The 57,671-nt window shown below is 37.5% G+C and carries 57 protein-coding genes (2 of these 57 running past the window's edge); 42 read left to right on the plus strand and 15 right to left on the minus strand.

Annotation, left to right across the window (positions count from 1 at the left end):
- The 5 genes in view from xseA to BN2458_RS04010 are tightly spaced (at most 45 nt apart) and all read left to right on the plus strand, a layout consistent with a single transcriptional unit that may run on beyond the window.
- Positions 1-1,087, plus strand: partial view of an exodeoxyribonuclease VII large subunit gene (gene xseA / locus BN2458_RS03990; protein ID WP_034342999.1) — the 3' portion only. 218 nt of this gene lie to the left of the window's left edge; 1,087 of the gene's 1,305 nt are visible here — the last part of the coding sequence; its start codon lies off the left edge, out of view; it ends in the stop codon at positions 1,085-1,087.
- A gap of 2 nt (positions 1,088-1,089) precedes the next feature.
- A complete protein-coding gene (locus BN2458_RS03995; RefSeq protein ID WP_052082133.1) occupies positions 1,090-2,265 on the plus strand; it encodes an FAD-binding protein in 1,176 nt (391 codons plus the stop codon).
- A gap of 45 nt (positions 2,266-2,310) precedes the next feature.
- Positions 2,311-2,994, plus strand: coding sequence for an outer membrane beta-barrel protein (locus tag BN2458_RS04000; RefSeq protein ID WP_034342996.1), 684 nt, complete (start codon positions 2,311-2,313; stop codon positions 2,992-2,994).
- Positions 2,995-3,003: 9 nt separating this feature from the next.
- Positions 3,004-3,822 (plus strand): outer membrane beta-barrel protein, encoded by an 819-nt coding sequence (locus BN2458_RS04005; RefSeq protein WP_034342994.1) that lies wholly within the window; start codon positions 3,004-3,006, stop codon positions 3,820-3,822.
- Positions 3,822-5,090, plus strand: coding sequence for a CCA tRNA nucleotidyltransferase (locus tag BN2458_RS04010; RefSeq protein WP_052082132.1), 1,269 nt, complete (start codon positions 3,822-3,824; stop codon positions 5,088-5,090). The genes BN2458_RS04005 and BN2458_RS04010 overlap by 1 nt, the downstream gene beginning before the upstream one ends.
- 305 nt (positions 5,091-5,395) lie before the next feature.
- Here BN2458_RS04010 and trpB read toward each other — a convergent pair whose 3' ends face one another.
- Positions 5,396-6,655: a tryptophan synthase subunit beta gene (gene trpB / locus BN2458_RS04015; RefSeq protein WP_034342991.1), complete on the minus strand. Its 1,260-nt coding sequence runs from the start codon at positions 6,653-6,655 to the stop codon at positions 5,396-5,398.
- 125 nt (positions 6,656-6,780) lie between these two features.
- Between trpB and trpA the strand changes: the two genes are divergently transcribed.
- Positions 6,781-7,596 carry a tryptophan synthase subunit alpha gene (trpA, locus tag BN2458_RS04020; protein ID WP_034342989.1) on the plus strand — a complete coding sequence of 272 codons (816 nt, stop codon included), beginning with the start codon at positions 6,781-6,783 and terminating at the stop codon, positions 7,594-7,596.
- A 3-nt stretch (positions 7,597-7,599) separates the two neighbouring features.
- Positions 7,600-10,518, plus strand: a complete 2,919-nt coding sequence (locus tag BN2458_RS04025; protein WP_034342987.1) for a DUF2339 domain-containing protein — start codon at positions 7,600-7,602, stop codon at positions 10,516-10,518.
- Positions 10,519-10,539: 21 nt separating this feature from the next.
- Here BN2458_RS04025 and BN2458_RS04030 read toward each other — a convergent pair whose 3' ends face one another.
- Together BN2458_RS04030 and BN2458_RS04035 are read right to left on the minus strand one after the other, a co-directional pair.
- Complete coding sequence (locus tag BN2458_RS04030; RefSeq protein ID WP_034325826.1) at positions 10,540-10,896, minus strand: methionine-R-sulfoxide reductase; 357 nt, start codon at positions 10,894-10,896, stop codon at positions 10,540-10,542.
- A gap of 7 nt (positions 10,897-10,903) precedes the next feature.
- Positions 10,904-11,953, minus strand: coding sequence for a lysozyme inhibitor LprI family protein (locus tag BN2458_RS04035; protein ID WP_058122048.1), 1,050 nt, complete (start codon positions 11,951-11,953; stop codon positions 10,904-10,906).
- A gap of 79 nt (positions 11,954-12,032) precedes the next feature.
- Here BN2458_RS04035 and BN2458_RS04040 point away from each other — a divergent pair, with 79 nt between their 5' ends.
- From BN2458_RS04040 to BN2458_RS04075, 8 genes are all read left to right on the plus strand, one after another.
- Positions 12,033-14,762 carry a type I restriction endonuclease subunit R gene (locus BN2458_RS04040; RefSeq protein WP_064504558.1) on the plus strand — a complete coding sequence of 910 codons (2,730 nt, stop codon included), beginning with the start codon at positions 12,033-12,035 and terminating at the stop codon, positions 14,760-14,762.
- A 51-nt stretch (positions 14,763-14,813) separates the two neighbouring features.
- A complete protein-coding gene (locus tag BN2458_RS04045) occupies positions 14,814-15,617 on the plus strand; it encodes a HipA family kinase (RefSeq protein WP_138117645.1) in 804 nt (267 codons plus the stop codon).
- Entirely contained in the window at positions 15,610-16,332 is a 723-nt protein-coding gene (locus BN2458_RS04050; protein ID WP_034342871.1) for a DUF3037 domain-containing protein, read from the plus strand. The genes BN2458_RS04045 and BN2458_RS04050 overlap by 8 nt, the downstream gene beginning before the upstream one ends.
- 158 nt (positions 16,333-16,490) lie before the next feature.
- Positions 16,491-17,675, plus strand: coding sequence for an AAA family ATPase (locus BN2458_RS04055; protein WP_034342873.1), 1,185 nt, complete (start codon positions 16,491-16,493; stop codon positions 17,673-17,675).
- Positions 17,672-18,133 carry a hypothetical protein gene (locus BN2458_RS04060; RefSeq protein ID WP_034342875.1) on the plus strand — a complete coding sequence of 154 codons (462 nt, stop codon included), beginning with the start codon at positions 17,672-17,674 and terminating at the stop codon, positions 18,131-18,133. Before BN2458_RS04055 ends, BN2458_RS04060 begins: the two co-directional genes overlap by 4 nt.
- Positions 18,133-18,735 carry a restriction endonuclease subunit S gene (locus tag BN2458_RS04065; RefSeq protein ID WP_052082120.1) on the plus strand — a complete coding sequence of 201 codons (603 nt, stop codon included), beginning with the start codon at positions 18,133-18,135 and terminating at the stop codon, positions 18,733-18,735. The genes BN2458_RS04060 and BN2458_RS04065 overlap by 1 nt, the downstream gene beginning before the upstream one ends.
- Positions 18,736-18,812: 77 nt before the next feature.
- Positions 18,813-19,883 carry a Fic family protein gene (locus tag BN2458_RS04070; RefSeq protein ID WP_034342877.1) on the plus strand — a complete coding sequence of 357 codons (1,071 nt, stop codon included), beginning with the start codon at positions 18,813-18,815 and terminating at the stop codon, positions 19,881-19,883.
- Between the two features lie 109 nt (positions 19,884-19,992).
- The gene (locus BN2458_RS04075; RefSeq protein ID WP_034342878.1) at positions 19,993-21,432 is read left to right on the plus strand and encodes a type I restriction-modification system subunit M; all 1,440 of its coding nucleotides are present in this window, start codon (positions 19,993-19,995) and stop codon (positions 21,430-21,432) included.
- A gap of 169 nt (positions 21,433-21,601) precedes the next feature.
- On the opposite strand, the gene BN2458_RS04080 is transcribed toward BN2458_RS04075, so the two are convergent.
- The gene (locus tag BN2458_RS04080; RefSeq protein ID WP_407081052.1) at positions 21,602-21,892 is read right to left on the minus strand and encodes a peptide-methionine (R)-S-oxide reductase; all 291 of its coding nucleotides are present in this window, start codon (positions 21,890-21,892) and stop codon (positions 21,602-21,604) included.
- Positions 21,893-22,060: 168 nt separating this feature from the next.
- On the opposite strand from BN2458_RS04080, the gene BN2458_RS04085 reads away from it, so the two are divergent.
- The 8 genes from BN2458_RS04085 to BN2458_RS04115 all read left to right on the plus strand — a co-directional run bounded on the left by BN2458_RS04085 (position 22,061) and on the right by BN2458_RS04115 (position 30,973).
- Entirely contained in the window at positions 22,061-22,852 is a 792-nt protein-coding gene (locus BN2458_RS04085; RefSeq protein ID WP_034342985.1) for a hypothetical protein, read from the plus strand.
- Positions 22,853-22,918: 66 nt separating this feature from the next.
- Positions 22,919-23,071, plus strand: a complete 153-nt coding sequence (locus tag BN2458_RS09905) for a hypothetical protein (RefSeq protein ID WP_156407280.1) — start codon at positions 22,919-22,921, stop codon at positions 23,069-23,071.
- Positions 23,072-23,081: 10 nt separating this feature from the next.
- On the plus strand, positions 23,082-23,669 hold the full coding sequence (locus BN2458_RS04090; RefSeq protein WP_226989498.1) for a hypothetical protein: 588 nt from the start codon (positions 23,082-23,084) through the stop codon (positions 23,667-23,669).
- A 145-nt stretch (positions 23,670-23,814) separates the two neighbouring features.
- On the plus strand, positions 23,815-24,234 hold the full coding sequence (locus BN2458_RS04095; RefSeq protein WP_034342843.1) for a hypothetical protein: 420 nt from the start codon (positions 23,815-23,817) through the stop codon (positions 24,232-24,234).
- A 139-nt stretch (positions 24,235-24,373) separates the two neighbouring features.
- Positions 24,374-28,303, plus strand: coding sequence for a glutamine-hydrolyzing GMP synthase (gene guaA / locus BN2458_RS10375; RefSeq protein ID WP_231944852.1), 3,930 nt, complete (start codon positions 24,374-24,376; stop codon positions 28,301-28,303).
- Between the two features lie 28 nt (positions 28,304-28,331).
- Positions 28,332-29,270: an HTH domain-containing protein gene (locus BN2458_RS04105; protein WP_034342841.1), complete on the plus strand. Its 939-nt coding sequence runs from the start codon at positions 28,332-28,334 to the stop codon at positions 29,268-29,270.
- A gap of 3 nt (positions 29,271-29,273) precedes the next feature.
- Entirely contained in the window at positions 29,274-30,104 is an 831-nt protein-coding gene (locus BN2458_RS04110) for a type II restriction endonuclease (RefSeq protein WP_034342839.1), read from the plus strand.
- Positions 30,101-30,973, plus strand: coding sequence for a DNA-methyltransferase (locus BN2458_RS04115; protein WP_034342837.1), 873 nt, complete (start codon positions 30,101-30,103; stop codon positions 30,971-30,973). The genes BN2458_RS04110 and BN2458_RS04115 overlap by 4 nt, the downstream gene beginning before the upstream one ends.
- A 43-nt stretch (positions 30,974-31,016) precedes the next feature.
- Here the strand turns inward: BN2458_RS04115 and BN2458_RS04120 are convergent, their stop codons facing one another.
- Entirely contained in the window at positions 31,017-32,504 is a 1,488-nt protein-coding gene (locus BN2458_RS04120) for an ATP-binding protein (RefSeq protein ID WP_034342834.1), read from the minus strand.
- Between the two features lie 151 nt (positions 32,505-32,655).
- On the opposite strand from BN2458_RS04120, the gene BN2458_RS04125 reads away from it, so the two are divergent.
- A complete protein-coding gene (locus BN2458_RS04125; protein ID WP_231944853.1) occupies positions 32,656-33,702 on the plus strand; it encodes a site-specific DNA-methyltransferase in 1,047 nt (348 codons plus the stop codon).
- Between the two features lie 162 nt (positions 33,703-33,864).
- Here BN2458_RS04125 and BN2458_RS04130 read toward each other — a convergent pair whose 3' ends face one another.
- Positions 33,865-35,895, minus strand: coding sequence for an ankyrin repeat domain-containing protein (locus BN2458_RS04130; protein WP_034342930.1), 2,031 nt, complete (start codon positions 35,893-35,895; stop codon positions 33,865-33,867).
- A gap of 146 nt (positions 35,896-36,041) precedes the next feature.
- The gene (locus tag BN2458_RS04135) at positions 36,042-36,752 is read right to left on the minus strand and encodes a DUF3943 domain-containing protein (protein WP_231944854.1); all 711 of its coding nucleotides are present in this window, start codon (positions 36,750-36,752) and stop codon (positions 36,042-36,044) included.
- Positions 36,753-37,086: 334 nt separating this feature from the next.
- Between BN2458_RS04135 and BN2458_RS04140 the strand changes: the two genes are divergently transcribed.
- Entirely contained in the window at positions 37,087-37,659 is a 573-nt protein-coding gene (locus BN2458_RS04140; protein ID WP_034325777.1) for an adenylate kinase, read from the plus strand.
- A gap of 487 nt (positions 37,660-38,146) precedes the next feature.
- Here the strand turns inward: BN2458_RS04140 and BN2458_RS04145 are convergent, their stop codons facing one another.
- Positions 38,147-38,935, minus strand: coding sequence for a histidinol-phosphatase (locus tag BN2458_RS04145; protein WP_034325776.1), 789 nt, complete (start codon positions 38,933-38,935; stop codon positions 38,147-38,149).
- Between the two features lie 173 nt (positions 38,936-39,108).
- Here BN2458_RS04145 and BN2458_RS04150 point away from each other — a divergent pair, with 173 nt between their 5' ends.
- From BN2458_RS04150 to BN2458_RS04215, 14 genes are all read left to right on the plus strand, one after another.
- Complete coding sequence (locus BN2458_RS04150) at positions 39,109-39,570, plus strand: META domain-containing protein (protein ID WP_034325775.1); 462 nt, start codon at positions 39,109-39,111, stop codon at positions 39,568-39,570.
- Between the two features lies 1 nt (position 39,571).
- Positions 39,572-40,153, plus strand: a complete 582-nt coding sequence (locus BN2458_RS04155) for a YigZ family protein (protein WP_034325774.1) — start codon at positions 39,572-39,574, stop codon at positions 40,151-40,153.
- 65 nt (positions 40,154-40,218) lie between these two features.
- On the plus strand, positions 40,219-41,253 hold the full coding sequence (locus BN2458_RS04160; RefSeq protein WP_034342929.1) for an aspartate-semialdehyde dehydrogenase: 1,035 nt from the start codon (positions 40,219-40,221) through the stop codon (positions 41,251-41,253).
- Between the two features lie 24 nt (positions 41,254-41,277).
- Positions 41,278-42,297, plus strand: coding sequence for a uroporphyrinogen decarboxylase (gene hemE, locus BN2458_RS04165; protein WP_034342927.1), 1,020 nt, complete (start codon positions 41,278-41,280; stop codon positions 42,295-42,297).
- Positions 42,298-42,428: 131 nt separating this feature from the next.
- Entirely contained in the window at positions 42,429-42,785 is a 357-nt protein-coding gene (locus BN2458_RS04170) for a hypothetical protein (RefSeq protein ID WP_231944855.1), read from the plus strand.
- A gap of 271 nt (positions 42,786-43,056) precedes the next feature.
- Positions 43,057-43,260 carry a 50S ribosomal protein L31 gene (gene rpmE / locus BN2458_RS04175; protein WP_034327201.1) on the plus strand — a complete coding sequence of 68 codons (204 nt, stop codon included), beginning with the start codon at positions 43,057-43,059 and terminating at the stop codon, positions 43,258-43,260.
- Between the two features lie 4 nt (positions 43,261-43,264).
- Positions 43,265-44,134 (plus strand): 16S rRNA (cytidine(1402)-2'-O)-methyltransferase, encoded by an 870-nt coding sequence (gene rsmI / locus BN2458_RS04180; RefSeq protein WP_034327202.1) that lies wholly within the window; start codon positions 43,265-43,267, stop codon positions 44,132-44,134.
- On the plus strand, positions 44,131-44,823 hold the full coding sequence (gene rlmB, locus BN2458_RS04185) for a 23S rRNA (guanosine(2251)-2'-O)-methyltransferase RlmB (RefSeq protein WP_034342925.1): 693 nt from the start codon (positions 44,131-44,133) through the stop codon (positions 44,821-44,823). The genes rsmI and rlmB overlap by 4 nt, the downstream gene beginning before the upstream one ends.
- Positions 44,807-45,925, plus strand: coding sequence for a hypothetical protein (locus BN2458_RS04190; protein ID WP_034342923.1), 1,119 nt, complete (start codon positions 44,807-44,809; stop codon positions 45,923-45,925). Before rlmB ends, BN2458_RS04190 begins: the two co-directional genes overlap by 17 nt.
- The gene (locus BN2458_RS04195) at positions 45,919-46,731 is read left to right on the plus strand and encodes a hypothetical protein (protein WP_034342921.1); all 813 of its coding nucleotides are present in this window, start codon (positions 45,919-45,921) and stop codon (positions 46,729-46,731) included. The genes BN2458_RS04190 and BN2458_RS04195 overlap by 7 nt, the downstream gene beginning before the upstream one ends.
- Positions 46,732-46,750: 19 nt before the next feature.
- Positions 46,751-47,959 (plus strand): LL-diaminopimelate aminotransferase, encoded by a 1,209-nt coding sequence (locus BN2458_RS04200; RefSeq protein ID WP_034327206.1) that lies wholly within the window; start codon positions 46,751-46,753, stop codon positions 47,957-47,959.
- Between the two features lie 7 nt (positions 47,960-47,966).
- Positions 47,967-49,259: a homoserine dehydrogenase gene (locus tag BN2458_RS04205; protein ID WP_173644093.1), complete on the plus strand. Its 1,293-nt coding sequence runs from the start codon at positions 47,967-47,969 to the stop codon at positions 49,257-49,259.
- Between the two features lie 248 nt (positions 49,260-49,507).
- Positions 49,508-50,098, plus strand: coding sequence for an outer membrane beta-barrel protein (locus BN2458_RS04210; RefSeq protein WP_034343483.1), 591 nt, complete (start codon positions 49,508-49,510; stop codon positions 50,096-50,098).
- Between the two features lie 111 nt (positions 50,099-50,209).
- A complete protein-coding gene (locus BN2458_RS04215) occupies positions 50,210-50,539 on the plus strand; it encodes a YraN family protein (RefSeq protein WP_034327209.1) in 330 nt (109 codons plus the stop codon).
- 500 nt (positions 50,540-51,039) lie between these two features.
- Here BN2458_RS04215 and BN2458_RS04220 read toward each other — a convergent pair whose 3' ends face one another.
- The 7 genes from BN2458_RS04220 to BN2458_RS04250 all read right to left on the minus strand — a co-directional run bounded on the left by BN2458_RS04220 (position 51,040) and on the right by BN2458_RS04250 (position 55,961).
- The gene (locus tag BN2458_RS04220; RefSeq protein WP_034327210.1) at positions 51,040-51,300 is read right to left on the minus strand and encodes a S4 domain-containing protein; all 261 of its coding nucleotides are present in this window, start codon (positions 51,298-51,300) and stop codon (positions 51,040-51,042) included.
- The gene (locus tag BN2458_RS04225) at positions 51,300-51,803 is read right to left on the minus strand and encodes a Sua5 YciO YrdC YwlC family protein (protein WP_231944856.1); all 504 of its coding nucleotides are present in this window, start codon (positions 51,801-51,803) and stop codon (positions 51,300-51,302) included. Before BN2458_RS04225 ends, BN2458_RS04220 begins: the two co-directional genes overlap by 1 nt.
- Complete coding sequence (locus tag BN2458_RS04230; protein WP_034327211.1) at positions 51,803-53,620, minus strand: peptidoglycan D,D-transpeptidase FtsI family protein; 1,818 nt, start codon at positions 53,618-53,620, stop codon at positions 51,803-51,805. The genes BN2458_RS04225 and BN2458_RS04230 overlap by 1 nt, the downstream gene beginning before the upstream one ends.
- Positions 53,621-53,628: 8 nt before the next feature.
- A complete protein-coding gene (fliE, locus tag BN2458_RS04235) occupies positions 53,629-53,919 on the minus strand; it encodes a flagellar hook-basal body complex protein FliE (RefSeq protein ID WP_231944875.1) in 291 nt (96 codons plus the stop codon).
- A gap of 27 nt (positions 53,920-53,946) precedes the next feature.
- A complete protein-coding gene (flgC, locus tag BN2458_RS04240; RefSeq protein ID WP_034343481.1) occupies positions 53,947-54,438 on the minus strand; it encodes a flagellar basal body rod protein FlgC in 492 nt (163 codons plus the stop codon).
- Between the two features lie 20 nt (positions 54,439-54,458).
- Positions 54,459-54,893, minus strand: a complete 435-nt coding sequence (gene flgB / locus BN2458_RS04245) for a flagellar basal body rod protein FlgB (protein WP_034327214.1) — start codon at positions 54,891-54,893, stop codon at positions 54,459-54,461.
- Positions 54,894-55,130: 237 nt separating this feature from the next.
- Positions 55,131-55,961 carry a M23 family metallopeptidase gene (locus tag BN2458_RS04250; RefSeq protein ID WP_034327215.1) on the minus strand — a complete coding sequence of 277 codons (831 nt, stop codon included), beginning with the start codon at positions 55,959-55,961 and terminating at the stop codon, positions 55,131-55,133.
- Between the two features lie 113 nt (positions 55,962-56,074).
- On the opposite strand from BN2458_RS04250, the gene rplU reads away from it, so the two are divergent.
- From rplU to obgE, 3 genes are all read left to right on the plus strand, one after another.
- A complete protein-coding gene (gene rplU, locus BN2458_RS04255) occupies positions 56,075-56,389 on the plus strand; it encodes a 50S ribosomal protein L21 (protein WP_034327216.1) in 315 nt (104 codons plus the stop codon).
- Between the two features lie 10 nt (positions 56,390-56,399).
- Entirely contained in the window at positions 56,400-56,657 is a 258-nt protein-coding gene (gene rpmA, locus BN2458_RS04260; protein WP_014666837.1) for a 50S ribosomal protein L27, read from the plus strand.
- 132 nt (positions 56,658-56,789) lie between these two features.
- On the plus strand, positions 56,790-57,671 hold the 5' portion of the coding sequence (obgE, locus tag BN2458_RS04265) for a GTPase ObgE (RefSeq protein WP_058122050.1). The gene runs 141 nt beyond the window's last position; the window shows 882 of its 1,023 coding nt (coding positions 1-882); it begins with the start codon at positions 56,790-56,792; the stop codon falls past the right edge of the window.

Below are 57,671 nucleotides of genomic sequence, written 5' to 3' on the forward strand. Positions count from 1 at the left end.
TGTGATTATAATAGGCTCACTTAGCGTTTATGCGCCCAAAGGAGAATATCAAATTTTATGTAAGAGCATTACATTTGCAGGATTGGGTGAGCTATCTAGGGCATATGAAGCATTGAAAAATAAGCTTAGCGCAAAGGGTTATTTTGAATCTACTCATAAAAAACCTCTGCCGCGTTTCCCTAAACGCATTGCCTTGCTTACTTCTGCCACAGGTGCAGCAAAAGAAGATATGTTAAAGGTTGCAAGAAAACGATGGGAGAATATCCATATCACGCTTTTTAATACGCTTGTGCAAGGTGAGGGAGCAAAAGATTCTATTGTGGCAAATTTGCAAAAGGCTGATGGTTTTTTTGGGAGTAAAGAGGGTTTTGATGCTATCATTCTTGCAAGAGGTGGAGGGAGTATGGAGGATATGTGGGCGTTTAATGAAGAATGTGTAGCTGATGCGATTTATTCCGCACGCACGCCTATTATTTCTGCTGTGGGACACGAGGTTGATGTATTTATAAGCGATTTTGTCGCTGATGTGCGCGCTCCTACACCTTCGGCAGCTATGGAGATACTTTTGCCAGATAAAAATGAGTATTTGCGCACGATAGATGAGATGATGAACGCACTTATTTTTGCGCTTAAAACTCATATCACACATAAAGAAAAGATGTTGCAACAAATGCTTGAGTATTTTTATCATTATAATTTTCAAGTCCAATATAATGCAAAAAAAGAGCAGATTTATAATCTTAGAATGATGATAAAGCAGCATACCTTGCGAATCTTGGAGGATAAGGCTTTGCAATGTGAGAATCTACGCGCTCTTCTTACGCATTCTTTGCATTCTCAAATCCGCACCGCACAGAGTAAATATGAGCGTCTTTATGAAGCATTAAATGCGCTTAATCCTCGCAAATTATGCGAGCATAGTTACGCACAAGTGAGCAAGGATAATATGCTTATTACTCTTGCAGATTTAAATAAGGGCGATGAGTTTTATCTTACAGATTTGCAGTGTAGCATTAAGGCTTTGTGTGTGGAGAATGAAATCAAAAATGAAGTAGATTCTGTATTTGTAAGAGGATTTAAGGAGTAAGAGTGGAAAAAAGTAAAGATTTGGGCGTGTATGATGTGGCGATTATTGGTTTAGGCGTAGCAGGAAGCAATTTAGCAGCAAATCTTAAACCTCATCTTAAAGTTATTGCTATTGACAAGAAAGATAAAGAGGGCGATTGCTTTGATGATAATTTTCATAAACCTTGTGGTGGGTTGCTCTCCGAGGGGGGGCAAAAGGCTTTGGCAAAGCAGGGATTAAATCTCCCTAATGAAGTTTTGGTTAATCCGCAAATTTTTGCTATTAATACTATTGATTTTGGCTTTAAATATGCCTCATACATACAAAAAGGTTATGTGAATATGGAGCGGCATAAGTTTGATTTATGGCTCAAGGGACTTATTCCCTCGCATATCCATAGCTTTCACCGAGCATATTTCAAGTCTATACAAAAAGAGGGAGCATTCTATCAAGTGCATTTTAAGCAAGAGCAAGATAGCTTAGAATCTAGCACACAATCTTATACTTGTAAAGTGCGTATCGTGGTAGGTGCAGATGGGGCAAAAAGTCATATCCGCCGATTTCTCTATCCACATCTAAAGACGCAAAGCCTCGTATGTATTCAGCAGTGGTATAAAGAGCATAATAAACCTATGCTTTCGTGTATTTTTGACAAAACACTCACGCCAAGTTACAGCTGGAGTATGTCAAAAGATGGTTATTTTATTTTTGGAGGGGCATATCCTCACGCACATTGTAAGGCTGCGTTTAATACACAAAAAGTGCGTTTAGAGGGATTAGGATTTATATTTACAGAGGTGCTAAAGCAAGAGGCGTGTTTGGTATTACAACCCCAAAGGTGGCGCGATTTTGTGCGTGGGAGAAATGGCGTATTTTTGATAGGGGAGGCAGCGGGATTTATTAATGCAAGCACATTAGAGGGTATTAGTGGGGCATTGCATAGCTCAAGGATTCTAAGTGAGGTGCTTAATAGCATAGTATCTTACAATCAAGGAGAAAGTGGCGTGAAGTTAGATTCTAAAACTTTAGAGAATCTGCATAGTGTCTATACAAAACGCACACGATTACTCGTGCTAAAAACGCTTTTTAGGCATTATGTGCGCTATCCTTTTATGTTTATCACAATTTTAAGGCGCATAATACTCTTTTGCGGTATTTTGCGCGTCCGTTCGGGAATGATACGAAATAAAATTATTTAAAAAAAGATTCGATACAATGCTTAGCTAGATTTTGGGAGTATTGCAATGAAAAAACATATTTTTGCATTTGTAGTTGTAGCTGTGGCAAATCTGCTTAATGCCGGAGAAAGCGGGGTATTTATAGGTGGCAGCTTAAGTCTTAACAACACTTCTTATAGTGGCGTGTATAGCACATTAGAAAACAATATTACTACTGATTATCCGCATAGCAACTACTCTCACAACGCTTTTGGTGCGTCTGCACGAATAGGCTATCAAAAATTTAGCTCTGATGCGCGATTTGGTGGGAGATTCTATGTGGAATACGATAATAATGGCTATGCGACATACAGAGATGAAAATGGTGCAAAGCGCAAAATGGATGCTTATAGCCTTGCTCTTAATGCTGATGTGTTATTTGATATTAAGCAATTTCAAAGTGCTGTGTTTGGGATATTTGCCGGTGGTGGCTTGGTACTTAGCACACACAAATTTCCAAAATCAGGATATAGCATTTATAAAGACTCAGATAATAGCCCTGCTACATTAGAAGGCTATGGTCTTAGCGCACAAGCAGGGCTTTCGCTTACATTTTTGCAAAAGCATAGGGTGGAACTTGAGGTTAAATATGCTAATTTTGTAAGTAGCTATGATTCAGATTTTATTCACTTAGGCACAAAAGCAGAATCTTTAAAGCTAGAAGCGCAAGGATTCTTAAACTATCGCCTTAATTACATTTATGTCTTTTAAGGGGCTATGATGTTTAAAAAATCTTTGCTACTTATGTTTGTGGTAAGTGCACTTTTGGGCAATGAAAAAAACGGCGCATTTTTTGCCATAGGAGGAGGATATACGCCTCAAATCCCATATCAAGTAACAACACCAAATAATAACACAGCTACATCAAGTGTGCCACTTTATACAGGCGGTATCAAGTATGGTGCTAAGCATTATTTTAATAATAATTTGGGCTTGCGTTTATATTTGCCTATACAGGGTGGATTTAGTCAATTTGATGAGGGATATAGCCCGGCAAAAGCGCGATTTGTATCCGCTGGTATGGGAGGTGATATACTCTTTGACATCGGCTCATCACAAAGTAGCGTGGGGATTTTTGCAGGAGGCGAGGTGAATTACGCATATTATTGGCTAGATAGCGCAGATTCTAAAGGCATACAAACTCAAGTGCATTTTGGTTTAGCTCTCAATTTTACCCCGCGCTTTGGAATCAATATAGGAGTGAGGCAATACATCAATCGCCCCGCACAAGAAAAGATACCGTTTAGCTCGTCTATGCGCGATTATGGCGGATTTGTCAATTTTGTCTTCGCACTTAATAATAGCAATATCTCCTCAAGCGCACACGCTCAAGCTAAGGCAAGGCAAGAGAGGGAAACAAATGCTAATGCTAATATAAATAACAGCTATGATAGGACATATAGTGGAAGCTCAAGTAGTGGCAATGGCTTTATGAGTGGTTTCTTTGGCGGATTAGTAGGAAGTGTATTATTTGGCAACTCCGGTGACAGCTCTATGCGCACTCCACAAAACACGCAGCCTAGCCTAAAATTCCGCTAATGCAGCATTTTGATACAAGCCGTTTTGCTCTTCCGCAAGATGTGCTTTTTATCTTGGATACTTTGCATAGTGCGGGATATGAGGCGTATATTGTGGGTGGCTGTGTGCGAGATATGATTTTATGTGAGCTGCATAATACCTCTAAGCCCCCAAATGATTATGATATAGCTACTTCAGCCTTGCCCGATGATGTGATGAGACTTTTTCCATACTCTATCCCCACAGGCGCAAAATATGGCACAATAAGTGTGATTATGCAATCCCATAGCTATGAAATTACGACTTTTAGGCTTGATGGGACTTATAGTGACGCACGCAAGCCCGATAGTGTGAGATTCACAACCTCTATAAGTGAGGATATAAAAAGAAGAGATTTTAGTATGAATGCCCTTGCTTATGCGCCACATATTGGACTTGTTGATGAGGTTGGGGGAGTGGAGGACATCATCAATAAGCGCATAGTATGTGTGGGTGAGGCAAAAGTGCGATTTAGCGAGGATTCTTTACGCATTTTACGCGCCTTGCGTTTTAGTGCTACTCTTGGATTTAGTATAGAATCTCACACGCAAGAGGCTATACATATGAATGCGCCCTTGCTTTGCTCTGTGGCGAGAGAGCGTGTGCGCTTAGAGCTTGATAAATTACTTAGCGGAATGTATGCAGAGAGTGTGCTTAGTGCGTTTTTATCTATTATCCGCATAGTTGTGCCGCAGCTACCGACACAATGTGATTTTAGGGTATTTAAAGCTTTAAGAGATACTACGCAATATGTTCGCTGGGTGTGTTTTTTGTATCCTTGTAAAACTTATGCGAGGGAGATTCTAGAATCTTTAAAATTTGACAATAAAAGCAAGGAGCATATCCTCACTTTACTTTGGCATTATGATATGCCTTTGTGTGTGGGAGAAGTGGAGCTAAGACATATTGTTGTGAATCTTGGTGGGCGCGAGAGGGCGCAAAGCATACTTGAAGATATAGCGCGTATCAAAGAGGCGCATATCAAGGTAGGGATACAAAAAGCAGACACACAGAATCTCAAAACCTTTCATCACATTGTGCAAAATGTATTGGGGCAGAGCATACCTCTAAGTCTTAAAGAGCTGTGTATAAATGGCGAAGATTTAAAGCACATAGGCATAAAAGAGGGGAAGCAAATAGGAGCAATATTGGCATATCTTTTAAATCAAGTGTTAGAGGATAAACTCCCTCATACGCGTAGAGATTTGCTCCAAGCAGCGCGTAATAAGCTGCAAGAATTTAAGGTGTAGGGCAATGCGTTTTAAGCATTTGGCTTTAACATTAGGCTTTTCTTTGTTTTTATAAGCTCATAAGCAGGGAGATTCTCTTTAGGGATACAAAGTATCAAGCTTGTAATACTGTTTGCTTTTTATTTTAAGGAGCAATGTAAAACTCATACGAAAAATGTGTAGAGTGCTTCATCAAAAGCTTTTGGAAATCTTAGGGCTTATAAGCTTGTTTTTAAGCATAGGGGTATGGAGAGTGCTTAAAAACCGCCCTTAGATTCCTAAATAGCGACTTTTTATTGTGTGAAATTGCATACATTATCGTGCAACTAGCCAATGCGTGCAATCTCATCTTGAAGGAATTTTTTCCATTTCTCTGTGGCAAGGGCTTTTGTAGTGATAAAAATATCTTTATCGCCGCGTCCGGAAATATTAGCAATAATTTTTTTGCCTTTTATATCTTTGCATAGGCGTATAACAGCAGCGAGAGCGTGGCTAGATTCTAAAGCGGGAATAATGCCCTCATATTGAGCAAAAAAGCTAAGTGCTTCTAAAGCCTCTTTATCTGTGGCAGATTGAAATTCCACACGTCCAACCTCATACAAATGTGCTAATTGAGGTCCAATCCCCGCATAATCAAGTCCAGCCGAAATAGAATGTGTGAGGTTAAGCTGCCCATCATCATCTTGCAAAAAGAGACTTTTATAGCCTTGCGCAATACCCACACTTGCATTTGGGTTATGAATCCTCTTGGCATTTTCTCCGGGATTATCCCCTGTGCCGCCTGCTTCTATGGCGATTAGGCGCACCTTTTTTTCATTGAGATAATGCGTGAAAAAGCCTATTGCATTGCTTCCGCCACCTACACAAGCTACCATAATATCGGGCAATCCGCTGAAATAAGCTTTTGTTTGTTTTTTAATCTCTTTGCTTATTATGCTTTGTAGCTCACGCACAATGTCAGGATATGGGTAAGGTCCAAGTGCGCTTCCTAGCACATAGAAAGTATCATCACTGCGTCTGCTCCATTCTCGCAATGTTTCATTTACCGCGTCTTTAAGTGTTTTGCTTCCACTACCTACGCTATGAACCTTTGCGCCCAAAAGCTCCATATTGAATACATTAGGATATTGTCTTGCGATGTCAATCTCACCCATAAAAATCTCACACTCTAGCCCTAGTCGCGCACACGCTGCCGCTGTGGCTAAGCCGTGTTGTCCTGCGCCTGTTTCTGCTATTACGCGTTTTTTACCCATATATTTTGCTAAAAGCACTTGTCCTAGTGCGTTATTAATCTTGTGCGCGCCTGTATTTGCCAAACCTTCAAATTTTAAATAAATATCATTTTTGAGAATCTTAGAGCTATTTTCTGCATAAATAAGAGGAGTAGGACGCCCGACAAAGTTTTTAAGTGAAAATTTTAATTCTTTTCTGTATGTCTTGCTTTTAAAAATATCACGATAGGCAATTTCTAGCTCCTCTAATGCAGGGAGGAGAATTTCTGGAATGTATTGTCCTCCAAAGGCGTGTTTGTTGCCTTTTTCTTCACCAAAGTAACCATTCTTCGATTCTGTAAAGATTGTAGCCATTTATGCTCCTTTTAAAAAATAGCTGAAATTGTAAGCAAAAAACTATTAGCTTCACTTTAAAGTCAAGCACTTTATAAACAAAATATGATAGAATAAACATTTATTTTTTGGAGAAGTCATTAAGGATGAGTAAAAGTAAAAAGCAAATACCACAAACGCAACTTATGGGACATATCATTGCAGGTTATCCAAGCTTTGAATCAAGCTTATATGCGGCACTTGGTATTTGCCAAGCCGGAGCGAGTTATCTTGAAGTGCAGTTTCCATTTTCTGACCCAAACGCCGATGGAAGCGTTATTGAAGAGGCGTGCAATAAAAGCATAGCGCAAGGATTCAAAGTTGCTCAAGGTTTTAAGCTACTCCACACGCTCTCCCAACATATAAACCAAGACAACAAGCAGCCCACACGACTTATTATTATGACTTATGCTAATCTTATTTTTCATTATGGCATTGAAGCATTCATCAAAGAAGCTAAAAAATGCGGTGTATGGGGTATAATTGCACCTGATTTACCTATAGAATCTGATGAATCTCTCCGCATTTTAGCCAAAAAACATCATATCCGCATTATCTCTCTTATTGCTCCAAAAGTAAGCATATCACGAATTAAAAAAATTGCAAAAATCAGCGATGAAATCGTATATGTCGTGGCACGTGCTGGGATTACTGGGGAAAAAACACATATTGATAAAGCACTTTTTGAGTGGATAAGGCTTATTCAAAAGCACTGCAAAAAACCTATTGCACTTGGCTTTGGGATAAATTCCTACGAACAAGTAGCAGTACTAAAAGATAAAGTAGATATTATTGTGGCAGGAAGTTATTTTGTGCGATTTATTAGCGAGCTTAGCACACAATCTCAACTTAGCCCACAAGATTATATGCACAAACTTCAAGCACACGCACAAATGCTAATGGGTTGGGATATAAATGAGTAAAAAATGACACTTCTTATTCTTTTGACAATCTTATTTCTTATTCTCTTAGTATGTGGGAGTATTGCCGGACTTATAGCATATTTTTCTACAAAAAAACTACAAGAGCATTTAATCACACTCAATGCACAAATTACCACCCTTAAAGCTGCTTTAAAACAAGCAAAAAGAGATAATTTTAAAAGCCAAATCAAGCAAAAAATAGAATCTGCCCCAACTTCGCAGATATTTTCACAAAGTCATTTGAATGCTCCTGTGGCGGATAAAGTAGTGGAAAAATCTTTGCAAACACATACGCAAAGCCCACAATCTACTTTTTGCGCAGATTCTCAAATATCTCAAATTCCCCCAACTTCTCTAGAATCAGCGCAATCAACACAATCACAACCTTTAAAGCAAAAAGATTTTTTTGACTTTGAATGGCTTTTTACGCAAAGAGTGATGGTGTTTTTAGCGGGAATTTTCTTTATTTTTGCAGCCTTTTTTCTTATCCGCTATTCTTTAGAGCATAATTTACTTACCCCTGTGGTGCGTATAAGTCTATGTATATGTTTTGGAGCGATACTTTTTGCAAGTGGCATATCTTTACACTATCTCCAACATCATAGCATTTTTTATAGAATCTATAACCTTGCACTCCACCATTTAAGGCGCATTGCTAAAATACAACCTCAACCTCTCAATACCTCTACTTCATATTTTTCTTTGCCTCATTTAACATTGCAAATAATTGCTCAAACACTTGTTGGTTCTTCACTCGTAGTGCTATTTTTTAGTTTTTATGGAGGCTTTAAGATTTATGGCTTTTTTGGTGATTTTTTTACGCTCATAACTTTAAGTCTCATTGCACTTATAGGATTGGGCTTAAGTGTGCGTTTTGGTGTGATTATTGGTATTTTTGGATTACTTGGAGGCTTTGCAACGCCTATTTTGCTCTCAAGTGGATATTATAACGCACCTTTTCTCTTTGGCTATTTAGGAATATTTTATATCATAAGTATGTATTGTGTGCTACGATATGCTCAATCTAAGCCTCAACTTATATACTTAATAGTGCTTGCAAATATCCTTATGGCTCTCTTTAGCTTACACTTTATAATATTTTACACTATGAGCAAGAGTGATTTGTTCATAGCATTTTTGCTCTGTGTTGGTATGTTTTTAGGCAATATACTCTTACTTGCAAAATTTCACACCCTTAGAGAATCTCCTGCGTATAATAACTTTATTGCCTTTAGTATTCTCTCTCCTGTATGCTTTGTGGTCTGTCTTTTTGGGCGAGATGATATGGCTATAACTTTTTCTTTTGTAGAATACGCTTTTTTAGCTATGCTTTGTGTATTGACATTACTTATCCCTTGTATGCTAAAAAATCTGAGTTCATTTGTGCTCCATACTCCTTTGATAGCGACTTTTCTTTCAGTCGTAGCTCTTTTTATTAAAATAGACAATGCGCCATTTTTGCCCTTTTGTATCATATTTATGAGCTTTATCTCTGTGTATCTCTTCATATTTAAGCATAAGATTCTTTATCTGTGGCTGCAATTTATGGTTGTATGTGGATTTAGCATAATGATGGATATACATAACAAAGATGTATTGTATGTATATAGCGTATGGTTTGCAATGATTATTTTTGCATATAGCTATATTTACAAACATATCAACACAGAATGGGCAAAGGCAAAAAGCCTTGATTATCTTTTGTTGTTTTATAGCATTTTATGTGTTATAGGGGCACTTAATTTAAGTAATATGCCTTTTGTGATATGGGTAAGTAGTGGGCTGATACTTGCATATCTAGGTGGGCAGATTCTCAAACGCAATATTGCATATTTTGAATATATTTTTATCACTCTTGGGATATTAGCAAATGTATTCTCAAAAGAGGGATTGTTTTATATTGATTCGGTAAGTATTTACTCTCCAAATCCAAATATATTTATTACATTATCCGCCTTATTTGGAAAAACTATGCACTATCATTTTAGCACTCTTTTACTCTCTCTTGGCTCTTGTGCGATTTTGCTTTTTATTTTAAAAAATAAATCTTACGCATTTCACACTTATGTTAATATTATCTTGCTCGGTATTTGTTGCATAAGCGCAATTTTAATGGTGCAAAACCTATGTTCTATGTCTCTTTTTGGGAATCATCTTACCTCATATCCTCTTAGCACATTGTGTATTGGGCTTTTGGCACTTATTATGGGAAAATATTTATACGCAATCAACACATTAAGCACAAAGGCGCAACAGGCTTATATTTTTATAGTAGGCTTTTTGTGCGTGAAATTTTATTATGATGTGGTTATTCTTGGTATATTTGCGTATAATCCACTTATAATGCTTATCCCTCATTGGAATCTTTATGATATGGCTCTTTTACTTGTTGGATTAATAGGTTGCCTTCTTATCGCGTGGCACTTCCAAAGCATATTTACATATTTTCAAACACAAGATTATATGTTTAAAAAAGATTATAGGCACATCATTTCTGCTATCCTTTATGTAAATTATAGCCTTATTTTCGCACTCGGGCTTATAGTGCTATTTTTTGGAGTAGCTTACGGATTCTATGTATATCATTTTTTAGGAGATTTGATACACATACCCGATAGCACAATAAATTGGGATTTTTGGCTTATGTTTCCTTTGCAAAACTACGCTTATTCGGTAACTTTAGTGCTAAGTGGAGTAATACTTTTATACTTCTACATCAAAAAGCATATAAAGATTTTTAGAATCTACTCCCTTCTCTTATTTATCCTTGCTACCTCAAAAGTCTTTTTACTTGATACAAGCTCTTTTGGTGGAATTGCTAAGATTGTGCTTTTTATCTTTATGGGCATTGTTTTTTTACTCCTCTCTTATGTCTATTCACGCTATATTAACAAAGAACAAGTCAAAAACAAAACAATATAAGCACATAGATTCTCTATTGCCTTATGAGTTTTTACGAAAGCTAAGCGAGAGCGAATTAACACAATGGCGCGTATTTTTTGGCGTGAAACCTTCACCCTTAAAAATATGCCCTAAATGTCCGCCGCAGTTGGCGCATATAATTTCTGTTCTCACGCCATCGCTATCGGGTATGTGCTTTATTGCACCTTGAATCTCATCATCAAAACTCGCCCAACCACAATGACTAGGGAATTTTGCACTTGATTCATAAAGAGGTGTGCCGCATTGCCTACAAAGATAGCTTCCATTTTCAAAATAATCAGTATAGATTCCGCTAAAAGGTGCTTCTGTGGCTTTATGCAAAAGAACCGCGCATTCTTGTTCGTTTAATGGTGGCATTTTCATATTAATCCTTTCTTTGAGATATAAAGACTTTTTGCACTGCTTTGTTTATGTTTTCTTCTTCATATCTTGGAAAAGGATAGTCTAATTCACCAAATCTCTCCTCCATAACATTTTTTATACATTTCTTATCATCGCTGCAAGATTCTCTGTTTTTTAAATACGTTCTTTGAGTATTTAAAAGCTTTTTAAGCAGAAGGGATTTTTGTGTCTCTAACTCTTGTTGTAGAGTGTTTATAAGCTTTGAATCTAGCTCATTGATAGATACTTCATTATTTTTATCTGTGTATAGCGTTAATTCTTCTAAGGCGAGATTCTTTATATATTCTCTTGCACCAAGATACAAGACATTATTTATCCTATCGTCATTTGCTAGAGAGGGGTCAGAACAAATGCTCTTTTCACTCGCACTTCTTGCCTTTGTGCAGTCAAATCCAGCTTTAAGCTTATAATATTTATCAGTGATATAATATTCTTCACCCACATCAAACTCACATTCTTGCTCTAAAAACGCACAGGCTTTATTTACCTTTTGCTTCTCTATATTAATATATAAGTATTGAGCATCTCTTTGTGCCATAAGGGCGCATTGTGGAAAAGCAGGGAATAGAATCTGTGCTTGCGTAGGGCTTAAAGGCTTTAAAAGTGCAATGGGCTCATCTTTGCTCTCATTATCTCTATAACAAGAGCCTTCATTCCCCCATTCCCTAAGCCTTGCCCCGCCATTTATTGCTTTTTCAAGTAGAAAGCCTAGTTGTAAAGTGTTTTTATTGTGCTTTAGAATCTTTATACTAAAAAAGTTGCTGCTTAGCCTTGATGTGCCAGAAAGTGGCGCATAGAAATAATCACTTGCAAAAAATTCCCCTATGTCGCTCCAAGATTTTAAATAAGGATTTGTGTGTGTTTGTTTTGGTGTGTCCTTTTGACTTGCGAGGCTAGAAGTTGCTAAAAATACCACTGCAAACAAAGAGATTGTTAAAAAATAATGCTTATTCTTTATAGGAACTCCTTTTAGCTCTATTATGCTTGCGCTTTTTGAATAGTATTTTACCAAAAAATAGTTACGATTCCTTTGCGCATAACTTTCAAGTTTATTGTAAAATACGATGAGGCAAAAAGAAAAAGGACAAGGTTTGGAACAAGATTTAAAGCCAGAGCAACAAGCAAGAGAAGAGATTGATAAGCTTTTATCACTAGCGGGATTTGAGCTAAGAGATTTTAAGGATTGCACTTTGGGAGATTCTACACCCAATGTGGCACGCAATTTTGCCATAAAAGAATTTATCCTAGAAAATGGCACAAAGGCAGATTATATGCTTTTTGTCGCGGGCAAGGCGTGTGGAGTGATAGAGGCGAAAAAATTTTCTTTGTCTCTAAGTGGGGCGGAAAATCAAGCCAAAAATTATGCTTATACTCTCCCCGCGCATATTCCCTCTTATCAAGATATTTTGCCCTTTGTTTATGTCAGCAATGCGAGTGAAATTTATTTTACAGATTTGCGCGAACCAAGCCCACGCGCAAGGAGGATTTTTGCCTTTCACACACCAAAAGAGCTTTTAGATAAACTTAGCTCCACTTCTTTGCGTGATAGAATCCAACACCTCCCAGCACTAAGCAGCCAAGATTCTAAAAAGCTAAGAGATTGTCAAAAAGACGCGATAGAGGGCTTAGAAAAATCTTTGAAACAAAACAAACAAAGAGCCTTAATCCAAATGGCAACAGGTGCGGGCAAAACCTTTACCGCTTGTAATTTTGCGTATCGTCTGCTAAGCATAGCAAAAGCAAAGCGCATTTTGTTTCTTGTGGATAGAAACAATCTTGGCAAACAAGCAAAAAAAGAATTTGATAATTTCAGCCCAAGCGCAGACAAGCGGCATTTTAGCGAGATTTATAATGTGGTGCATTTAGAGACAAATCACATTCCCACAGAATCCAAAGTCGTGATTACGACAATTCAGCGGCTGTATTCTATCTTGCGTGGAGAGAGTGAGTTTGATAGCGCAGAGGAGGAACACTCCGCCTTTGAAAATGAGGATAAAGAAACAAAAGAAGTTGCCTATAATCCCCAAATTGGCATTGATACCTTTGATTTTATCATCATTGATGAATGCCACCGCAGCATTTATGGGCTATGGCGACAGGTGCTAGAGTATTTTGACGCGTTTCTTATCGGGCTTAGTGCGACACCCTCTAAACACACTCTAGGCTTTTTCGCTCAAAATATTGTGGCGCAATATGATTTAGAAAAATCCATTCTTGATAAAGTCAATGTGGGCTATGAAATCTTTAGGATTAAAACGCGCATTAGCGAGCAAGGAAGTATTATTGAAGCAAATGCGGAATTTCAAGTGCCATTCCGCGATAAAGACACGCGAAAAATCGGCTATGAGAGCTTAGAGGAGGATTTAGAATATTCCAAAGCAGATTTAGACCGCTCTGTGCTTGCTCCTAGCCAAATCCGCACGATTTTAGAGACTTATAGAGACAAAGTCTTTGACCTACTTTTTCCCGAACGTGAGCGAAGCTTCTTGGCCAAAACTTTGATTTTTGCCAAAGATGATAATCACGCAGAGGAAATCGTGCGCCTTGCGCGAGAAGTGTTTAACGCAGACAATGAGTTTGCGCAAAAAATCACCTATAATATCGGCAATCAAAACCCACACGAGCTTATCAATGCCTTTAGGCATTCCAAAAAGTTTAGAATTGCGGTTACGGTGGATATGATAGCCACAGGCACAGACATTAAGCCCTTAGAAGTGCTGATTTTTATGCGTGATGTCAAATCGGCGAGTTATTATGCGCAAATGGTTGGGCGCGGGGTGCGGAGTATCCATAATGACGATTTAAGGGCGGTTACGCCAAATGCGGACTGCAAGACGCGTTTTTATGTGATTGACGCGGTGGGTGTGAGTGAAAGCCAAAAGATTGATTCGCGCCCCTTAGAGCGCAAGAAACGCTTAAGTCTAAAGGAGATTTTGCAACTTGTGCGCGAGAGTGTGGCAAAAGGTGAGTATGACAAAGACACGCTTTTAAGCCTTGCTTCAAGGCTTACGCGTTTAGAGCTAAAGTTAAGTGATGAGGACAATACGAGTTTGCAAGAACTTAATTTTGACAAAAGCCTTTGCACACTTGCAAAAGAGATTTTAGAATTTGCGGATTCCTTACAAGCGTTAGAGAGGGCAGAGATAGCGCACAACCCGCTAGAGATTTTCACAAATGACACATTTTGCAAATTGCTTTTAGAGTTGGCAAAAAAGAGCAAAATCTATATTGATGAAATCTCGCAAGATTCTGTGCTTAGTGCAGAATTTGACACGCAAAAGGCGCAGAATCTCATCGCGCAATTTAATGAATTTATTTTACAGCATAAAGATGAAATCACCGCCCTAAGCATTATCTATGCGCAAAATTACAAAAACCGCCACCTAACTTATGAGGTAATTAAGGAGTTAGCGCATAAGCTTAAGCAGGATTCTATGGATATTCCAAGCTTATGGAATGCGTATAAACTGCGCGATAAGGGCAAAGTGAGTAAGAATCCTAGCAAAAACCTAACCAACCTCATCTCCCTTGTGCGTTATGCGCTCAAAATGGATAATGAACTGCAAGATTTTGCGATTGGGGCGAATGCGCGTTATAATCTGTGGCGTGGGCGATGTAAGAAAAAGGGCATTGCATTTAGCCCCGAGCAAGAGGCATTCTTGGAGCTTATCAAAGAATACATTATCGCAAATGGCTGTGCAGAAGTCAAAGATATTCAAGAGATTTGCGCGGACTTAGGCGGGATTTATAGAGCAAAAGCGATTTTTAACGATTCTTTGCCTAGTCTTGTGGAGGAGCTAAGTTTGGCATTGGTGGGGTAGGGTTAAGTAAAAAGAGATATAATTCATTCATTTTATTGAGGTGGTGGAGTGGTGGAAAGAAGGCTAATTAACAAAATACAAAGAGTAATGGGCTATGGAATGACTTGCCCGTTGCATATTGTTGCAGATGATGGAAAAGATTATATTTTAAAGACAAGAATAAAAACTTTTGATTCAAATGATGAGCCTTTCACTTCCTCTAAAGAGCTTTTTGCTGAAATTTTTTCTTATCTTTACCTAAATGCTTTAAATGCCTCTTATATTCCAAAGTTTTGCCTCCTTGAAGTCAATGACGAGACACTTAGCCTAGCACAGAAATTCGCAAATAGTCAAGACGAGAGAGAAAAACAAGCTTATGAAAACCTTAAAGTTTCAAAGGGCTTGAATCTAGGTGTGGAATTTATACCTAATGCAAGTAAGTCTCTCCCCCCAAGGAACTTTACACAAGAATTTAAACGCTTAACTATTCACTATGACGCAAGATTGATGAATACAGACAGAAGCACAGAAAATCCTAATATCTTAAAAGATTCTAACGAAAAATATTGGTTGATTGATTTTGGTTTAGCATTAGATTCACTTTATCTTTTTGATGATTTAAAATCAAAAACCAAAATGTTTAATCCAAATGAAATCTATTTTGATAAATGTTGCTTTAGAGATTATCTTTTTAACGAAATAGAGAGAAAAAATATCAAGCACTTGCGTTCAAAAGTTGATAAGGTTGCGTTAAATAATATTATCCAAAATATTTGTAAGATCACGCATTTATTTGAGGCAAAATCACAGGAGAAAGAATATTTAGCACAAATCATTGCCAAAAGAGAGCAATCAAAAAGGATTTTTAATGCGTAAAATCTATACTTACAGGGTGATAAAATACTTTCCACATATAAGAAGTGATGAGTTTTTTAATGTTGGCATTTGGCTATGGGACGAGCAAGGCAATAAAAAACAAATCTATATTGATAAAAGCCAAGAGCATATCAAGCACCTTTTTAAATTCCCCTCCATTGATAAAAAAGCCTTACCTTTTTTCTTAGAAAGCATAAGGCAAGAGATGAACGCACAATCTTGGTATGATAATCATTTACGCTTTAGCGAGATAGATTCCATAGTAAGCGAACAAGATATAAATGAGGTAGCAAATATTTTATATGAGGATTATATCGGTTATAAGTTTCACATTAGAGAGCAAAAAGATAGATATGCACAAGCCAATGAAACAACAAAAATTGTCTATGAAAAGAAGTTTCAAAATAAGCTTTTATTGGAATCTTGTAATGATTTCTCTTTTTCTGTCATTAATAAAATAACAAGCAAGAAATATTATAGTAGATTTGGCAGTGTAAATGATAAGGCGGACATACAAGAATTAATGTATTTTAGCTTAAAAGACAAAAATTATACAAAAATGAATATTAGCCTTTTAGGTATTGTCTCTGCTGATGAAGAGGAGATTCAATCGTGCAAAGAGGATTTTTTGAGTCCCAATCATATTGCTTATGCTTCCTATCTTAGTGATGAAGAAAGCGAAAAATATTTTGAGAGCATTTCACAAACTGCGTAATAAAAGCAAAATGAAGCACAAAGGCAAAGCCCTTATACACAAGTGGTGGTTTTGGTAGAGAGGTTGCAAGAGTTAGCGGAGGATAAGAAAGGTTAAGCTTGGCATTGGTGGGGTAAGAAGATGAAAATGATTAAGCAAAAAAAGGTATAATTTCTGCTATGGAAAAAGAAAGATTAATCATCAAAAATTTCGGTCCCATTGTTAAGGCAGATATTGAAATCAAGCCTTTTATGGTTTTTATAGGCGAGTCTGGAAGTGGCAAAAGTGTAATTTTGAAGCTTTTATCGCTTTTTCGATGGATATACAAAAAACTCGCCCTAAAAGACTTGTCAAAGAGTGCTGGCATCACAAAAGAACCTTATAGATTCCGCATAGAGAGAATGCTTAAAGAATCTGGCTTAGAGGATTTTTGTGCTAAAGGGAGTGAAGCACATTATTATATGGGTGATTTTTGTGTTTCTATTACTCGCAATGGTAAGCCACATTTAAAAACCTCAAAACAAACTTTCAATAAAATAACCCTTGAAAAAATTTCTTTTATCACAGATGATAGATTTGCCATCCCCCTACTTGTAAATAATCAAATTCGTGGAGTATCGCCTTACCATTTAGAAAAAACCTTTGAGGATTTTGAGGAATCTTTTGAGCATTTGCAGACAAATAGAAAAGCAAAAACGAAAGTTTTTGATATTGAATTATCACTTGAAAAATATGGCATACAATATCGTTTTTTTCTTAATTTTAAAGATTCTAAAACGCAATTACACAATGCCTCATCGGGTATGAAGTCCGCTTCTATCATAGAGCTTATAGCTACCTATTTTGCTACCGATAAGGAATATATGCAAAATAAATACACTGATTTTGTCATAGATATTTTTTCAAGGTTTAAAACTAGAGATACAAGCATTTTTTTAGAGAACTTAAACAATGTTAAATTCAATAAAGAACGATTTAGTCTTTTTATAGAAGAACCAGAGCTTAGTTTGTTTCCAAACGCACAAAAACGATTGATAGAATATCTTGTTGATTTATGTTTTTATTTAAATCCCAAAAAAACCATTCAAGTAGCTTTCTCCACACATAGCCCTTATATTTTAAGCACCTTAAATTGCCTTTTACTTGCTCATCAAGTGGGCAATAAGACAAGAGTAGTTGAAAGCATAATCCCAAGCAGATTTTGGCTTGACATTAAGAGATTTGATGCCTTTAAAATTAAAAATGGAGAGGTAAAAAGCATCATAGATAAAGAAACAAAATTGATTTTAGCTGATGAAATAGACGAAGTCTCCGAAGAAATAGGGGAAATGTTTGATAGTCTTTTAGACTTGGAGTATAAATGAGGGAAGATTTTTTAAACCATTCTAGACTATACTTAGAAAATCAAGTTTTATCCTGCGAAGAAAAGAGTAAAAAATTTCAACTAGAAACACAGCAAGCAAGATTCTATCTCATTAATATAGATGGCGAAATAGAAAACAATACTGAAGATAGAAAATGTGATTTCCTTGTTATAAAAGAAACAAGTGAGGATATTTGGATATATGTAGAGCTTAAGGGTAATAAAATCAAAGATGCTTGTGAGCAAGTTCAAGCAACCTATAACAGATACCAACCACCTAACGCTTTAAAATATATTGCTATTGTTGCCTCACGATTTCCTAAAGGCGATACAAGCATTCAAAGGCTAAAAGCTTATGCTAAAAAAATGGGTTTTAAAGAAGTTTTTTACAAGGAACGTATTTTAGAATTAGCTTATGACACAAACGATTTAAGAAATCCCATTAAGAAAACAAATTAATGCCAAGCAATCCATTTCAGAATCTCCCGCAAGGTTGGGAAATCAAAACACTCGGGGAAGTGTGTGAGATTTTGGATAATATGCGAAAGCCAATTAATGCAGATGAAAGAGGGCAAAGACTTAAGAAGGCAGAAAATAGATACCCATACTATGGTACAACAGGGCAAGTTGGTTACATTGATGATTATTTATGTGATTTTGAAGCTATTTTACTTGGTGAAGACGGCGCACCATTTTTAGAATTTATGAAAAACAAAGCTTATATAGTTAGTGGGAAATATTGGGTAAATAATCACGCACATATTTTAAAAACAAAAGAAAATATAGCAAACAATAAATTTATATGCCATTTTCTTAACATTTTAGATTATACACCCTATGTTTCAGGCACAACTAGACTAAAACTTAATCAATCATCTATGAAGCAAATCAAAATCCCTCTCCCACCCCTTGCAACCCAAAATCAAATCGTGCAGATTTTAGAATCCAAATTCACTCATTTAGACAATTTAGCGCAGTTTGTGAATGAGAGCCTAGAAAATCTCCAAAAACTCAAATCCTCACTTTTAAACCAAGCCTTTAAGGGTGAGCTGATATGTTAAGTTTCCACTTGATTTTTAACATATTTTGTTATAATGTTAAAAAATTTTATATTTTTTAACATATCAAGGCAAGGCGAATGAAAGAATTTATCCCAAATGAACTTCCATTAGAAATTCCTATAAGTGAAAATATGTATAAATTACTTGTAACTGCTTCAAGGGCTTTGAGTGAGCTAAGAGGTATAGCAAGGACAATTCCCAACCGCTTTATATTGATTAATGCATTAGTCTTACAAGAAGCAAAGGATTCTAGTGAGATAGAAAATATTATCACTACGCACGATGAATTGTTTTTATCGCAAGTTGATAAGAGTAAAATGGCAAAAGCTACTAAAGAGGTGCAAGATTATGGTAAGGCTCTACAAATAGGATTTCGGCTTATTAGTAGGGATAGGTTGTTTAGAAACTCTCATATTTTGGCGATTCAAAAACGACTTGAACGCAATGATGCGGGGTTTAGACGACAAAGTGGCACAATGCTTAAAAATCCAAGCACAGGAGAAATTAAGCATATTCCACCACAGCATTATGAGGATATAGTGCGTTTAATGAGTAATTTAGAGCAATATATAAATGATGATAGTATGCAAGACTTAGACCCGCTTATCAAAATGGCAATTATTCATTATCAATTTGAAAGCATACACCCATTTTATGATGGGAATGGGAGAAGTGGGAGGATTATTAATATCCTATATCTTGTGTATAAAGGGCTTTTGGACTTGCCTATACTCTACCTAAGTGGTTATATTGTGCGGCATAAGGCAGAATATTATGAACTTTTACAAAAAGTGCGTGATGAAAATGCGTGGGAAGAGTGGATAAGCTATATTTTAAAAGGAGTAGAATATACTTCTAAAACAACGACTACAACAATAAAAGCTATTCAAAGCCTTATGCAACATACAAAAGATTTATTAAAAAATCAAACTGAATTTTACACAAAAGATTTTTTAGAGACTTTGTTTATACACCCATACACTAGGATAGAAACGATTGCAAGTAAGCTTAATATCACAAGGCAGACCGCTTCAAAATATCTTAAAATTTGTGAGGAGCTTAAAATCATGCGATGTGTAAAAATAGGTAGGAATCATTATTATGTCAATATTGGCTTATTTGAATTGTTTAAAAAAGGAGTATGTTAAAATTCCGCTTGATTTTTAACAGAATGGGAGATTGTGTTAAAAAAATGAGAGAAAATTAACATATTGTGGAAATAGGTTGAAACTTTAAAAATAATACAAAGGGGCAAAAATGAGTGAAAAGGCGATTGTTGCAAAGGTGTGGAATTTCGCAACGATTTTGCGTGATAGTGGTGTGAGTTATACCGAGTATGTCGCGCAGTTAAGCTATTTGCTGTTTTTGAAAATGGAAAGTGAGAGGGAGAGTATCGGGGAGAGTAGCAAAATCCCTACAAGCTGCAAATGGGAGAGATTGATACGCTTAGATGGGTTGGAGCTAGAGAGTGCGTATAATGCCGCGTTAGCGCAACTTGCAAAGAGTGAGGGCGTGATAGGGCTTATCTATAATGATGCGCAAAACAAAATCAAAGAACCCGCGAATCTCAAAAAGCTTTTTGTGCTTATGGATAGTGAGACTTGGCTAGGCTTGAATGTAGATGTCAAAGGTGCGATTTATGAGGGATTACTTGCCAAAAACGCCACAGAGACAAAGGCGGGAGCGGGGCAGTATTTCACTCCTAGAGTGCTGATAGATTCTATCGTGGGGTTAATGGAGCTAAAGCCCAATATGGAGGTGTGCGACCCTGCGTGTGGGACGGGTGGATTTTTGCTAAGTGCGTATGAGGTGATGAAAGCACAGACGAAAGACAAAGAGGAGCTCAAATGCTTACGAAATGAGAGGCTTTGTGGCAAGGACATCACGCCCTTAGTGGCGTCTTTGTGCGCGATGAATCTATATCTGCACGGAATCGGGGGCGAGGGAGGCATTATAGAAATCGGGGATTCTCTAAGTGAGTTAGGCAATCGGCGGTTTGATAGGGTGCTAACCAATCCGCCCTTTGGCAAGAAGTCGGCGACTAAGATTTTAGCCGAAAATGGCAAGGTGAAAAGCCAAAAGGACGAATACAACAGAGAGGATTTTTTCGCCACGACTTCTAATAAACAGCTCAATTTCTTGCAACACATTATGAATCTTTTAAAAATCGGGGGTAAAGCGGCAGTCGTGTTACCCGATAATGTGCTGTTTGAAGCAGGAGCAGGAGAGAAAGTGCGTAAAAAGCTTTTAGAGGATTTCAATCTGCATACGATTTTGCGACTGCCCACAGGGATTTTTTACGCGCAAGGGGTGAAAGCAAATGTGCTATTTTTTGACAAAGTGGCAACAAGTGAGGATTCCACACAAAAAGTATGGGTGTATGATATGCGCACGAATATGAATCTAAGCCTTGTAACAAGTCCTTTAAGTGCAGAGCATTTAAGGGAGTTTGAAGCAAGTTTTTGTGTGGGGGCAATGGAAAATCGCAAGGAGAGTGAGCGATTTCGCTCGTTTGACATTGGGGAGATTAAGAAGCGCAACAAGATGAATTTAGATATTTTTTGGCTAAAAGATGAGAGTTTAGAGGATTTGGAGAATCTACCAAGCCCAAAAGAATTAAGCGAGGAAATCTGTATAAGTCTTAAGAATGCGCTTAGGGAAGTGGAGGGTCTAAAGGTGGTAGAAAAGAATATATGAAGCTTAAAAGAGAGGAAAACCAACACATAAGCTGCAATCAGGCAATATATCCTTTTGCGATGGATTTGAACTGCGTTTATTAGAGTGGCTTTAATTAAATATATTGTTATTTAAAAATATTTAAGCATATAAACTTGTGTATTGCTTTATATATTTATTTTTCATTTTGTTAAGAAGGTAAAATGCAATACGAATAGCTACAATCCAAAGCATAAATGCGATGGCTAGTACCAAACAATTCGGGTATGTGCTTTATTGCACCTTGAATCTCATCATCAAAACTCGCCCAACCACAATGACTAGGGAATTTTGCACTTGATTCATAAAGAGGTGTGCCGCATTGCCTACAAAGATAGCTTCCATTTTCAAAATAATCAGTATAGATTCCGCTAAAAGGTGCTTCTGTGGCTTTATGCAAAAGAACCGCGCATTCTTGTTCGTTTAATGGTGGCATTTTCATATTAATCCTTTCTTTGAGATATAAATTTTTGCAATGTTTCGTCTATATTCTTTACTTCACCTCTTGGGCTAGGATAATCTAGCTCATTCTTAAATTTTAAACTTATTTAAGTAAGGCATAATATGTTTTTTTGCATAATTCACCCTTTATTTTACAAAAAGGACAGAAATGAAAGGTAAGATTTTAGGCGCTGGTGCAATTAGTGGCGCAGACGGCAATCGTTATGATTTTGATATTGCAGATATTGAGAATCTTAATGGCAAGACACAGGAGCAGCTTGTCGGGGCTGAAGTAGATTTTGAGGTTGTAGAGGATAGCAAAAGTGCAAAGTCGATTTTTGTTACAAGCACAAATCTTTCTGTTAATCTTGATGTGAATGATATCAAGGAAAGATTTAGTGCAAATGACGCGCAAGGTGTGCGCTTCAAGTTTCTAATGGCTATTGTGCTTTATGCTGTTGGTGCTTTGTTTGCATTTATACCATTCCTTGGTTTTATCGTAACGCCTATTTGTTCGATTGCGGCGATTGTGATTTTTGTTTTAGCGACTTTGCGGCTCAATAGCCTTGCAGAAAGTAGGACTTTATTTAAGAATTTTCTTTATTCTATCGTTATCGGTATAGTCGCGTCCGTTGTAGCTGGTGCACTTGGTGGCGCTTCTTTGATTCGTGGTAGTGCAGATGATATGGGTGTGCTATTCTTTGTGGCAGTGGCGATACTTGTTGTTGGGTTTATTGCTTCGTTTGTATTCTATGCTTTCTATATGCGCGAAATGGCGTTTGTGATGCAGCAAAAATTCATTCTTTACTCATTCTGGTGCAACCTTGTTGGTGTTGTGCTTGCGGTGCTTTTTATCGGCTATATTTTGATTTTTGTTGCTTTTGTGTTGTTTGTGATAGGCGTGTATCAATTCCGTGAGGTGCGCAAACGCACAGAAAACGATGTAATACCTTGGTTCTAAGAGGCATTTGCGGTGGGCTGCCTTGAAAAGCCTATTTGCCCCTTTTATGCCTCTGTGCTTTAATGAATGATACTTGAAGTAGAGGGTGTAGGAGTGATTACCAAATCCGATTTACTTCATTCTCCTATCATAGGCTGCACGAAAACAACCGCAGGGATTCCTACTCCTTGCATTAAAGTCTCTGTTAATTATCATTGGAGCATAGAGAATGCAGCATAAAAGGCATAAAATGATATATATTGTTTCGGGCATATTTGGAATCTTAATAGTATTTTTTATGATAAAAGGTTGTTCTTATCCTACAAGTTATCGTGCCTTTATCCCTAAGGCTTTAGATTCTGAATATAAGGAATATCAAAGACTTTGTAAAGAAGAGATAGGCAAGGTATTGTATGCAAGACCTGCAGGAGAGGGGGCTAGATTGGAGGATATACGTCTTTCTTTTCCTAATTCTCTTGTGAGTGATTCTATTAGATTAAACATAGTGAGCGTTTCAGATGGAAAAAAAATTATATATATATACACACAAGCTTTTGAATATTATACAAGCTGGACAAAAAAAAGCTTTTCAATGCACAGCGACCATAAACAACGTATCCGATGCAGACCTTTTAAAGATTTGAAAGAAGAATATGATATAATAGAGAAAATAGCTCTTGAAAATAAAGAATATATAGGAGATGAAATGATTATCAAAGAAAGGCATAGAATATATCATATGGATTATGCTTCTTCTCAAAAATATATCTCACAAGTCTTTAAAGAAGCTATTAATGCAAAAAGCTCCCACTACATTGATTTGAAGGAATTCCAATGACCCACTCCTATAAATACTCTCTTGGTATTTATGCCAATGCAAATTGGGCATCTCTTGGAAGAAAGGGTAATCCTTTTATGTTAATAATGGATTACCTTTGTAGTTGATTTTCAGTTTTGGGAACTAAAATAAAAAGGAGGATATAATGAAAAAAATAAATAGATTGTTTGTTTTATTAATTCTTTCTTTTTATATTTCAAATGCAGGGGAGCAAGAAAGATTCTTGGATTCTTACAGAAAAGCCACAGAGCTTGGTTGGTTAGGATTATCCCATTGTATGGGCATAGATGATAAGAGTGAAATTGAAAAAGAACTTTATCACTTATCACTTGACCCCACTAGAGATAAAGTAAAAATAACGGATTCAAAAGCAGCTTTTAATGAATTAAAACAATATATTGATGAAGAAAAAGAATTTTATGGCATTAGCAATGAAAATATAAAATTAAGTTATAAAAATTTTAAGGGTTATATGAAAATGTTTTATTATGGCACTAGATATGGTTCAGATTACGATTTCAAGGTTGAACGCATTGTCAAAAAATACTGCAAGGAATGCAAATAATCTAAATTCTCTTAATTGTTGCATTTTAAATGAGCGTATTACTCTTATTTATGTTACTTACAATGTTTCTTAAAGCAACTTTTGGCTATGATTCCGCCAAAAATTAACAAATGCAAACCTACTTTGTCAAGGATTCTTTATGCAAGCAAATAATGTCCAAATTTTAGTGCTAGATTTTGGCTCTCAATACACACAGCTCATCGCAAGGCGACTGCGTGAATATGGCGTTTATACCGAGATTGTCCCTTACTTTGAAAAGCTAGATTCTATTAAGAGCAAAAATCCTAAAGGCATTATCCTAAGTGGAGGACCTGCAAGCGTGTATGAAAAAGACGCTTATAAGCCTGATAGTGCGATTTTCACGCTTGGGATTCCCATTCTTGGCATCTGCTATGGTATGCAGCTCATTGCCCAACATTTTGGCGGACGCGTCATCAAGGCGGACGCGCAAGAATTTGGCAAGGCGGTGCTAGAGATTATGGAATCTTCTCAAGATTCTAAAGATTCATCTTGTTTCGCATTTCAAGGTGCTTCTCAAGGCATACAAGCACCGATGACGCTCTCTTTTGATATTTTTTCTCATCGCAAGTTTCCTCAAATGCTCACAGCCCTGCTTGATTTATGGGAAGATTCTGTGCAAGCAAGCCATATTTTTTTAACTAAGCAACACATTGCAGAGATTAGACCAGAAGTCAAAGCGGCATTGCAAAGCTCCCAAAACATCATCACTGCGACAGATAAAAAGGACTTTTTGGGCTTTGTTGGTGTGGAAAAGAATAAGATTGAAATGCTTTTTGTCGCATCAAGTGCTTTTAGAAAAGGTATAGGCAAAGCACTACTCAAAGAAGCATTAGAGCGATATTTGAAAGACTATCCTTGCATTTTAGTAGATTGCAATGAGCAAAATACGCAAGGTTTGGCATTTTATAAGTCTTTAGGCTTTGAAAAAGTAGGAATGAGCGAAAAAGATTCCGCAGGGAGAGACTTCCCCATCGTGCATTTAAAGGTGAGCAAAGCGATATTAAAAAAAGCACTTGAAAGAGAAACTAGCGATTCTGTGGCAAATGCTTTTGTGTGCGAGAGTGAGCGCGTCTTTTTGCGCCCTTACACGCAGGCAGATTTTGCGGCATTGCATAAAACTGTGAGCGATAAGGAAACAATGTATGCGTGGGGGCAGGGCTTTAGCAAAAAGCAGAGCCAAGAATGGCTGGATAAGCAATTAGCGCATTATCAACAATATGGCTTTGGAATCTGGGCGATTATAGAGAAGCAAAGCGGCGCAATTATCGGCAATGCGGGGCTAAATCATACGGAGATAAGTCTAAAGGGAAAAACTCAAAAAATTGTAGAAATCGGCTATCTTTTGCACCGCAATTTTTGGGGCAAAGGCTATGGAAGCGAAGTGGCTAGAATGTGTGTAAAATATGGGTTTGAAACTCTAGGATTAGAGGAAGTGTATTGCCTCATCAAAGAGGATAATAAAGCTTCAATCAAGGTAGCAAAAATGCTTGAAATGGAGCTTATAGGGAAACACATCAAAAACTATAAGGGCAAGGAATTACCCCATTGTGTCTTTAGGCTTGAAAAAAAAGTATGGCAAGAATTAGGAAATAGCGCCACGCAAGGTTTTAAATCTTGCTCACTTTTTAAAGGCGTGAAGCAAGATTCTATCGTGTGGATGAGCCACGCGGACAAGGTAGAATCTATCCCGCAAGGATTTAGAGAGCTTGCAAAGTCTGGAAATACGCATTATTGCGCGATTGCGGATTCTAAACGCAAGATTTATGCCCTGCAGTTTCACCCTGAAGTTGTGCATAGTGAATGTGGTGGGCAAATGTTGCAAAACTTTGCAGTAGGGATTTGCGGTGCAAATACTTGCTGGAATATGCGTCATTTCGCGCAAAATGAGATTGAAAAATTGCGCCGTATCGTCTATGGAGGCAAGGCACATTGTGAAAATCCTATGAGTTTTATGCAGATTCAAGAAGCCTTTAAGCACATTGGCAAAGCACAAACCATACAAAGACTTGTTGAAATCTGGGAGGAAGGTGCAAGGGCTACACACAAAGATTTAAGCGAAAATGAAATTGCGGGTATGAGAGAGGAAATACGGGAGGCTATATTAAAATCTAAAAATTTACTTATAGCGCAAAAAAATGAAGAATGGTTAGGTTTTATTGAGATAGAAAAAAATGAAATTGCAATGCTTTTTGTCGCTCCAAAAGCCTTTAGAAAGGGTTTGGGCAAGGCACTGCTCAAAGAGGCATTTATGCGGTATTTAGGTGCATTTGAAGTGATAAAGGTTAATAGTCTTGAGTGGGCTTTAGGATTCTATCAGGCTTTGGGGTTTGCAAAAACAGGAAAAAAGCCTATCCCTGCGGGGAGTGCTGGTGCATTTTCACCCGAACTTATCCCTCTAAGCATTGCGCGTGAGAGTTTGCAAAAGTCTTTGGGGCTTGAGGCGCAAGATTCAAATGAGGGTGTGCGTGAAAAGGTGCGTTGCGCTTGGGCTACCGATAAGGACGAGGCGGCGCGTAAGCTCTATGAGGACTATCACGACACAGAGTGGGGCGAACCACTGCACGAGGATAAAAAGCTCTTTGAACATCTTGTGCTAGAGGGCTTTCAAGCGGGACTTTCTTGGATTACAATTCTTAAAAAACGCGAGGCTTTTAGGGTGGCATTTGATGACTTTGACCCTCACATTGTAGCCAACTATGATGAGGACAAAATCAAAGAGCTAATGCGAAATGAGGGGATTATTAGGAATCGTGCCAAAATAGAAGCAGCGATTATCAATGCTAAGGCATTTATGGCGGTGCAAAGGGAGTTTGGGAGCTTTGATAAATATATTTGGGGCTTTGTGGGAGGTAAGCCGATTATCAATGCCTTTGAAAGCATTGCGGATTTACCCGCTTCCACGCCGCTATCGGATAAAATCGCTAAGGATTTGAAAAAGCGCGGGTTTAAGTTTGTCGGCACTACGACTATGTATGCGATGATGCAGAGTATTGGAATGGTGAATGACCATCTTACCTCGTGCTTTAAGTGCAATTCGTCTCTTGCGCAATCTTCGCAGGAATTTCACAAAAATACTTCACTCTCAAGGGTAATGACCGAAGCTGAAGCGAAGCAATCGCCATTTTTAGCCCAAAAGCCAACGTCATCTAAGGTTTTGTGTGCAGTGAGTGGTGGGGTAGATTCTAGTGTCGTTGCAGCGTTGCTTTATCGTGCCATTGGGGAGAATCTTATTCCGGTGTTTGTGGATACCGGACTTTTGCGCAAGGGTGAGAGAGAGGCAGTGGAGAAAATGTTTAAAGAAAACCTCAAAGTGCCACTGATTACTGCGGACGCAAGTGAGTTATTTTTAAGCCGCCTTAAGGGTGTGCTTGACCCCGAGATGAAGCGTAAAATTATCGGCGAGACCTTCATTGAAGTCTTTGAAAAAGAGGCGAAAAAGCATAATACAAAAGGCGAGATAAAGTTCCTCGCACAAGGCACACTCTACCCTGATGTGATAGAATCTGTGAGCGTGAAGGGACCCTCTAAGACGATAAAGTCGCATCACAATGTCGGCGGGCTGCCTGAATGGATGAAGTTTGAGCTGATTGAGCCATTACGAGAGCTATTTAAAGATGAAGTGAGGGCATTAGGGCGAGAGCTAGGAATGCCCGAATCTATGCTAATGCGCCACCCATTCCCGGGACCAGGACTAGCCATTCGCATTATGGGTGAGGTAAATAAGGCGGATTTGGATTTGCTGCGTGAGGCGGATTCTATCTTTATAGACGAGCTACATAAACAAGGCTACTATGATAAAGTGTGGCAGGCGTTTTGTGTGCTGCTCAATGTGCGGAGTGTGGGTGTAATGGGCGATAATCGCACTTATGATAATACGATTTGTGTGCGAGCGGTGGAAGCGATTGACGGAATGACTGCAACTTTTGCGCATTTACCTCACGATTTTTTAGAGGGCGTAAGTAATAGAATCATCAACGAAGTAGAGGGCATTAATCGTGTCGTCTATGACATCACGAGCAAACCTCCGGGCACGATTGAGTGGGAGTGAATACTAACAGAATTCAAAAAGGAGTAAAATGACTTATAAAGAATTGATTGTAGAGGCTTTAAAACAAACAAAAGAGCCTTTGACAAGTGAGCAAATTTGGTTAAGGGCTTGTGAAATTGGGCTTGATAAAAAGCTTTCAAGCGTTGGAAAAACGCCTATTAAAACTATTGGAGCTGTCATTTATACTCGTATTAAAAGAAGAGAAAATTGTTTCATTGTTGCCTCTAGAAAGCCTACAACTTTTTGGCTCAAGGCTAGAGAGGGTGAATTAGCTCATTTAAAAATTAATGATGCATTGGCAGATGAAAAAGACAAACAAGAAAAGAATCCATTTCACGAAAGGGATTTGCATCCCTTACTTGTAAAATTTCTCTATGAAAATTCTAATTTTAATCTCCAATGCAAAACTATTTACCACGAAAAAAGCAGAAAAGCAGCAATGGGTAAAGACAAATGGAATTACCCTGATATTGTAGGCGCGTATTTTCCTTATGATGATTACAACAAAGAGACTTTGACACTTTTGCATAATATAGGGCAAAATAGTTACAAATTTTTTTCATTTGAGCTTAAAATCAGTCTTGATTTTTCAAATTTAAAAGAAAGTTATTTTCAAGCCGTGAGTAATTGTAGCTGGGCAAATGAAGGATACTTGGTAGTTTTTAAAGAAATTGATGATGAAGTTTTAAGTGAATTGAGGCGACTTAATCAAAGCTTTGGTATAGGGGTGATAAAACTTGAGTGTGACATTTTAGACTCTAAAATTTTGCTTAGTTCCAAAGAAAGAGATCTTGACATACAAACACTAAATATGCTTTTAGAAAAAAATAGCGATTTTAAAACTTTTATTGAAGATATAAACAAACAAATCAAAGCAGGGTTTGATACAGAAATAAAAGCAAAATTTGATAAAGTTTTTGATGATGAAGAAATGCAAAAATATCTTAAAGAAAATACATTGGAGTAGGAAATGAAAAATAATCTACCTTTTGATGAATTTTTACAAAGCCTTCAAACAAGCAATAGAACTTTGGATTTTTTTGTAGATTGGCAAAAATGTCTCAAAAATAAAAATGAGATAAGCATAGCTTTAAATCATTTGAATTTTTTACTTGGAAAAGATACACAAGAGCTAAAAATTTATATTAAAAGCCTTTTTGAAGAATATCCCAAAGCTTTTAGTGTTTTAAATATTCTCATTGCTGTGAGAGATAGAAATGATTTGGTGCTTGATGTTGATGGTAATTTTTACCCTTTAAATTCTTATTTTGAAAATTGTGAAAAAATTTATGAGTTCATTTGTCAAACAGGTTTGGAGCAAATTTTTTGCAATAGAAATATTAAAGATTTAAATGATTTCGTTTTTGGTATAGAAGTTGGGCTTGATAGTAATGCGAGAAAAAATCGTAGCGGAAAGGCTATGGAAACTTATCTTGGCAGTCTTTTTGCTAATGCTCAATTAAGTTTCGAAGAACAAGTTGATATTAGAAATTTTAAGGATTTACACCAAGCTTTTGGAGATGATATTAAAAAGTTTGATTTTGTTATTTTTGGCAAAGATACAAATTATTTTATAGAATCTAACTTTTATGCAGGTGGTGGAAGTAAGCTTAATGAAGTAGCGAGAGCCTATCAAGATTTAGCTCCAAAATTTGAAATATTTTCAAATTATGAATTTATTTGGATAACTGATGGCAAAGGTTGGTTGAGTGCCAAAAACAAACTTCAAGAAGCTTATAAATATGTAGAAATCTATAATTTAAGCAATATAGGTAATTTTATACAAAAGGTTAGAAAATGAAAACACCATATTCTAGCAAAGTTTTTCACCCTATTTTTATGAGTGAAGATAAACTTTTTAAGCTTTATCAAGGAGATTGTAATGAGATTTTGCCTCAATTTGAAAATAAATTTGATCTAATTTTTGCTGATCCTCCCTATTTTCTCTCCAATGATGGTTTAAGCATACAAAGTGGAAAAATTGTAAGTGTGAATAAGGGCGAATGGGATAAGGGAGAAAATATCAGTGATATTGATGAATTTAATTTACAATGGATAAGCAATGCAAAAAAAGCTTTAAAAAATACGGGGAGTATTTTAATTAGCGGAACTTATCACAATATTTTTTCTTTAGGTGGCATCTTGCAAAAACTTGATTTTAAAATTTTAAATATCATCACTTGGCAAAAGACAAATCCTCCTCCAAATTTTAGTTGTCGTTATCTCACACATTCAACAGAACAAATCATTTGGGCAAGAAAAAGCTCTAAACATAAACATATTTTTAATTATGAAATTTTAAAAAAACTTAATGGAGACAAACAAATGCGTGATGTGTGGAGTTTTCCAGCCATTGCACCTTGGGAGAAAAGCTTTGGCAAACATCCAACACAAAAGCCTCTAGCCCTTTTGGTACGATTGCTTTTAATGGCAAGCGACAGAGATTCTGTTGTTTGCGATCCTTTTAGTGGAAGCTCTACCACAGGAATAGCCGCTAATCTTTTAAATAGAAAATTTATTGGCATAGAAAAAGAAAATGAGTTTATAAAAATATCTATAAACAGAAAGAGAGAATTAGAAAAAAATCTTGAAATAATAAAAAATAAAATTAATGATTTAAAGATTTTGGAAAGTATGGGGTTATTTACAATAGATATTAATCGTGTGTAATATAAGCGGTATCACTTTCAAACTTTATTAAGCAAAATCAAAGTTAGCTTTCACATAGAATTTCCACACACTTTTTATAAATATCAGGATTATTAATAATAATCAACTTAAGTCGTTTTCTTACTCTTGTTAGGGCTTGAAATAGTGTTTCTAAGGGATTATAATAAGCTCTAGCTTTATAGCTTAATCTACCTTCTTCTGTATAGTAGAAATCTTCAGTAATTATTATAACAATATTGTCCCATTCTTGTCCAATAGCTTGATGAGAGCTTGTGTCTGAAGAAAATTGAACTTGGCTTAATTTTTCTTGTGTATGCAAACTAGTGGAGAGATAAATATATTTCCATTTTTCTTTAATTAAAAAATTAACATATTCTTGCGTATCTTGTAAGTTATTTGCGTAGTATAAGGATATATTTTTAAATTCCTTTGGTTTTGAATCTTGAGATTCTTTATTTTTTGGATTAAATATTTTTTTAATGAAATAAGCAATTTCTTTATTGTGTCTAATTTTATTCTTTAATTTATAATCAGCTCCCTTTGCGACTTTTTGAATTGCTTGTGTTACTTCCTTTGCTTCGTTAGCTCTGTTAAGTCTTTGATGAACATCGTGAGAAAAAATTAATATTCCATTTTCTTTTATTTGCAGTATTTCTTTTAGCTGTTTAACGCTTATTCTTTGAGATTCATCAACAATAATAATATCGGCTTGAATTTGTTTAATATGATTAAAATCTTTGATTGGGTAAATATTCCACTTCAAATCTCTAAGTTTATATATTCCTTCATTAAGACTTGCACAATGCACAATTACAACTTTATAGCTTTGTTTCATTAATTTTTTTGCAATGTGATATGTTAGCAGAGTTTTTCCTGTTCCAGCTTGACCAGATATTGAAAATATATAATGACTTTTTTGATGAATCTTTTCTAATATCTCCTTACAGATTTGTTCTTGATAGTTAGTTAAAAAATATTGTTCATCGATAAATGATTGTGTATTGTTAAAAGGAGAGATTAAATAATTAATTGGGGCAAATAAAGTATCTGGATGTCTTTGTTCGCTTTCAAACTCTCTAAGTTCTTGGAGTAAGTTAGGTGTTTCAATTTCTTTCAATTCTCCCTTGAAATATTTATAGAGTTTCTTTTGAGTAGCCACAAAGGTATAACAATGAATCTCTTTGTTAAGAGGAGAAAAATAGTGGTAGTTGCGCTGAAGTTGTTTAAGAATTTTATCGGTTGCAATCTCCTCAAATTTTAACTCAATATTAATAATTTTATTCTTTTCAAATCTAACTAAATCAAATTCTTTTCCGATTTGTGGAATAGTGTAGTTAATGTAATAGCCCTCAAAAACATTAAAATTTTCATCTTTTAATTTTCTAAACTCTTGACATAAAAGACATAAACTTTGAATCTCGTGTTTTTTAACATTTTGAATTTGTAGAAATTCTTTAATATGTTTGTCCGATAGTAATTCTTCTTCTTTAAAAAGATTGCAAATTTCTAAAAGATTTACAGTCCTTTGCATAAAGATTTTTCCTCACTTGGTAAAATGAATTTTTATGTGTGATTGTATCATAAATGTTTCAGATACAGCTATGCAAAAATTTGCAAAGGAATATTAAGCTATACTCGCCTAAAAGGCTTAGATTTTATCGCAAGATTTTCTAAAACTCCCATTGAGTAGAGAATTACAAGGGAGTTACAATCAAAAAAATTTACTTATTTTTGATGATAACCTCAATGCTATGCAAAATCTCTTGCAAAATCAAGCTAAAAGCTTCAAAAATAGCATTGATTTAATCTATATTGACCCTCCTTTTGCCACAAATAATATCTTTAGACTAGGAAGCACGATGAGCGCAAGTTTAGATTCAAAAATTGCATATAAAGACAAATTTAATTTGGAATCTTATTTGGAATTTCTCTACTATCGTCTAATTTTAATCAAAGAATTAATGAGTGAAAAAGGGAGTCTGTCTTTACACATTGATGATAAGGTGGGACATTATGTCAAAATCCTCTGTGATGAGATTTTTGGGAGAGAGCATTTTATTAGTGATATTGCGCGTATTAAATGCAATCCCAAAAACTTCAAACGCAAAGCCTATGGAAATATCAAAGATAGAATCTTATTTTATGTAAAAAGCAATCAATATGTTTGGAATGAAGTTTGTGAGGAAATCACAAAAAATGATTTACATAAACGATTTAAAAAGCAAGATGAAAGAGGATACTATACTACGATTCCGCTTCACGCACCCGGAGTTACGCAAAAGGGAGAAAGCGGACAAGAATGGAATGGCTTAAAACCTCCAGAGGGCAGACATTGGCGTTGCTCTTTAAACGAGTTAGATAAGCTAGAAAAAGCCGGACTGATTGAGTGGAGCAAAAATGGAGTGCCTAGAAAAAAGGTGTATGCAAAAGATTGCAAGGGTAAAAAGATTCAAGATATTTGGGAGTTTAAAGACACGCAAAGCCCTATGTATCCTACACAGAAAAATAATGCGATGTTAAAAAGAATTATTCAAATGTCCTCCAATGTGGATTCCTTAGTAATGGATTGCTTTTGTGGAAGCGGAGGATTTTTGAGAGAATCTTTTTTGCTTGGGCGAAACTTTATAGGCATTGATGAGAGCAAAGAAGCAATTAAGATTAATCAAAAATGGATAAAAGAATATAATAAACAACATCTTATCAAATGCAAATGTAGCTTTTTGGAATGAGCATAAAATCAAATTGATACAGCAGAATCCAATAGAATTATCATTAACAAAATAATCAACGAGGTAAAGGGCATTAATTGTATAAGCCTTGTGATATCATAAATAAAACCTCGGGATAGATTCAAATGGAAGTAGTAATTTAACACCTATAAACTACTTAAGTTACTTTTCACTTAGCTCCTCAAGTCTCGTTTTAATTCGCTCTTTATAGCCTTGATAATATTCATTTGGCTTATAAGATTCTCTAAAAATGTCAAGTGCAGTTTTCCCCTCTTTATTTTTAAGATTTACATCTGCACCATTGTCTAAAAGATAGAGAATAATATTGCCCTTATCACTAGTATTTGTTCTAAGAAATTTCATTAATATTGTTTCACCTAGGTGATTTTGCACATTGAGATTAGCACCTTTTTGATGTAGAAATTCTACACGCTCTTTGGCATAATATTCACCTATAAAATGCAGCGGATAGTCTCCATTTTTATCGGGCATATTAAGATTTAGCTTGGAGTTATTAAGCACTTCTTCTATAAGTTCTTTTCTAGGTGTATCATATTCTTTTATTGCCATAACAGCGGCGATGAGATTATCCATATTATATTCTAAGCCAAAGGAGCGAAAAAACTTAAGTCGCTCAAGTGTGCTAAAAGTAGATTCACGACTAAGTATTGCATTACTTATATTATCATTAGTTGGCACTTTACCATAACTTTTAAGAATCTCTAAAATAGCTTTTGCTTTTTGCTTTTCTTTCTCTTTATAAAAACGATAAAGTGCATTATCAATCACATCGCCATATTCATTTTGAACATTAATATCTGCGCCATTTTGAAGTAAAAATTGCATTTTATTGATAAGATGATGTTTTGCAGTATTAAGCAAAGGCGCATTGCGCTTATCATCTGCCTTATTGATATCTATGCCATATTCTACAAGTAAAGCAAGAATCTCTACATCATCATTATAATTATTTGTTGCATAGTATGCGAGATTGCTTGAGTGGATAAGCTCTTTTGTAGCGTGTGAGAGGACAATCCTTGCTATCTCTGCATTTTGCATTGCTGAATGCAATGTGTAAGCATTTTGAATATCAAGCAAATTTTTTTCTTCTAAAAGTTGTAGTATTGGGAGATTTTGCACCTCAACAATACTCTGTATGCTTGTTTCGTGAATCTTTGGGGTTTGCCCCGAGTTTAAAAGGAGCAAAAGTATCTCTGTATTTTGATTGTAGAGGGCAACATCAAGTGCATTAGCATTATTTTTAATAAAATCTTTTTCATATTCATAAGAACTGCTAATGAGCGGTTTTGTATAGTTTCTATTAATATCTGCTCCTTTTTTTAGTAGCTTTTCTACTCTTTGAATGTCATTTTCATACACAGCATTGACAAGTGCATTCTCGCTCCAATTGCTTTTTTCATAGAATTTTATGCCATTAAAAAGAAGGATTGCAAAAAGTATAACGCCAAGTAGGATTTTAATAATTTGTATAGATACCTTACTCGTGTATTGTGCTTTAAGGGTATAGATAGAATTTTGTAGGGTTGTATTCATATTATTTTCTATAAATGGTAGGATTTGTTGATTTTTTATAATATTAAGAATCTTTTCATTAGGACTAAGGATAGTAAAAGATTCTATATTATTAGAATCTAAATGTAATGAAGGCATAGAATCTTGCATAGATTTTGTATCTTTTTTAGGGTTTTTAAGTTGTAATTGCAAATCTTCCATATCTGTTTGTAGCTTTAAAGCGGCTTTTAAAATACTAGGAGAGAGCTTATAATCACATCTTACCCAGATTCCGTTTTGATACATTGTGGTAGTGATATTTTCACTTTTTTCATTTTCATTCTTTTTATTTTCTATGGTAAATTGGACAAGATTTGACATATTAGATGGAGAATATGAGGCTAAAATAACAAGTCTCTTTTGGGAATCAATAAGCACAAGATAATCTTTTAACGCATTAAAGGGATTTTGTTTGGAACTTATACTCACAATAATTTGAAAAAATATGCCCAATACAAGCCCAACAGCAGTGCAAAAGGGTATGCCAAAGAGAAAAGAAAGTAAAAGCGGTATCCCACTTGCACCGCCTGTTTCCATATTAAGCGTAAGACCAAGCACTACTAAAAACTGAATAATCCCAATAGCGACACCGATTAAAGAAGTAACTATAAGTGTTTTCAATCTCTACTCTTTTAAAATCATAATATGCGGCTTTACCTTTAAGACATTTTTTTGTCTAGGCTACTTTAAAACTATTCAAAAACCAAATTTCAAGCGTGGGAGCATTTTAGAAAAGATCACTTTGCAAATTTTATTTATCATCTCACCTAAAATCTCATTACTACTTGCATTTGTAAGCCCGTGCCATTTTTACCGCCAAGCGGCACAATTATACCCTGCATATCATTTTTGTTTTGCACACCAAAGGCGCGCGTCAAGCCGGTATTTTGTATTAAAAACCCCACTGGATCCATAAGGAGCAGGGTAGTTTTACCAAGTATCCTCGAGCCTAAAAGTCTATCTTGATTTCCGTGTATGTGGAGTGTGGCACGATAAAAAAGTTCCCCAAAAATCGAGCCAATCGCAGGGGTAACAACTAAATCCTGCCAAGAAGGCACTTCAGCGAAAGCTTCCACGCCATATTCCCAAAAAAATGCAGAGGCGAGGACGCTATATAGGGTAGATTCAGCCCAGCTAAACCCTGCTACACGCGGCTGCATATAATACACCGCACCCCAATACGGATGTGTAATCCAATTTAAAAACCAATCATCGGCATCAACAACTGGTCCCTGTGCGGTTTTTCTACGCCAATTTGCGCTAAGATTTACAATTTCAGACCTATCCCAGTTTGTGAAAGACTCGGGCATAAGATAAAGTGCGCCAGCCCCCACCAATGTGCCACCAAGCACTGCACCCGTGCTAATAGTTAGATATGCTGCTCTGTTGCTGGGCTGATAAAAGTAAGATTGTGTGCTTTGTGGTTCTAGTTGAGTATAGTCAAACTCATCGGCAAAAAGCTCAATAGACGCTAACAAGGCAAGAATTAGATGCCATTTGTGTATGTGTGCAAACATCTCTAGTATCCAAAACACTTAAAATGAGAAATTTTGAAGTGCGAGAGGAGAGAACCGAAGCCCTTAATAGAATTATCTTGTAATTGTTTCATTTTTATAGCCTTTTATGGATTTTAAGGGGCGTATTTTCGTATCTTTTTACTTTAAAATTACTAAAGTTGCACTAGGTTTAGAATTTTTGTGTATTTGGGGTAGTATTTCTATAAATTTATTTCTCTTTGCTATTCGTATATTCTCTTAAGATTCTATAAAGTATAATCCTGCTTAATTTTGTATTTTACCCCAAGGAGAGAAAATGAAAAAATTGTTTCTAATCATCGGTGCGCCCGGCTCTGGTAAGACTACAGATGCGCAATTTATCGCAAAAAATAACACAGATTCTATTGTGCATTATTCTACAGGAGATTTGTTGCGTGAGGAGGTCGCAAGCGGTAGTGAGCAAGGCAAAATTATTGATAGCTTCATTAGCAAGGGCAATCTTGTGCCACTTGATATCGTGGTAAGCACGATTGTGAATGCCATATCTCACGCGCCAAAAGATGTAATTATTATCGATGGCTATCCGCGCAGTGTGGAGCAGATGACAGCCCTAGATGAAAAGCTCAAAACCCAAACTCAAGTGCAGCTTGTGAGTGTAATAGAAGTGCAGGTAAGCGAGGCTGTGGCGCGTGAGCGTGTGCTGGGACGCGCAAGAGGGGCTGATGATAATGTCGAGGTGTTTAATAATCGTATGCAGGTATATCTCGCGCCACTGGAGGATATACGAGCCTTTTACACAGGGACTAAAGTGCTTCATAATATTAATGGTGAGCGCAGTATCGAGGAGATTGTTAGTGAAATGGAAGCCTTTGTAAAAAGCAAGATGTAGGGTTGCTTTAGCAAGGATTTATAAGCGAAGCAAATTGTGAAATTTTGACACTTGCGCGGAAGCTAAGGGTGTTTGAGTGAAGATTCATATACGAATAAAAAGCAAGAATAAAAATGGCAAAAGACATACTAGAATCCAAGTAGAATCTTAAGCTAGTGCCATTAGATTCTATAAATATTTATGGGGCAAAAGATTAGAGTGAGATTCGATAATTCCTCGCTAAGCCTATTCTTTTTGCCGATTTTGCAATGTCTCTAAATGGCGCATAGTTGGCAATTGACACACTTCTAAGAAAAGTATCACAGAATATACAGAATAAAATCTATACACGATTTTAAGAATCCAAATTGTTTTGCTTTTGGCTTTAGACTCGGTAGATTTTAGGCTAGGGTTGCAAGTTTTAGCGGACTTTGTGTTTGATAGGGTTTAAGGGCTATTAGGCATTTTGGGAGGCGTTTTAGGCTTAGCCAGAATTTAGGCGTTTGGGCTAAAACTCCACCCTTATCGCCTCTTTTTGCTTAAAATATACAGCCTGTGTGTAGCCCACTTTCTTAGCGAGTGCGCATAAGGTTTCATACCTAAAGCCAATATGTTCTAACGTATGGGAATCAGAGCCAAAGGTAATTTCAATGCCCCTTGCAAATGCCTTTTGCAAAATCATCTCGCTAGGATAGCATTCATTGATTGGTTTGCGCCACCCAGCGGCGTTTAGTTCGATTACTAGATGATTGTCGGCAATAGATTCTAAAGCCCTATCAAGTTTTGGCAGAGCGGACGCGGGAAGCGTATGTCCAAAGATTTTTAATAAATCCAAATGCCCCACGATTTGAAACAACCCGCTTTGTGCCATAGCAGTAATAGAATCCAGATATTCGTCCCAGCATTGTCCTATGTTGCGTTTAGCATATTCGCCGATAAAGGTGGGATTATCAAAGCCCCAAGTATCCAAAAAATGCACCGAGCCAATCAAATAATCAAAAGGGAGCGTTAATAGCCTAGATTCTATTAAGTCCTCCCTATGCAAGATATAATCCATTTCGAGTGCGCTTAGAATCTCAATGCAACCCTTGTATCGTTCTTGCAGTTCCCTAATATTCGCGCAGTAAATATCTACCTCCGCCATACTCATACGATATTTTTCATCAAATGCCATAGGCGCGTGGCAAGAAAATCCAAAAACATTTATATTTTGCTGTATAGCGTGTGCTATGTAATCGTCCATCGTGCCTGTGGCGTGGTGACAAAGGGTTGTGTGATTATGCAAATCAATATGCACTTAGGAGCCTTTAAAATGTGATATTTTCATCAAGTTTTATTTGCTGTTTGCAATGAGATTCTATAATGCTTTTCTTACAAACAGCTTAGAATCTAAGTGCTTTAGAGTCCTCAAGTTTGTAAGAAAAGCAAAACCAAAATCACAAAATGCGATGAGGCAGATTAGGGCGGAGAATGGAAAAAAATAAGAAAATAATATTTAAAAAAAGTTTAATTTGTGTGTTGTTATTGGTGTTTATGAACGGCTGCTTCCTTGAGGTTTTGCAGCGGGAAAATGAGGAGCAGCTTTTAGGAGATGAAAAGTGGTATGTGTATAAATTTGTCCTAAAAAATGGGCGCGAATTTGAGCCTATTTGGGAGGGAGTTCAGTCCTCAATGATTTTTGATATTGATGAAAATCGTATTTTTGGCGTGAGTGTATGTAATAATTACTTTGCGAGTTTTACACTCAAGGGCAAAAAGCTCAAAATGAGTGATAGTGGCTCATCTCGCCGTATGTGTAGCCCTGCTGAAAGTATGTCGTATGAGTTTTTCTTTACTCGTGGGTTAAATGGCGACTTTGTTATACATAGGAAAGGTAAGTTTATGGAAATCAAAGGTAAGGAAATGACCTATTATCTTAAACTTGCAGAATAGAATGCGAATGCTTATTTCCCAAGCAGAGGGTAGTTTTGAATCTAAGGGCTCAAAGTTTTTAAGTTTCATCGTGCCTTTTACCGAATTTATCTCTATAAAAGACACTTTACGCACTAAGCACACAAAGGCGGTGCATTTTGTGAGTGCGAGTAGGCATTTTGATGAATTTAATCACATCGTTGAATCTTTTGATGATGATAAAGAGCCGCGCGGAAGTAGCGGTATGCCTAGCCTCAATGTATTGCGCGGGGAGGAGCTTATCAATGTTGGCATTGTGATTGTGCGTTATTTTGGGGGGCAGCTTCTTGGCGTTGGTGGGCTTGTGAGAGCTTATACTGCTGCTACGCAGAGTGCCATAGAATGTGCTAAGGCACATAGTTTGTTGCAAGATTTTGTGTCTAGTAGCTGTGTGGAGCTAGAAATTGCCTATAATCAACTCTCAATCTGTGAATATGAGGCACAAAAGCGAGGGTTGCGCGTGTATAAAGACGAATTTCTAGCCCAAAGTATAAAGTTACGAATCGAGGGAGACAGGGATATTTTAGAAACATTTTTAGCCCAAGGGTACATAAGAGGATTCTAAAATTAGCCATTATATTAAAAAAACTTGCTACACTGCATCTTATTTTAAACTTAAGGGGACAGGATTTGAAAAAGTATGTTGTTGGCGTTGTGGGTGCGAGTGGAGCAGTAGGAGAAGAGATTTTTCGTGTGTTGGAGGAGTGTAAATTCCCTGTGGGCAAAGTCGTGCCATTAGCGAGTGCGCGCAGTGTAGGTAAAGAGGTAGAATTTGAAGGGAGAAGTTATAAGATTCTAGAGACAACCCACGATGTATTTGCAAAAGAGGGCATAGAGATTGCCTTTTTCTCCGCGGGTGGCTCCGTGAGTGCAGAATACGCAGAAAGTGCGGCAAAAGCCGGTGCGGTGGTGATTGATAACACAAGTCATTTTCGTATGCAAGAGGATATTCCGCTTGTTGTTCCAGAAGTGAATCCGCAGGACATCGCGCATTGGCACAAGAGAGGGATTATCGCTAATCCTAATTGCTCTACAATCCAAATGGTGCATATTCTCGCCCCCTTACACAAGGCATTTGCAATCAAACGCGTTGATGTGAGCACTTATCAAGCGGCAAGTGGTGGTGGCAAAAGCGCAATGGAGGAACTTGTAATGCAAATGCAAGCATTTTTTGCTTTCAAGCTTGATGAAGTAGAATCAGTGAAGTTCCCGCACCGCTTGGCGCTGAATGTGATTCCACATATTGATGTATTTATGCCTAATGACTACACAAAAGAAGAAATGAAAATGATTAATGAAACACATAAGATTATGCACGCGGATTTTGCGGTGAGTGCGACTTGTGTGCGTGTGCCTGTATTACGTAGCCATAGTGAATCTCTTACGATTCAATTTGAAAATGAGGTAAGCGCCAAACAAGCCCAAGATATTCTCTCTAAGGCTGAAAGTGTCGTGCTATGTGATGTTCCACAAGAAAATCTCTATCCTATGCCTATTTTTACTACAGAAACTGATCAAACATATGTAGGCAGGGTGAGAGAGGATAATTTTGATAAGCATATTTTGCATTTATGGTGCTGTGCGGATCAAATTCGCGTGGGTGCGGCAACAAACGCGGTGCGTATTGCGCAAAAATGGATAGAAATGCAAGAAAATGGGAAATAATAAAAGCAAAGCAGAGGAGCAAAAATGATTTTTATCGATGCGTGTTTTAGGAAACCAACGCCTTATACGCCTATTTGGCTTATGCGTCAAGCTGGGCGGTATTTGAGCGAGTATAAAGCGACACGAGCAAAGGCGGGGAGTTTTTTAGATTTATGCAAAAATGTAGAACTTGCCACAGAGGTAACGCTGCAGCCCATCGAAATTTTAGATGTAGATGCGGCTATTTTGTTTAGCGATATTTTGGTGCTTCCTATGGAAATGGGGCTAGAGCTTGAATTTTTGGCAGGTGAGGGACCACATTTTAAACGCACGATAGAATCTTTACACGATGTGCAGAGCCTCACAAACGGAGCGGATAAACTCGGCTATGTGTATGAGAGCGTGAGTAGTATTCGCGCGAGACTGCCAAAAGATAAGGCACTTATAGGATTTTGTGGCTCTCCTTGGACACTTGCGACTTATATGATTGAAGGGCAGGGGAGTAAGACTTATGCCAAAAGCAAAGCAATGCTTTATAAGCAGCCGCAGATTCTCAAAGCACTTTTAGAGCGTTTGAGCGATGAGCTTAAAATCTATTTGGAAAGACAGATTCAAGCGGGGGCAAATGCGGTGCAGATTTTTGATAGCTGGGCTGGGGCGTTAGAGCGCGAGGCGTATGTGGAATTTAGCTGGGCATATATGAAAGATATTGCCGCATATATCAAGGGCAAATATCCGCATATCCCTGTAATGCTTTTTCCTAAGGGCATTGGCACATATTTAGATAAGCTTGATGGGGAATTTGATGTGTTTGGCGTGGATTGGGGGACGCCTATGAATCTTGCTAAGGAAAAGCTTGGTGCAAAGTATGTCCTGCAAGGGAATTTAGAACCCGCGAGGCTTTATAATGTAGAATCTATGAGGCAAGGGGTAAAGGATATTTTAGAAGTGATGGGTAAAAAACCCGGACATATTTTTAATCTCGGGCACGGAATGCTCCCTGATTTACCACGAGAAAATGCCATAGAGCTTGTAAAAATCGTGCGCGAACTCTCACAACGATAAATTTTTCTCTTTCTCACTTAAAATTGCATTTGTTAATTTATATACAAATTTCTTTACCTTTATTGACATTTAAGCGGGGGGTAGTATTCTAAAGCTTTTTTAGCAAAATACTACTTCATAAGGGAGAAATAATGGTTTCAAAATCATTACTTTTTGGCACATTGCTTGGTGCTGTGCTGTTGGCAGGCTGTTCTAATAATGTCGCTCGTTTTTCTGTTGCTACGACAGGTTCGCTTCCTGTAAAAATGGAAAAAACCGACAAGACGGTAAAGGGGAAAGATTGTATCACAAGCATCTTGTTCTGGGATGTTGGTAATACACAAAATCGTATTAGTGGTGCTGTGGCAAATGCACTTGATGTAGCTGCAAAGCAAGGGCTTCCATCTGATGCACTTCAAAATGTGAATATTTCATATTCTACTTGGAGTGTTGTTTTATTTGGACGTAATTGCTACACCGCTACAGGACAACCTGTAACGGTTAAGTAAGCTCAAACTTCTTAATTCTAAAAATATCTAAAGTCCTAAGGCGTTAGTACACTAAGGGGCTTTGGATTCTAAAATCCGCTTTTCATCAAGACAAATCATTCCTTTAATTTGCAGCCAAGTTTCTAAGATTTAAAAAAACTAGATTCTAAAAAATGCCGCATTGTGAAAATTTATAGAATCCTATGCTTATTTTTGCTCTCTTAAAGTGCGTTTAAAGCAGAATGTGATAGAATCCGCGCCTTTATTGACTAAAACTGAAAAAGGATCTATGATGAAAAAAGGCATTCACCCAGAGTATGTTCCCTGCAAAGTAACCTGCGTAACAAGTGGCAAAGAAATTGAGGTGCTTAGCACAAAAAGTGAGCTTCGTATTGATATTTCAAGCTTTTGCCACCCATTCTATACCGGTAGTGATAAGATTACAGACATCACAGGGCGCGTTGAAAAATTTAGACAAAAATATAATATGAAATAATCTCGTGCTGACGCTTGTGCCTACGCCCATAGGGAATCTTAGTGATATTACGCTTAGGGCGTTAGAGGCATTAAAACAAGCTGAAGTTATCTTGTGTGAGGATACGAGGGTTACAAAGAAACTTTTTGAGCTTCTCATCTCGCGCAATCTCCTTACATTACCCAGCGGTGAAGATTCACAATCTTTTATCGCCAAAAAACATTTTATCTCCTTTCATTCTCATAATGAAAAAGACTTTATTATCTCACTAAAAAGCAGTTTTTTTGAATCCAATGTGCTGTATGTGAGTGATGCGGGGACTCCCTGCATTAGCGACCCGGGCGCAAAACTCGTATCCTATGCGATAAAGCATAATGTTCCCTTTGATATTTTGCCCGGCTCTTGTGCGCTTAATGTCGCATTTTGTGGCAGTGGTATAGAATCTACACCTTTTGTGTTTGCGGGATTCTTACCGCATAAAAGCCTAGAGCGTAAAAAGGCAATCGCACAATTTGCTAAACTTCGCATAGGAGGCGCATATAGTGTGATTTGCTACGAAAGCCCTCATAGAATCTTGGAAGCCTTAGATGATATAGATTCTATTTCGCCACACATAGCACTTAGTGTGCAAAAGGAGCTTACAAAACTTCATCAACAACGATTTTATGGTAATGCAAAGGAGATAAGGCAAAAAATAGAATCAAGTTCTGTGCGTGGGGAATGGGTGATTGTCTTTGAGTTTCAAGAATCTAATGAGGAGGTGGGGTTAGGCTATGAGGAGGTGCTTTTACTTGATATTCCACCAAAAATAAAGGCTAAGATTCTTAGTAAAATGAATGGTAAGAGCGTGAAAGAATGCTATGAGGATTTACTACAAAATGGGGCAGGGCGATGATAATCTATGGTAAGCAACCGGTGCTGTATGCGCTAGAGACTTGCGCGTGGCGCATGGAGGAGATTTACTTGGCTAAAGAAGTCCCAAAGGAGATTTTCGCACAATGTGCAAAACTCAATAAGCCTATAAAGAGACTTGATTCTAAAAAGGCTCAAGCTTTGGCACGTGGTGGGAATCATCAGGGTATATTAGCGCGTATCACGCCCCCAAACCCCGCAAGCTTCGAGGAATTAAAGAGTAAAGATTCTCTGCTTGTGCTATGTGAGATAAGTGATGTTGGTAATATCGGTTCGATTTTTCGCACAGCTTACGCACTTGGCGTTGGGGGAGTAATAATTTCTTTGCCTAGTCTTAGTCAAAAAGCCTTAGAAAGTATAGCGCGACTTTCAAGTGGTGCATTTTTGCATATGCCTTATGGCGTATTTTCACATATATTTGATATAATAAACGAGCTGAAAAATGCAAATTTTATGCTTTTGGGCGCGGATATGCAGGGCCAAGAGCATTGTGAAATAGAAAAAAAGTGGGCTTTGTTTTTGGGGAGCGAATCTCAAGGTTTATCAGGTCGGTTGAAGCACAAACTTGATACAATGCTTTCCATCAAAATGGCGCACGATTTCAACTCTCTCAATGTATCTGTGGCGACAGGAATTTTAATAGACAGGATAAATAATGCAAAAAGATTTTAATACTCAACTTGATAATGAGCTTTCTAAACTCAAGGCTATTGGCTTAAAAGAGCTCAGTAAGAATACAAAACTTGCGAGTACAAAGATTGAAGATGTGCTAGAAAAGCGGTTTGATAAAATAGATAAGGTAAGGGCGAAAGGTTTTATCGCGATTTTGGAGCGGGAATACGATGTAGATTTGCGTGATTGGATTATGCTATGGGAGGAAAGTCAAAAAGATAACGTCAAAAGCGTTTCGCAGGTGATTAGTAAGCAGGATGAGGAAGAGCGGGTACAGAGGTTGGTGGAGAATGTCGCTAAGGTGAAGCAAAAAGAGAAGGAAAAGGAGCAGCAAAAAAAAGAGGAAAAAAGTCGCGAACATCAAGTATTAAATCTCGCGCTCAAGAGTGAAAGTGCTACCAAGACAGATTCAGAATCTTATACTTGGTTTTATATGATTTTAGTTATTATCCTTTTGGCTTTAATGGGATATTTTGCATATAAGGCTTTTGTGAAAGACTATAAAGATAATGAAGTAAAACCTAGTGTTGCCACTACAACACAAACGAGTAATGAGGGAGAAGATGGATATGATGGGATATTTTTTGACCCTACAAAAACACAAGAGAGCGAGACAGATTCACAAGGAGAAATAGAATCTACCCCAGAGCATACAATAGGTGATGAGCTAAAGCCTCAAGCAGAGGAGAGCAATGTGGAGCAAAATTTCTTTTTTGGCAATTCACAAGTTACACAAAATGATAATGTGCAAAGCACCCAAGATTTAAAATCTACGCAAAATGCACCAATTACGCATTTTACACAAACACAACTCGTGAAAGACAATATTTTGCATATTACTTCAAACTATGATTTGTGGCTTGGTGTGATAAATCTAGAAACAGGCACAAAAGAGCAGTTTTCTTACAAAAAAGAATATGATATTAAGCTCACACACAGAATGCTTTTTGTAATGGGACATAGCACATTTAATCTTACACTGAATGGCGAGGAGATTTCACATAGCACGAAATATCCGGTAAGAATGTATTATGATGGAGAGAGTTTGAAAGATGTGAATTACACGACTTTTAAGCAGCTTAATGGTGGGTTAGAATGGTAAAAAAATGCCTTTTACTCACGTTATTAAGTATTTGTGCGTGGGCTGACACCTTTGATGATAAAATACGCAATCTTATGGGAGAGCAAAACTATCAAGTCAATGTGAATTTTATCAATAGAATCTTTGCAAATAAAAATATGTATTACAAGGGCGGACGCCTTGATATGGCAAAAATCGTGTATGTGCTTAAGGAGAATGGCTTACTCACATCGCGTTTTGGTCAGCCAAATGAAGTGAAACTAAGCTTAAGCGCACGCACTAGCCCGATTTTGCTGACCAAAATTGGTAATAATGTCCTCACATCAATGGGGTATTCTTATTTTGTCATCAGTAAAGCAGAACTAAGTAGCGGTTTGTCAAGCATAGAATTTTCTTTCAATACAGAGCATAGCCCAGATATGGGGATTATCATCAATGAATTGAGTAAAAGAGGCTTTGTATGTCTTGATATCAATCGGGTAGGCACATATGCGTGGGAATATACTCTAGAAGTGTATGAACCACGCTTGCCGAACACAAAGTTTCTAGCTAAAGGTGCGAATTTAGATCTACGCAATACTTCGGGTGAATATTGGCTTAATATTAATTCGGGCGGGGATTTGTCGATTCAACCCATAAATATGCCCAAGTGGAATCCGCGCGTGGTGCTCTATGATAGGAATCTTAGCATAGTGGATATGGTGAATGATACAGGCTCGAGCGCGAATTTGAAAGTAAAGATTCCGCAGGGTGTAAAGTTTGTGATGATTACAGATTATGATAGCCCAGAGAGCTTAAAGAATGGCATTTCTGTGAATCTGCATTGATAGATGAAAGGATAGTATTATGTTTGATGAAATTGAATTTAATAAAATAAAGCGTCTGCCAAAGTATGTTTTTGCCGCAATTAATGAGATTAAGCTAGAGATGAGACGCAATAACGAAGATGTGATTGACTTTTCTATGGGTAACCCAGATGGCAAGACACCAGAACATATAATCCAAAAACTTTGTGAATCTGCACAAAAAGACAAGAATCAAGGCTATTCTGTGAGTCGTGGCATCTACAAATTGCGTTTAGCGATTTGTAATTGGTACAAGCGCACTTATGGTGTGGAACTCGACCCAGAGAGCGAGGCTTGTGTAACAATGGGGAGTAAGGAAGGCTATGTGCATCTCGTTCAGGCAATCACAAATCCGGGTGATAATGCCATTGTTGCTGAACCAGCCTATCCTATACATTATTATGCGTTTATCCTGAATGGTGCGAATGTTTCTACTTTTGGGCTCAAGTGGAATGAAAATATGGAGCTTGATATTGATGATTTTTTTGCGAATATCAAACGCGTTTTGCGTGAGGTAATGCCTCGTCCAAAATTTGTTGTTGTGAATTTTCCGCATAATCCTACCACGATTGTCGCTTATAGGGAGTTTTACGAGCGTTTGGTAGCTATGGCAAAACAAGAGAGATTCTATATTATTTCGGATATTGCCTATGCGGAGCTGTGCTTTGATGGATTCAAAACACCTAGTGTCCTTGAAGTTGAGGGTGCTAAAGATGTGGCAGTTGAGAGTTATACATTGAGTAAAACTTACAATATGGCGGGTTGGCGCGTGGGCTTTGTTGTGGGGAATAAAAAAATCATTCAAGCCTTGCAAAAGATTAAAAGCTGGATTGATTATGGAATCTACACGCCTCTGCAAATTGCCGCAACTATTGCGCTTGAAGGCGACCAATCTTGCGTGGAGGAGATTAAAGGTAAGTATGAAAAGCGTATGGAGGTGCTGATTAAGAGCTTTGGCGAGTCTGGTTGGGAGATGAAGAAGCCAAAGGCGAGTATGTTTATCTGGGCGAAATTGCCCGAATGCGTGGGTGATATGGGAAGTTTGGAATTTTCAAAGAGATTGCTTAAAGAAGCAAAGATTGCCGTGAGTCCGGGTGTGGGATTTGGCGAGTATGGCGAGGGTTATGTGAGGATAGCACTCATTGAAAATGAAAAGCGTATTCGTCAAGCCGCTCGGAATCTCAAAACATTTTTGAAACAATTTCAATAAGAAGTTTATTATGTCTAAGCTCATTGTGGGTATGATTGGCTTTGGTGTAGTGGGAAGTAGTGTGCTAAAAACTCTGCTTAATAATCACGCTATCATCAATGCAAGAGCCGGTAAGGAAATCGTGGTGAGGCGCGTTGTTGTGCGCAATGAAGCAAAAGCCCACGCAAAACTTAAAGAGCTAAATGCGACTGAAGTCAAAGTTAGCACAGATATAAATGATATATTGCAAGATAGTGAGATTGAGGTTGTTATCGAACTTATGGGTGGTGTGAATCTCGCCTATGAAATCGCAAAAAAGACACTCCTTGCAAAGAAGGCTTTTATCACCGCAAACAAAGCGATGTTAGCCTATCATCGTTATGATATTGCTCCTCTTGCTAAGGGGCTGCCCGTAGGTTTTGAAGCAAGTGTGTGTGGTGGGATTCCAATTATTCGTGTGCTTAAAGATGGCTTGAGCGCAAATCATATTAATGCCATTGCTGGGATTTTAAATGGCACAAGTAATTATATTCTCACACAAATGCAGCAACACAAGCAGGATTTTCAAACCGCGCTAAAAGATGCACAGAATCTTGGTTATGCAGAAGCTGATCCCACACTTGATATAAGCGGTGGCGATGCGGGGCATAAGCTCCTTATCCTTGCTTCTCTTGCGTATGGAATCCACGCTATGCCCGAGGATATTTTAATTGAGGGGATTGAGGGTGTTACGCCTGATGATATAGAGTTTGCTGATGAGTTTGGCTATGTGATTAAACTGCTGGGTATCGCTAAGAAGCAGGGCAACGAGGTGGAGTTGCGTGTTCATCCTTGTATGATTAAAAAAGAAGCGATGATAAGTAAGGTTGATGGCGTGATGAATGGCATTAGCGTGGTAGGAGATTGCTTGGGCGAGAGTATGTATTATGGCGCAGGGGCTGGAGGGGACGCGACTGCAAGCTCCGTGATAAGTGATATTATCGCGATTGCTCGAGGTGAGAGTGCCGCAATGCTTGGCTTTGAGCGCACATTAGACGATAAGCACATTAGACTTAAGCATAGAGATGAGATTTTTGCGCGTTATTATATACGATTGTATGTGAGCGACAAGCCCGGCGTTTTAGGGCAGGTCTCGCAGATTTTAGGGAAGCATCATATTTCTATTAAAGCATTTTTGCAAAAAGAGACAGATTCTAAAAATGTCGCAAAAATGCTTTTCTCTACACATCATTGCTATGAAAGAGATATTAATAGCGCGTTTGCAGAGCTAGGCGAGATAGAAAATATTGTGCAAAAGCCCTATAAAATGCGCTTGGAATAAAAACTTTACATAGAAACTTATAAACACAATACTTCAAAGATAGCCCAAAGTTAGATTCTAATGAGTTTTTATCATTTGAAAATACACAACTAGCATCATCTCTTTATACACAAAAATTGTTACCTTTTGTGTATAAATGTATATTAATATTCTAAATTTCTTTTACTTTTAAGCAAAAGGAGGGGGGGGGGGGCGGCTACAATCTCGGGAGCGCATTTGACGCAAAATAATAATAAAGGTGGTTCACAATGAAAAAGATTTTGGTAAGTTCTGTTGCAGCTTTAGTCCTTACAAGCTCCGCTTTAATGGCTGAAGAAAGTGGATTGTTTGTAGGTATTGGGACAGGTTATGGGCAAAGTGAAATCAAAACTGATAGCACAAAACAAAAACTTGATGGTGTAAGTTTTGAAACTATTGTTGGATATAAATCATTTTTTACTCCTGCTTTTGGTTTGCGCTATTACATAAACTTTGCTTATGCAAATGCGGAAGTAGAAAATGACTTAAAGCCAAAAATTATAATGAATTATGGGTTAAATATTGATGCACTTTATAATGTGATTGCAAATGCAAATGCAAATTTTGGTGTATTTGTGGGTGTAGGAGCTGGTGCAAATACTTGGGCTGCAAAAAATAATGAAGATTTCAAAGCAAAAACAGGCTTTAGTGCTGCCTTAAATGCCGGCTTAAGAACTCAATTTGGCAAACATCACGGCATAGAGATTGTTGCTCGTGTGCCTTTTGTAGATACGAAATTGGAAAATAATAGGATAACAGGTGAAGAACAAACAGGCTCGCATATCTATAATGTTGGTGCACGTTATATTTTGAGTTTCTAAGTCTTAATTTTTTGAGGACGCTCCTTTTGTTTTTTTGAATCTAGCAAGCCGAGCATATGTTAAAAATATCATATTAGAATCAGCACAAATTCACAAGGCTAAAGGAGCGTTATGAGTAGGGAGAAGGGTACTCGGGCGGAGGAGAGAGCTTGTGTATTTTTGCAAGAGAGAGGTTTTGAGATTATAGAGCGGAATTTTTTTGCACGATATGGCGAGATTGATATTATTGCCAATAAAGATTCTATCTTGCATTTCATAGAAGTCAAAAGTGGCAAGAACTTTGAACCTATTTATAACATTACGCAAAATAAGCTTGAAAAGCTTCAAAAAGCCATAGGGCTGTATCTCTCCACGCATAATATCACAAAAGCCTATTGCCTTGATGCGCTGATTATTAAGGGTGAGGAGATAGAGTTTTTAGAAAATATTACCTTGTGTTAAAAATTAAAATTTATAGAATGGAATCTTTTTGTGCTTTAGTCTCGCCTATTCTTCTAAAAGATTGCATTCATTAGGCTAGTCATTATCATTTTGAGAAATTCCTAGCCTAAGTTCCACGCAAAACTATTTAAAGATAATGAGTTTCAATTCTTAGAATCAAGTTTAAAACTCACAAAATAAAATAACTATTTTTGTGAGAAGCGAATGAAGTCTCTGTTGGGATAGGGCATATCTCTATCCACAATCAATATACAAAGCGCAAATTCCTTGAAGGCAAAGAGGGCACGACCTCATTTAATAAGGGGGAGGAGTAAGATGTAATGGCTGATTTTGCTACATTTTAACCCTCTTTTATAAAGTAAAAACTAAAAGGTTTTTTGCAATAGAGGTTTAAAAAAGCTTACAAAATAGATTTATAAGTTTTAAGTACCCTTGAAAATTAAAGATTCTAAAGTTTTTAGTATTTTTTGAATCTACCTTTACGAAACAAAAACAAGTTTTTATTTCGTAAAAAAGTTTAGAACTTTGAAATACTCGCTGCTTTGTGATTTGGGTATAGTTTTTGTCGTGGGGAGAGCTAAAACTTCGTATTTTTTGCTGTATTCGAGGTAATGTAGCTCTATTACATCACCCACGCGCACTTCCTTGCTCGGCTTGGCAACAACATTATTTACGCTTACCACGCCACTTTCGCACATATCTTGTGCAATTGTGCGCCTTTTGAGGATATTTACACTGCTTAGATATTTGTCGATACGCATTAACGAATCCTTTTGATTTTTTTGTGATTGATTTTATACATTTTTGAGCCTTGATTCTCAATAAATCCCCTCTTATCGCGCACAATCACATCGCATACTTTTTCTGCCCATTGTTGATTAAAACTGCCTTTTGTGGGATTTGCCGAAGTAGAATAAAGTGCGCAAAATGGTGCAAAAAAGCGTGAATGTAGGCTATCATATACTACTCTTATAGCTTTTTTGTTTGGATAAACAAAGGTGCAAAGCGTTGATTTTCTTATACGATTTTTATGTAGAGGCGGGATTCTTACATAGTCTTTTAGTGCCTGCAGTGAAGCTACTTGCATAAGTACATTTTGCGAGGCTGGGCGATTTTTAGCGATGTTTAGAATCTGCATATTTGCACTAAGTAAGCCAATGGTCGTATCGCACTGCGCAAGATATATAAGATTTTTTTGCGACTTGCACACTTTTTTTTCAATCTTTTGAAACATTAAATCCTTGCTATTTTGCACTTTTGCCATTATTGCACTACTTCTTGGGCTTGTGCGGTTTGTGGTTCATCTGCGCTAGATTCTATATTTGGCTCTATGGGCTTTAGATAACCGTCCTCTACAAGAATATTCACAATACGCGCAAAAATAGGTGCAGCGGTGCGTGAGCCATAGTAGTCATCTTTGATGTCAGATTCAAAAGCGACAACACCTATTGTATAGGCATTGTTTTCATCCTGGGCAAAGCCAAAAAACGAACCATTATATTTACTATCATATTTGCCATTACTAGCGATACGCGCGGTGCCAGTTTTCCCACCTGTGATGATGCCCTCAATCTGCGCGATTTTAATCACTTTTTTTACCACTTGGACAAGGGCATTATGAACCTGTTGTGTGGTTTGTGGCGAGAGAATGGCGATAGGCTCAAAACGTTTTGGCATATATTTTTCGCCACTGGGGGCGGTTACATACTCACTCACTCGTGGCGTTACAAGATAGCCGCCATTACTAAAAATCGCATAAGAGCGCATAAGTTGTATGAAAGTCGCCCTCATTCCATAGCCATAGCTTACACTTGCGCGATATACTTCGTTATGAAAGGTTTTTGGGCTAGGTACTAAGCCTGTTTTTTCATATGGCAGGTCAATCCCGCTTGGTTCGCCAAAGCCAAAGGCGTGTAAAGCAATGTGATATTCATTGGGCTTTAGGTCTTTGGAGATTTTTACCATTCCTATGTTGCTAGAACGCACGATAACATCTTCCGCACTCGCGCTTTTGAGCGGGTGTGTGTCGCGTATGGTATAGCTTTTGAGCTTGTAATAGCCATTATCTAGCTCGATGATGTCTTCTGGGCTTATCATACCCTTTTGCAATAAAATCGCATAAATGATAGGCTTAATCGTACTACCGGGCTCATAAGAGTATTCAATAGCATTAAAATTAAGATTAGGATAGTCTTTTTGCTGAATATTTTTTGGGTCGAAGCGATTTGAAGTGGCGAGGCTTAGGATTCTACCCGTTTTAGAATCCATAACTCCAGCGATAATCTCGCGCACCTTGTAACGTTTTTTTGCTTCATCAAGCTCATATTCTATTTTCTTTTGTAGTTTGAGTGGAATGCTAAGCGTAACATCAAGTCCATCTTGTTTGCCCTGTGTCATAGCGGCTTTGTTGGCGATGATATTGAATCCTACATCGCGCTTACCGGTGATGCTGCCATCTTGTTTGGGTGAGAGTATATCATTATAGTATTTCTCCACGCCTTTTACACCATCAACGCGCGTGATGTTTTGGCTCTCTACTTTGCGCGTATAGCCGATAAGCGGCTCGAGGATATTTTTATACACATAATTTCTGTTGTTTCCGCTTACTTGAATGCTTAAACCCATTTTTTGGATAATGCGCCCTCTCTTGTCCTCATACTCTCTAAACACATCGTAGCGGATAAGGATAAGATTCAGATTTTTAAGATTTGTAGCCGCGGTGGAATTAAGCGTGTATGAAAGCACGACATAGCCTTTTTGGTTTAGCTTCTTGCGTATTTCATCTTGTGAGATTCCGCTATATATGGAAAAAAGTGTAATAAAAAGCTCTTTTTTATCTGGGTCAATGCTTTGGGTATTCACACTTGCCTTGTAGAGTTTATCACTATAAGCGACTTCGAATCCATCGCTTGTATAGAGGCTACCTCGTATCGAAGTATCACTACGCGTGGCAGTATTTGTGGGGAGTTTGCGTGGGGTTATCATTTTGACATAAACGATACTAAGAAAAATAATAAAACATAAGAGTATAATGAAAAAAACAGAGATAACAACCCCTGTTTTTTTTGCATAATATGCCACACAACGCCTTAGATTTGGGTTCTTAGAATCTCTTTATAAGCGTTGATAGCTTTATTTCTTACCTCAAGCATCACTTTCATACTATTTTCTGCGCGGTTAATCGCTATTGCCGCTTGGTGCAAGTCTTTTACTTGCCCACTTGCGATGTCTGCAAGAGCCTTTTCTGAAGTTTGTTGCTCAGCATTTACATCTTGGATTGAATTTTTAAGCGCACTAATAAAGTCAAGTCCATTTTGCTTGTCCTTGCCCTGCACACTTTTGCTATCTACACCGATAGGTTGAATGTCATTTGTAATCATATTGAATTGATTAGCCATCTATTTCTCCTATGCTTGAAACATTGTAATTGCGTTAGTCGCCATATTTTTAGCACTCTGGAACGCCGCTACATTTGCTTGGTAAGCTCGTGTAGCTTCTATTAAATCGGCCATTTCGACAACGGGATTAATGTTAGGATAGGCGACATAGCCTTCAGAATTTGCATCTGGGTGGCTTGGGTCGTATTTCATCAATGGTTCCCTGTCATCACGTGCAATTTTATGAACATAAACACTCATTATAGCAGGTTTTGGTTCTTTTCCCAAATCTCCCTCACGTAAAGGGTCTTCATATTTTAGTTGTTGGTTATTTTTTCCCAATTTTTCATTGAGTACTTTATCAAAATCAAATGCTCTAAATACCACCTCTCGCCTACGATATGGTCCGCCCTCATCGGTGCGTGTGGTGTTTGCGTTAGCTATATTTGATGAAATAGTATTTACGCGCACTCTCTGTGCTGAAAGCCCATATCCGCTAATATCAAAACTTGATAAAAACATTTTTGCTCCTTATTTAGAATCTATATATTTCTTCCAGAATCTATGGCATATGTGAAGATTCCCTTGTGTCGCTTTAGCGCGCTTGTCAAGGCTTGATACATTGTGCTATTCTTACCCATTTCACTTGTTTCTACATCTAAATCTACGCTATTGCCATCATTTTTTGCTAAATGCCCATCACGCCAAAACATCGTTGCGCTATCTTGTGGTTTGCGCTTTGTATCAAGGTGCATTTGCGAAGTTTGAGCGAGTGGAAGCTCGTAGCTTCTAGGGGCTGTGTTAAAAATCTTTTGATTTTCTCTTGCGAGATATTGCTCAAAATTAATATCCTTAGGGCGATAAAAGGGCGTATCGGCGTTTGCAAGGTTTGAGGCAATCATATCTTGCCTAATTGAGCGATAATCAAGCGCCTTATAAACGACTGGATAAGCCTTTGAAATATCTGCTATAGCCATTTTTCACCTCTTTTTAAATCTATTTTAGAAACTCGTGTAACGCAGATTTTCAAGCAAAATATATTCCAAAAGAGGCTGCTATGATTCTGTGTGTTTATTGCAATATAAAAATATAGATTGATTTTTAAGGGTTTGATTGTGTGGATTAAAGTGTAAGGGCGGTAGATTCTAAAAACAGAGTTAGAGATTAGCAATTATCCCTCACTTATGAGATTATAATCTATCAAGCCCAAATCTCTAAAAAAGTGTATTGACTTGCTCGATGAAGTCCATTGCATCGACATTTGTGCCATTGATAACGATACCAAAATGCAAATGCGCCCCGCTCACGCGCCCTGTATCGCCACTTTTAGCGATAATATCTCCACGTTTTATGGTATCGCCTTGCTTCACATTAAAATCACTCAAGTGAAAATACACACTCACAAGTCCTTCTCCGTGGTCGATAGCAATCGTTTTGCCCGATAAATATCTATCCTGCACAAGCGCGACCCTGCCGTCATTACTCGCCTTTATATCTGTGCCAATCGCCGCGCGAAAATCTGTGCCTCCGTGGTAGCTTTTAATCGTATTGTTAAACACGCGCGCACTTCCATAAGGGCTTGTAATTACTGAATCTAGGGGTTTTATAAAGGGTTTGTCCCATAGTCGCCCTTTTGTGATTGTGCGATAGACTTTTATCATATCTTCCCTTTCTTTTTCAATGCGCTTTGCCACCTCCTGTGAATAGCTCACTTTATCTTTTGCGACTGTGATTTGTTCTTTTTTGTAAGTCTTTTGTATGATGTTAATTTGTGCAATATTTTCTTTGCCACTTTTGATAAATCTTGTATCCTTTTCATAATAGCCAATAGGTACAAAGGCTACAAAACTGCCTTTTTTGCTAGGGTGGGTAAAAAAATGAAGTGATTTTTTGTTGGAAGTGAGGGATTTGTTGCTATTTGTGATATACATAAAAGCTGTGCCATTATAGGCGGTATAGGGCATTAGAGGTTCTTTTGCATTAAGCACGCTAAGGTTAAAATGAAACATCATCGAAATGACAACAAAATAATACAGAATCCGCATTTTTACTCCTTTTTTGCACGAGATTATAACATTAAAAGCTTAGATTAAAGAATTTTAGGATAGAATCGCCCCTTTGTTTCTACAAAAATACTTCAATTCACAAGGAAATGCAAATGTATGCGATATTTAAGAATGGAGGCAAACAATACAAGGTCATTGAGGGAAGCATCGTGCTTCTTGATAAAATGAGCCTTGAGCCAAAGTCAAAGGTTGAATTGAACGAAGTTTTAGCGATTGTCGATGGAGATAATGTCCGCACAGGCACGCCGCTTGTTGCAGGTGCAAAAATTGAAGCGGAAGTTATCAATGAGGGCAGGGGCAAAAAGGTCGTTACATTCAAAAAGCGTAGAAGGAAAGATAGCAAGACAAAAAGAGGCTTTAGGCGGGACTTTACACGCGTGAAGATTCTAAAGATTGTAGCAAAATAAGGAGTAGATAATGGCACACAAGAAAGGTCAGGGAAGCACCCAAAATAATCGCGATTCAGCAGGACGCCGTTTAGGTGTAAAGAAATTTGGCTCACAATTTGTCCGCGCAGGAAACATTATCGTGCGTCAAAGAGGCACGAAAGTGCATCCGGGTGATAATGTAGGCTTAGGTAAAGATCATACGATTTACGCCCTTATTGATGGAATTGTGAAATTTCAGCAAAAAGATAAGAATCGCAAGAAAGTTTCAGTTATTCCCGCTTCTTAGGGGGATGTGGTGAGATGTTAGAATCTCGCCACTACCAGCGGGTGTGGAGTGTATAGGTAAGCATTTATGAGAATCTTTACATATATACTTGAATACACTCTTGCGTGGCTGTGCGTCCTTTGAGGGGTTGGAATGTTTGTAGATAGTGTAGATATTTTTGTTGCTTCGGGCAAGGGGGGGGCTGGTGCGGTGAGCTTCCGCCGAGAAAAATTTGTCATTCAGGGCGGACCTGATGGTGGCGATGGTGGCGATGGTGGCGATGTGTATGTGGAAGTAGATAACAACACCGATACACTTTCAAAATATCGCGGTGCGCGTCATTATAAAGCAAAAAATGGGCAGCCCGGTCAGGCAAAAAGATGTAATGGCAAGAGGGGTGAGCATATCACGCTTAAAGTCCCGCTCGGGACGCAGATTCTAGACTTTGATACAAAAGAGTTGCTCATAGATATGAATACCTATCCAAAAAATGTGTGTTTGCTTAAAGGTGGCAAAGGAGGGCTGGGCAATGTGCATTTTAAAAATTCTACCAATCAAGCTCCTACCTACGCGCAAAAGGGCTTAAGCGGGGAGGAGAAACATATCCTTTTAGAGCTAAAGCTTATCGCTGATGTGGGGCTTGTGGGATTTCCAAATGTAGGCAAATCTACGCTTATTTCCACACTTTCAAACGCAAAGCCTGAAGTGGCAAATTATGAATTTACCACACTCACACCCCATCTTGGTGCGGTCGATGTTGATGAATTTTCATCTTTTGTGATGGCAGATATTCCGGGTATTATTGAGGGTGCAAGTGAGGGTAAAGGGCTTGGGCTAGAATTTTTAAAACATATTGAGCGCACTAGCTTTTTGCTTTTTGTGCTAGATTCTATGCGTGAGCAGAGCTTCAAAGAGCAGTGGGAGATTCTCAATTTAGAGCTTCAAAAGTTTTCATCTATCTTAGCCCAAAGAGCCTTTGGGATTGTGCTTTCAAAAAGCGATATGCAATATTTGGGGGAGGAGTTTAGATTCAAA

The organism is Helicobacter typhlonius, from assembly GCF_001460635.1.
GTDB classification, from domain to species: Bacteria; Campylobacterota; Campylobacteria; order Campylobacterales; family Helicobacteraceae; genus Helicobacter_C; species Helicobacter_C typhlonius.

What these genes read in the sequence shown, in the direction of transcription:
- BN2458_RS04000 (WP_034342996.1), top strand. Translation starts at nt 2,311, where the DNA reads ATGAAAAAACATATTTTTGCATTTGTAGTTGTAGCTGTGGCAAATCTG.
- BN2458_RS04005 (WP_034342994.1), top strand. Translation starts at nt 3,004, where the DNA reads ATGTTTAAAAAATCTTTGCTACTTATGTTTGTGGTAAGTGCACTTTTG.
- BN2458_RS04010 (WP_052082132.1), top strand. Translation starts at nt 3,822, where the DNA reads ATGCAGCATTTTGATACAAGCCGTTTTGCTCTTCCGCAAGATGTGCTT.
- trpB (WP_034342991.1), bottom strand. Translation starts at nt 6,655, where the DNA reads ATGGCTACAATCTTTACAGAATCGAAGAATGGTTACTTTGGTGAAGAA.
- trpA (WP_034342989.1), top strand. Translation starts at nt 6,781, where the DNA reads ATGAGTAAAAGTAAAAAGCAAATACCACAAACGCAACTTATGGGACAT.
- BN2458_RS04025 (WP_034342987.1), top strand. Translation starts at nt 7,600, where the DNA reads ATGACACTTCTTATTCTTTTGACAATCTTATTTCTTATTCTCTTAGTA.
- BN2458_RS04030 (WP_034325826.1), bottom strand. Translation starts at nt 10,896, where the DNA reads ATGCCACCATTAAACGAACAAGAATGCGCGGTTCTTTTGCATAAAGCC.
- BN2458_RS04050 (WP_034342871.1), top strand. Translation starts at nt 15,610, where the DNA reads ATGCGTAAAATCTATACTTACAGGGTGATAAAATACTTTCCACATATA.
- BN2458_RS04055 (WP_034342873.1), top strand. Translation starts at nt 16,491, where the DNA reads ATGGAAAAAGAAAGATTAATCATCAAAAATTTCGGTCCCATTGTTAAG.
- BN2458_RS04060 (WP_034342875.1), top strand. Translation starts at nt 17,672, where the DNA reads ATGAGGGAAGATTTTTTAAACCATTCTAGACTATACTTAGAAAATCAA.
- BN2458_RS04065 (WP_052082120.1), top strand. Translation starts at nt 18,133, where the DNA reads ATGCCAAGCAATCCATTTCAGAATCTCCCGCAAGGTTGGGAAATCAAA.
- BN2458_RS04070 (WP_034342877.1), top strand. Translation starts at nt 18,813, where the DNA reads ATGAAAGAATTTATCCCAAATGAACTTCCATTAGAAATTCCTATAAGT.
- BN2458_RS04075 (WP_034342878.1), top strand. Translation starts at nt 19,993, where the DNA reads ATGAGTGAAAAGGCGATTGTTGCAAAGGTGTGGAATTTCGCAACGATT.
- BN2458_RS04080 (WP_407081052.1), bottom strand. Translation starts at nt 21,892, where the DNA reads ATGAAAATGCCACCATTAAACGAACAAGAATGCGCGGTTCTTTTGCAT.
- BN2458_RS04085 (WP_034342985.1), top strand. Translation starts at nt 22,061, where the DNA reads ATGAAAGGTAAGATTTTAGGCGCTGGTGCAATTAGTGGCGCAGACGGC.
- BN2458_RS09905 (WP_156407280.1), top strand. Translation starts at nt 22,919, where the DNA reads ATGATACTTGAAGTAGAGGGTGTAGGAGTGATTACCAAATCCGATTTA.
- BN2458_RS04090 (WP_226989498.1), top strand. Translation starts at nt 23,082, where the DNA reads ATGATATATATTGTTTCGGGCATATTTGGAATCTTAATAGTATTTTTT.
- BN2458_RS04095 (WP_034342843.1), top strand. Translation starts at nt 23,815, where the DNA reads ATGAAAAAAATAAATAGATTGTTTGTTTTATTAATTCTTTCTTTTTAT.
- guaA (WP_231944852.1), top strand. Translation starts at nt 24,374, where the DNA reads ATGCAAGCAAATAATGTCCAAATTTTAGTGCTAGATTTTGGCTCTCAA.
- BN2458_RS04105 (WP_034342841.1), top strand. Translation starts at nt 28,332, where the DNA reads ATGACTTATAAAGAATTGATTGTAGAGGCTTTAAAACAAACAAAAGAG.
- BN2458_RS04110 (WP_034342839.1), top strand. Translation starts at nt 29,274, where the DNA reads ATGAAAAATAATCTACCTTTTGATGAATTTTTACAAAGCCTTCAAACA.
- BN2458_RS04115 (WP_034342837.1), top strand. Translation starts at nt 30,101, where the DNA reads ATGAAAACACCATATTCTAGCAAAGTTTTTCACCCTATTTTTATGAGT.
- BN2458_RS04120 (WP_034342834.1), bottom strand. Translation starts at nt 32,504, where the DNA reads ATGCAAAGGACTGTAAATCTTTTAGAAATTTGCAATCTTTTTAAAGAA.
- BN2458_RS04140 (WP_034325777.1), top strand. Translation starts at nt 37,087, where the DNA reads ATGAAAAAATTGTTTCTAATCATCGGTGCGCCCGGCTCTGGTAAGACT.
- BN2458_RS04150 (WP_034325775.1), top strand. Translation starts at nt 39,109, where the DNA reads ATGGAAAAAAATAAGAAAATAATATTTAAAAAAAGTTTAATTTGTGTG.
- BN2458_RS04155 (WP_034325774.1), top strand. Translation starts at nt 39,572, where the DNA reads ATGCGAATGCTTATTTCCCAAGCAGAGGGTAGTTTTGAATCTAAGGGC.
- hemE (WP_034342927.1), top strand. Translation starts at nt 41,278, where the DNA reads ATGATTTTTATCGATGCGTGTTTTAGGAAACCAACGCCTTATACGCCT.
- BN2458_RS04170 (WP_231944855.1), top strand. Translation starts at nt 42,429, where the DNA reads ATGGTTTCAAAATCATTACTTTTTGGCACATTGCTTGGTGCTGTGCTG.
- rpmE (WP_034327201.1), top strand. Translation starts at nt 43,057, where the DNA reads ATGAAAAAAGGCATTCACCCAGAGTATGTTCCCTGCAAAGTAACCTGC.
- rlmB (WP_034342925.1), top strand. Translation starts at nt 44,131, where the DNA reads ATGATAATCTATGGTAAGCAACCGGTGCTGTATGCGCTAGAGACTTGC.
- BN2458_RS04190 (WP_034342923.1), top strand. Translation starts at nt 44,807, where the DNA reads ATGCAAAAAGATTTTAATACTCAACTTGATAATGAGCTTTCTAAACTC.
- BN2458_RS04195 (WP_034342921.1), top strand. Translation starts at nt 45,919, where the DNA reads ATGGTAAAAAAATGCCTTTTACTCACGTTATTAAGTATTTGTGCGTGG.
- BN2458_RS04200 (WP_034327206.1), top strand. Translation starts at nt 46,751, where the DNA reads ATGTTTGATGAAATTGAATTTAATAAAATAAAGCGTCTGCCAAAGTAT.
- BN2458_RS04210 (WP_034343483.1), top strand. Translation starts at nt 49,508, where the DNA reads ATGAAAAAGATTTTGGTAAGTTCTGTTGCAGCTTTAGTCCTTACAAGC.
- BN2458_RS04215 (WP_034327209.1), top strand. Translation starts at nt 50,210, where the DNA reads ATGAGTAGGGAGAAGGGTACTCGGGCGGAGGAGAGAGCTTGTGTATTT.
- BN2458_RS04220 (WP_034327210.1), bottom strand. Translation starts at nt 51,300, where the DNA reads ATGCGTATCGACAAATATCTAAGCAGTGTAAATATCCTCAAAAGGCGC.
- BN2458_RS04225 (WP_231944856.1), bottom strand. Translation starts at nt 51,803, where the DNA reads ATGGCAAAAGTGCAAAATAGCAAGGATTTAATGTTTCAAAAGATTGAA.
- fliE (WP_231944875.1), bottom strand. Translation starts at nt 53,919, where the DNA reads ATGATTACAAATGACATTCAACCTATCGGTGTAGATAGCAAAAGTGTG.
- flgC (WP_034343481.1), bottom strand. Translation starts at nt 54,438, where the DNA reads ATGTTTTTATCAAGTTTTGATATTAGCGGATATGGGCTTTCAGCACAG.
- flgB (WP_034327214.1), bottom strand. Translation starts at nt 54,893, where the DNA reads ATGGCTATAGCAGATATTTCAAAGGCTTATCCAGTCGTTTATAAGGCG.
- BN2458_RS04250 (WP_034327215.1), bottom strand. Translation starts at nt 55,961, where the DNA reads ATGCGGATTCTGTATTATTTTGTTGTCATTTCGATGATGTTTCATTTT.
- rplU (WP_034327216.1), top strand. Translation starts at nt 56,075, where the DNA reads ATGTATGCGATATTTAAGAATGGAGGCAAACAATACAAGGTCATTGAG.
- rpmA (WP_014666837.1), top strand. Translation starts at nt 56,400, where the DNA reads ATGGCACACAAGAAAGGTCAGGGAAGCACCCAAAATAATCGCGATTCA.